Genomic DNA, 57671 nt, shown 5'->3' on the forward strand with positions numbered 1-57671 from the left:
TTTCAAGTCCCTCTTTCTAAGATAGGTTATGCAAGAAGTCTAATAATAGGAATCAGCTACGAGAATAAAAGCTTTCAGTTGCTTTAAAGAGTGAAGTTGGTTAATCTCTATAAAAACATATTTGAGATTATATGATAACTACATATTTAAAGGAAAATAGTTCTATAGTAAAAAATGCAGAATATATTATTAATGAATCCACATTATGGATTGATTTATTCAATATAACAGATGAAGAAAAAGTAATAGTAAAAAATACATTAAATATAGAAATACCGACTTTAAAGGACATATCGCAAATTGAGATTTCTGAGAGGTTATATGTTGAAAATGAGGCGTTATATCTAACTATTACGGAACTCGTTAATAAAGAGCAAGAATTTCCTGAAACACATTCTATAGTATTTATTTTGCATAAATGTTGTCTTATAACAGTTCGTTACGTAGAATTAATACCCTTTAATGACTGTATAAATAAATTTGCTAAGCAGCTTAATAACAAACATAATGCAGAAAATATTTTATTTATGTTACTTCGTAATATGGTAACAAGATTATCGAATATTGTACAGTCGATTAGTATGGATATTGATGATTATGGACGTTTAATACTTGATAATAATATTAATGATTTGCGTATAGATCATACCAATGTATTAAAGAAAATAAGTCGAAAAGGTGATTTACTTTCTAAAAGCCGTGAGTGTTTATTTTCTTTAACTATGGCTATTCAATATATTTTAAAATCTCCACAAATCACTCACAATAAAGCATCTAAGGATCTATTAGATACATTGCTTCGAGACGTAGACTCAATAATTAATTTTTCACAATTTATATCTAGCGAGATTGCAAGAACCCTAGATGCAGCACTCGGTATGATTGCAATTGAACAAAATAATATTATTAAAATTTTTTCGTTGGTTACTATATTTTTTCTCCCACCCACTTTAATAGCTAGTATTTACGGCATGAATTTTACCGTAATGCCTGAGCTTAAATCACCGTATGGTTATCCTATAGCCTTATTCTTAATGCTATTATCTACAATTATTACCTATAAATATTTTAAGAAACGGAAGTGGTTGTAAGTTTTTATTGAGAATAGTTCGATAGAATTTTGCATAAAAATCAATGACCGTATTTTATAGTCAATTGATTTGGGCTCACCTATATCATTACTCGTTGCTTTCCTATTAGTTATAGGTTTCGTGCCTTGCGCCTTTTATGCAAATCTCATTGAATTGGCTATATTACCAACAGTTAAAATTTCTTAAATTTCAATTTAATAATAATTAGGATTTAAATATGAGCGAATTAGATTTTGAAGTAGAAAAGACAAGTTTTGTAGTAAGTGTTATTGATGCTATTGAAGAATATATAAAAGCAGAATTTGTATTTGACTATGAAAAGCAAAAAGAAAATTTTCAATATATCCAAGGTGATTTAAATAATTTGGAATTGCCTGAGATTATTAAAAATTCTGCAGTCATGCAAGAATTCTTTAGATTAAAATCAGAATTTAGGAAATATATTAAAGATAAAAATTATGAATTTTTTGCAGAAGTATATAAAAAATCAAGTATATCTATAGAAGAGAAATTTGTAGAAATAGATACAAAATAGAGCGTATTAAAAACGATCAACCTGAAAATGAAGAAAAAAAGGCTTGGGAGTAGAATAAGAGTAATGAATTAGAGCGAAAAGCAATAGAAGAGGTGTATAAGAAAAAACAAGATAAGGAAAGTATAGATAGTTATAAACAATTAGGGGCAAGGGTACAAGCGGTAAGAGCTAATCATCAATAGAAAAGATGGAAGATCATTTTTTAGTGAAAGAGAAAATATTAAGTGCAGAAGAAATGAAAGCTATTATTTCAAATCATGAATTATTAAATACATTATTTAAAAGAAATAAAGGTTGAAGATTGTTTAGATATTCATTTAGATTCTATGCATATGAATACTCTTAAACTTATTATAGCATCAAATGTGATTCTTAGTAATATCTCATTCAATTCTGATACTACCGTAATTATAGAAGCAGGAAGGTTTTTGAATATAGTTGGTACACTAAATCTAGTATCAGGCAGTACTTTAAATATATCTAGTGAGGATACATTAGGGTCAAATATTGTTTCAAAAGGTATAATAGAAAATATAAATAATGGTCAATCAGTAATTAAGGAATCACTTCTGAAATTCTTTTAAATAATATTGTACTCAATTTAAATTTTATGGAAGAAAATACGAAAAATAATTCAGATACAACAATATTGGGAACTACTGATCCGGAGATTTAATAAATAATATTGCAAGTTCTTTCTAAACTCTATTTTTATTCGCAACTAGGGATAAGATTGTTTTAAATCTTATCCCTTTTTTGCCGGTTACTTTATAGCCTTATTTTCAATGCTATTATCTATATAATTATCAACTCTAAATTTTTATAAATACTATATAGCTTTATATGATTTTTTCTTATTAAAAACTTAACAGCTATGAATAAAATACCCACACTATCTTGACTTTTATAAAAATTGCCATATTATGTGGTAATTCCCATAGAATATGGTAATTAAGTTAATTATATAAGGATATAAATATGCAAAAAATATTGTTTAAAGGCCCGAATATAAGTATGAAAAATGAAAATCCTGATATCAAGGAAATAAAAACCTTAGCTGACTTACCTTCAGGTACAGGTAGTGAATATTTTATAAATGTACATGGATCAGAGTTTTTCTATAAACCTACTAATTTAGGTTTATGGGGAAAAATTAAATCATATTTTATGCCTGAGCCTTCTTACTTATCAATGAGTATATTTTCTGATGAAGGTACAACTTCTGTGTTAGATATTACACTGCTTAATAAAATACAAAATAATACCATTGCAAATCAATGTAATATTGTTCATATATTCTCTTGTCATTCAGGAGCCGCTCAACATCATTTAGATTGGATACAGGGCAACATGGTGTTATGCACTTATAATAAGGCCAGCGATGCAAATATTATACAATTAGCTCAAAATAATTACGATGCTAGAACACAAAATGACTTTTTACTGATTGAATATATAAGAGATCATTTTCATCTATTAGTAGCATCAGATTTTAGTATAAGCTATAAATTAGACGATCAAATTTATAGTTTTTCTTTAAGTGCTAATAAAATTAAAAATATGAAAAGCATAGCGGAGTTGCCGGCTTTTCTACATAAAGAATATAAAGCTTTTGTAAAATTTTATAAAAATATTCATGCGCAATATCATGAATCATATCCTGAAATATTTAACTTAAATATAGAAACAAAGCCGAAAGAATTAACAGACGATGACTTAATCAGGGTATTTAGTAGAGCTTTAACCTTAGAAACATATAATTTTAATAAATTTTCTCTAAGCAAGATAGAGACTATGTTAAATCAGAAAGGATTATACACTGATACTAGTATAGGGAACGCTATAGAGCAAGGGAATTCTGAACTATTACTTTGTTTACTTAATTATGGTAATACTAAAGTAAGTACCTATAATCTTGATAAGGCTATAGAGAAAGGTGATTTAGCTATTCTAAAATTTGTACTTGAGCATAGTACTACAAAAATAGAATTATATAATCTTAATAAGGCTATAGAGAAAGGTGATTTAGCTATTTTAAAAGCTGTACTTGAGCATAGTACTACAAAAATCGCATCATATAATCTTGATAAGGCTATAGAGAAAGGTGATTTAGCTATTCTAAAAGCTGTACTTGAGCATAGTACTACAAAAATAGCATCATATAATCTTAATAAGGCTATAGAGAAAGGTGATTTAGCTATTCTAAAAGCTGTACTTGAGCATAGTACTATAGAGGTAGGTCGCTCTAATATTTATACGGCAGAAGAGAGGCATAATTTAGACGTTATCGAATTAGTAAAAAAATATTATAATTCTACTATAAATACTATTACGTCTGAAGAAAATACTATAGATACAACACTTACTGTAGTAGAAGAAGTACCGGCATTAGGAGAGGGGACAGAGGGAATATAAGTAAATTCAATATTATTCCTGTGGAAGGCTTGCTTGCATGGCTTGAAAAACCTACTCGATGTCATTCCCGCGAAAGCGGGAATGACATAAAACAAGCCATGCCACAACGCAGCGACTGCAAGAAGTGTGGCAATCTATAAAAAATAGTAAAAAATCTGTAAATCAGAATTTTTTACTGGATTGCTTCGTCAAAATTTTCAATTTTTCCTCGCAATGACGGCAAAACCAAGCCACGCGAGTAATGCCAAGTCATTTCAATAGACCTCTTCGGAAACTCTACTTCTAGAGGTAATTTGTACGTCGATCCGGTACTTGAATCCTCACGTACTCTTTTGTATGCTGCGGTTCTGTGTTCCGTGTCTCCTTCAAATTCCTCTCTATAAGCGAGTTTCCGAAGAGGTCTATTGAAATCTAAATATTTCTTAGAATTACTTTACTTAATTCATAATTCAAGTGTGAGAAGTTTATCTCTTCAAATCCTTTTCTCGGAATAATAATCATTGCAAATTTTATAGCCTTAAAGCTAGAATCACTAACAATAATTCTAATTAGATGTCGTATACGCCTTTTAATTTTGTTGCGAACTACAGCTTTTTTATTTAGCTTTCTGCTAACTTTGATTCCTAAAAAGGTGTTATATTTTGATTCAAGGAAGATTTTTGGAAGTTTTGTGGCGATTACCAAGATAAAATATCTCTCATGGAGCTTCTTTCCAAGCTTATTTATAAGCTCAAATTCTTTTTGATTTTTTAAAGAGGTAATAGACAATTTGATAAGTCAGATTATTTTAAGCAGATAATTTATTTCTACCTTTAGCACGACGTTTTCTTAAGATTGCTCTTCCGGTTGGAGTAGCCATTCTAGATCTAAAACCATGTCTTCTTTTTCTAACTAAATTACTAGGTTGAAATGTACGTTTCATAATATTTATACCGAACGAAAATAAAAATTAATTATTATAAATATGTCATCCCGTGGCTTGACCACGAGATGACATTAAATACTTAAATATGTGCTTTTGCTTTTTCTACGATACTTACGAATCCGTCACTGTTATTGACGGCAAGTTCTGCAAGTACTTTACGATCTATATCGATTTCTGTTTTTTTAAGAGCTCCCATAAATTGAGAGTAAACAAGCCCATGTTCTCTTACTGCTGCATTTATTCTTTGAATCCATAAGCCTCTAAAATCACGTTTACGGTTTCTACGATCTCTATAAGCATATTGGAGGGCTTTTTCTACTTTCTCAATAGCTACTCTAAAACAGCTATTTGCTCTACCTCTATAGCCTTTGGCTAATTTAAGGATTTTTTTATGTCGATTTTTGGAAATTTTTCCTGATTTTGCACGTGTCATTGCTTTAGCTCCTAGTTAATTAATTTATACCGTACGGTAAAAAATATTTTTTAATATTATATCCGTCTTGAGGACAAAGTATTGTAGTTCCTCTAAGGTTACGAATTTGAGCTTTAGTACGACGACGCATAAAATGTTTTTTACCTGCTTGAGATGCAATAACCTTGCCGCTAGCAGTAAGTTTAAAACGTTTTTTTACGGCAGATTTTGTTTTTAATTTAGGCATGTTGTTCCTTATAATTGGTATTTCTAGGTTTAAACGGTAAAACATTAGGCATACCAAAGCCATATGACCAATGAAACCTAGATAATAGTTTTTTTTATTAGTTATTGCAAGATTTTTTTATAAAAATGTACTATAATGTTTTTAATCAATCGATAATAATTTAAAAATGTTTGGACAAAATCCTAAAAGAAGCATATTAAACGGTGACGGTACTCAGTTAGAGGTACAGTCTATTTTTAAGACTATACAAGGGGAGGGCATTTTTGTAGGTTGTCCTGCGATCTTTATTAGGCTTGGAGGATGTAATCTTGCTTGTAATTTTTGTGATACGGAGTTTGAAGATTTTGATTTAGTAGATATAGATAAGATTTTGAATAAAGTAGAAAGCCTGGCATTAAATTCTAAAAATGAAAAATCGATTAATTTAGTAGTAATAACCGGCGGTGAGCCGATGCGTCAACCTATAGAGTTATTATGTCAGAAGTTATTAGACCGAGATGTTAAAGTTCAAATAGAGACTAACGGTACGTTATATCGTTCTTTGCCGAAAGAAGTGTCTATAATTTGTTCGCCGAAGGTAGGTAAAACCGGTTATAGTAAAATAAGAGAAGATTTATTGCCTAAAATTAGTGCGGTGAAATTTATCGTTGCTAAAAATATTTTAGAATATAGTCTCATACCGGAAGTAGGGCAAACCTCTTATAATATACCGGTTTTTATTCAACCTATGGATCAAAACAACCAAAGACTTAATGGCGAAAATAATGAGTTAGCAGTAAAATTAGCATTAGAAAGCGGTGCTAGATTATCTCTGCAAACTCATAAATTTTTAAATATCCCATAGATTTAGGTCGCCGTATGACCCCTTTTCATCACCTAATAATATTACTATTCCAACGTTACCATTGTCAGAATTAGAAGGGTAAAGCTCTTTAAAATTTTTAATTATAACGATATAATTTCCCTAATTGTCTTTGTTGTTCTACAGAAGGGAAAGGTAAGATAATTTTGTCAGCATCTATGTTGCTTTTTGATGTTGATGTTATCATAGATTCAATTGAACTTTCGGTACAGAATTGTTGGAGTTGTACTACATTTAATTACCTGCCTTTCATTGTCTAAATTAGAAACCTTCGCATTTTCTGCTTGTTCTCTAACATTTGTTTGGTAGCACATATGTAATATACTAAACTAAATCTAAGTGAATTTTGCATTCCGGTTCTTTATTTTTAACAAGAGTATTGATGCATAAGAATCGTCATCTTCACTCTCGCTGTCACGCCCAATATAGTCAGAGTCAGAAGAGTACATAATAGATTCAAGGAGAAAATCCTTATTATATCCTTGGCAGCAATTTCTTCTCCACAGTTTGAGGGATTTGCACTACGCTTAGGTTGTATCTGTTTCATAATTTTCTTACAAAATAATTTCGGTTAGAACTACATTTCTTTTCAATATCCAATAAATTAAAGAATTTTAACTAAGGAATATATTACTCCTATATTCTAGTCAAAAATTAATTTACTTGAATTTTTAATTGTAATTAAGTATGATAATGAAGATTTATTATAAGTTAATATGGAGTAATAATGAGTGAAATATTAGAACTTGAAGCGGAGTCCCGCACGGAATTCGGTACGGGAGCAGCAAGAGCATTAAGAAGAGCAGGGCGTGTTCCGGCTATTATTTATGGAGCGGGTAAAACACCTGTTAGTATTTCTTTGGAAGAAAAGGAAATAACAAAATATTATAGAAAGCCGGCTTTTATCTCTCAGTTAATTAATTTAACAATTGATAAGAAAAAATATAAAGTATTGCCGAAGGCTGTAGAATTACATCCTGTTACGGATATAGTACGCCATGTTGATTTTGTCTTTTTAGAAGCGAAAACCCAAAAAATGGAAGTACCTGTAGTATATGAAGGGAAAGAAAGAGCTTTAGGCGTTAAAAGAGGTGGATACTTTAATATAGTAAAAAGAAGAGTTACTTTATTATGTGATGTTAATAATATCCCAAGAAACGTAACTATAGATGTTACTAATATGCCTATGGCTACTTCGCTAAAATCGTCAAAAATAGAATTACCGAAAGGATGTAGTTTTGTTACAAAAAAAGAATTTGTCCTTGCAACTATTATAGGACGTAGAGGAGCAAAAACTGAAGCTGAAGGGGAACAACAAGCCGCTGAAGCAGGGAAGTAAGATAATTCTCACGATAAGGACTTGCTTAGATACTTAAATCTTTATTGCGAGGATTCGTAGACGTTGTTGTTTGGCTCGTTTTATGCCATTCCTAGCTAGAAGCGGGAATCCGGTAATCTTTAATTGTCATACTGCGAGCTTGTAGCGGTATCCAGTCTTTGTTAATTTTTTTTCTGGATACCGTGGTCAAGCCACGGTATGACATCGAGTAGGTTTTTCGATCTACGCAATAATGCTGAGCTAAGAATGGCATTATTCTGTACTTCTTGCAAATCAATACTTCTTCAAAAATTTTCCATTACTAGTTATTAGGTAAATTATTATGCTTCTTGTTATTGGTCTTGGTAATCCAGGAAAAGAGTATCAATATACGAGGCATAATGTCGGCTTTATTGCTATAGAGAAAATAGCAAACCAATATAATTCATCATTTAGTACAAAGAAAAAGTTCAATTGTGAAATTGCTGAAACTATTAGTGATGGACAAAAGATAATTTTTATAAAGCCTACCACCTATATGAACTTGTCCGGTAAGTCAGTGATATCGGTGAAAACATATTATAATATCTACCCCGCAAAAATCTTTGTTATTCATGATGATATTGATTTAGAAACAGGTAGAATAAAATTTAAAACCGGTGACGGTAATGGCGGGCATAATGGTTTAAAGTCGATTGATGGGGTTATAGGTAATAATTATAACCGGATTAGGATTGGAGTCGGTAGACCGCAAAATAATCAGGATGTAGCAGATTACGTACTTAATCATTTCTCTAAACCGGAGTATGAAACAGTAATGCAAGCTATAGATAGAATCACTAGTAACTTTGGTTTAATATTAGAGAATAAGTTAGAAGAATTTAAGAATAAGATAGCTTGATATATTCAATGTGATTCCTATGACGTGATCGACGTTGCTGTGTGGATGATACCAACTCGTCATTGCGAGGAAAAACTGTAAGTTTTGACGAAGCAATCTCAGGAATTCTATACTACTTCACGAGATTGCCACGTTGATGCTATGCATCTCCTCGCAATGACGGGAAAACGATATTAAAACTAAACAGCAAAGAAGCAAAGATTTATGACACAAAATTTTGAAATTGTTTATGCTGATGTAATGGATAGAACTCATAGCACTATAATTATTGAGGCTTTGAACAAAGATGCTAGAGAACAAAAGGGGTTAGTAGGAGATATTGAATCTTTTTCATTTTTCTGTTTAGATCAGGATAAAAATTTTGTTGTAGGAATTAGCGGTATGAGTTCTTGGGGGGATTTTACATTGATTCACTCTTTGTTAATGAAAAATATAAGAAACTAAAATTATGGTACTGTACTAATGCAAAAGGTTGAGGATTTAGCACGTGAACGAGGCTGTAATTTTATTCATCTTGTTACTATGGACTGCCAAGCAAAATCGTTTTATGAGAAACTGGGGTATAAAATTGAATTTGCTATGCACGGTTGCGAAAAAGATTCTATAATGTATTATTTACGGAAAAATTTATGACACTAAAACTCGGAATTGTTGGGTTGCCGAATGTCGGTAAGTCGACGTTATTTAATGCCTTAACGGCAAGTAAGGCTGCAGATGCTGCTAATTATCCGTTTTGTACTATTGAGCCTAATAGCAGCAAAGTTTTAGTGCCTGATGCGCGTTTGCATAAACTAGCAAGCTTAGCCGGAAGCGGTAAAATTATTCCGTCTTATATTGAGTTTGTCGATATTGCAGGGCTTGTTAAAGGAGCAAGCAAAGGGGAAGGGTTAGGTAATAAGTTCTTATCTCATATCAGGGAAGTCGATGCAATACTGCATGTACTGCGTTGTTTTGAAGATGAGGATATAATGCACGTACATAACAAAGTCGATCCGCTGCATGACCTCGAGATTATTGAAACGGAATTAATACTTGCCGATATAGAATCGGTTGAAAAGCGTTTAGCTACAAGTGAAAAACGCTTGAAGTCAGGCGATAAAGCTATGGCAGAGCAGATAGAGCTGTTAAAAGAGGTTTATAAGGTATTAGGTGAGGATAAACCTGCAAGAGTGCTAAATGAAGCTTTAAGAGTTGATAATTTAAAACAATTGCAGTTAATTACTTCTAAGCCCGTTTTATATATATGTAACGTACTTGAAAAAGATGTAGCTATAGGTAATGAATTTACAAAATTAGTAGCGGAAAGAGCAAAGAAAGAAAATGCTAAAAGTGTCGTAATTGCTTCAAAAATAGAAGCTGAAATTGCTTTACTTGAAAGCATGGAAGAAAAGGAAGAGTTTTTAAAATTTATAGGTTTAGACGAAACAGGGCTTAATAAAGTCATTAAAGAGGGGTATAATCTTTTAAACCTTAAAAGCTTTTTTACTATAGGACCAAAGGAAGCCCATAGCTGGACTTTTAAAGACGGCACACTTGCACCGGCTGCTGCCGGTATTATTCATACCGATTTTGAAAAAGGTTTTATCAGAGCAGAAGTTATCGGCTATAAAGATTACATAAATCTCGGTAGTGAAGCAAAAGCCAAGGAAGTAGGTAAAATGCGTTTAGAGGGTAAAGAATATAAAATGCAGGATGGGGATATAGTACATTTTAGATTTAACGTTTAAATAACGATCAGCTATGAAAACAATTTGACCAAAACGGTCTCTTGAAGTGCAAGATAGGCTTGATTATATAGTGCAGCAAATTTTGGCTGTTGCCAAGGATAAAATTGCCCTGATTATCTTGTATGGCTCGTATGCTAGAGGTGATTGGGTTAAAGATATGTATACGGAAGATCATACTACTTATAGTTATACAAGTGATTTTGACTTTTTAGTAGAAAAAAAGGTAAATTTAAGGAGCATGCTACTTTAAGGGTAGAAGCTAAGATAGAAAAAAGGTTAGAACAAACAGGCTTAAGAAAAACCGAGGTTTTTTCGCTAGAACCTTGGATATCTATAATATGCGAATCTATAAGTGAGGTAAATGACAAGCTTGAAAAAGGGCGTTATTTTTATACCGACATTAAGAATGAAGGTATTCTTTTATATGATAGTGGCGAGCAGCTTTCTCGAGCTAAAAATTTGCCTTGGAGTGAAGTAAAAGAAATAGCTAAAGAAGATTATGAATACTGGTTTGGTAGAGGCAAGAGTTTTTTTATTGATTGTAAATACCCATTAGAAAGAGGTGATTTTAGTAAAAGTGCTTTTGAGCTGCATCAAGCCACTGAAAGTGTTTACAGTAACATTTTATTAGTTTTGGTCCGTTACAAACCAAAGTTACACGATATAAGAAAGCTAGGTGGATATTGTGCAAATTTATAATGTTGAGCTACTTAAAGTATTTCTGCAATCGTCTCCCGAACAAAAAGAATGTTTTGAATTACTAGAAAAAGCTTACGTTGATGCAAGATATGATAAAAATTATAGAATTAGCAGAGAGCAGTGACTTTACTTGATTGAGAGAATAGAAAGATTAAAAATGATAATGGAAAAATTTTGTTTGGAGCGGATTAATCGATAAAACTCGATGAACCGAAATAACAAAAAATCATTTATGAAAATTATTGCGAAGATTCCGGCATGGATGCTTCTATGCTTATTTATTTTATCACCGACTACGGAAACAATTTATACTTCAGGATTACCGAGTTTAACCAAATATTTCGGCATTGACGGCGGTCTCACTCAAATTACATCTACATTATATTTGCTATGGTTTGCGCTTGGTATATTATCACTCGGCAGATGATCGGATATTTACGGCAGGAGACCTATAGCTTTATTAGGGCTTTTTATTTATGTTGTATCTTCAATTATTAGCATTTTTGCAGTTAATATAGAAATGCTGATGATAGCTCGTGTTGTGCAAGCTTTCGGTGTAAGTGTAGGTTCTGTTATTGGGCAGGTATGGCTGGAGACTCCTATCAAGGCTTAGAGTTATCATATGTCTATGCTAGCTTATCTCCGTGGCTGTTATTTATCCCTTCTCTAGGTTCATCTATAGGGGACTATATTATAGAATATTCAAGCTGGCATTATGTTTTTGTATTTTTTAGCCTTACCGGTACTATATTATAAAGTTTTACCTGAAATAAATTCTTATATAGATTTTTCCCAAAGCAGTAAATATTTTGAGGTTTTGCAGGTAATTATTAAAGATAAAATTCTTTGGTTATATGCTTTTATCATCGGTGCATTTAACGGCATATATTACGGTTTTTTCATAGAAGCTCCGTTTATTTTGATTGATAAAATGAAAGTTTCGCCATCTTTTTACGGTAAATTAGCGTTTTTGTTATCTTTTGCCGCTATCTTTGGAGGCTTTTTAGGAGGGGGTATTTAATAAAAAAACGCCATGTACACGATAAAAAAGTTATGGGTTTAGGATTTATGTTTAGTTTGTGCGGTTGTATATTATTTGCGGTAAATGCTTTTATATTAGAAGTTATTTCAACGAGTCATAATCTTGCAATCGCTATGATATTTGCACCGATGATGATTCATATGGTTGGGCATAATCTACTTATCCCTATGACGCTTAGTTATGCACTGAAGGATTATGCTAAAGTAACAGGTACGGCAGGATCTATATTTGGTGCAATATACTACGTAGTTATCGCTGCTGTAACTTATTTGGTTTCTAAAATACACGGCGCAACGATAAGCAATTTTGCTTTATTATGCTTCGTTTTAAGTATTAGCTCTGCTATTTCGTTTTACTGTATTTAGATTTTATATAAGAAGAAAAAGTCAAATATTCCTAACTAAACACAGGTGTTGTCATTGTGAGCAGCTGTGGCGTTGTTGTATGGCTCAAAGAAAGCGTTCGATTTCATTCCTGCGAAAACAGGAATCCAAGGTAAAGCGCGATAAATCGAGCGTTTAGTTTTAAAAGTCTAGCATATTTATACTTTTTTGACTGGATTCCCGCCTACGCGGGAATGACATTAAGAAAGTTAGAGATAACCTTGTACATCATCTGTATGCTCTTCACCCTCAAGAGTCATATCCTCTTTTAAGACTTCCATACTACAGCTACTAAATACATCAAGGTTATTCTGCTCTGTTTGCCATTTTAATCTAGCTTCTTTAAAAGTAACAATACCGTTTTCAATTTCTGCTAATGTCAAATTTTTTATTTCGTGTAAAAAATTCTCTATATCTACTTTTGCTTCTGGATTTTTTTCGATGAATGGATTAAAAAACTCCTTGATACCTGCTAATAATTCTTTTTTCTCAGGTTCTATATCTTTAGAATCTAGAGCTTGAGCTATCGGTGTATTCACTGCATCCTCGTTGTTTGCTATATCCTCTTCCTGTTCAAAACTTTTATCAAGTGCGTTATTAGAAGTATTAATATGGAATAACTCTTTGTAAAAATCATTCATAACAATTTGGTCGTTAGGGTTATTTGCATTATAATTAGTTATTATTTTATCAATAGCTTCTTTAAACTTTTCATTATAAGGTATATTTCTAAAGGTGGAGCTTCCATATATAGATTTTTTAGCAAATTCTTTTAGTGCTTGCAGATTTTCAGTACTAGAATTACTCATCTCAGCATGTTTTTCTGGAATATAAGTAGCTATTTCTATTAATTTATTACCAAAAATGCTTTGAGCGGTTTGTTCATCAGCTTGTTGTGTTGCTGCTAATATTTTAGCGGGCATATTATTTTTCACTAGTTCTAGCATGCCTCCGCCGCAACAAACAGTTTGGTAATCATCATTATTTTCTTCTTTTAATGATAAATACAAAGCGTTTTCTATGTGATAGTTATTTTCTTTTAATAATTGCCATGTTTGTAAGGTTGGGTCATTAGCATATACTCCACCATCAATAATTTTATGTGATTTAGTATTGGTTATATTACGGAAATTGTGGCTGGGGAAATATCCAGGTGCTGCAGTGATGCCTTGTATTATATCTGAAAGGTAATAATCATTCTCTTCACTTTGTCTAGCATCTATAGTAGAGAAGGTCATAAGAGGATTTTGTTTATTATTTAGATCATAACCTGTAACTACAACATCACCGATTAAATCCTTGAGGGTATAATCCTTACAATATGCTTTCAATAATTTTACTAATGGTTCAGGAGAAAATTTATGGCTGAATAAGCCATTAAAACTCCACAATTTTCTAAAAGTTAATCCTACCGGAAAAATATTGTGTGCCATTTCTTCAAACAGTTCTTGAGCTTGCGCTGCACTGAACAAAGGTTTTCCGGGATTATTAGGATTCGGTAAATTAAGCAAAATAGAAATAAGTCCTCCAACACTGGTCCCTCCAGTAAAATCGAATATCTCACAAGTAGGCTTACCGGTTATTTGCTCCATTATTTTTAATTTTTCTAAATGGATATTTCCTTTTACTCCACCGCCTTCAAATAGTGCTAAGCTAATCTTATTGTTGTTTATATCTACCATAACTACCTTTCAAAAAAAATACTAAGAGGGCAAAATACAATAAAAATTAACTTTTGTCAATAAAATTATTTGTCTAAAGTCTAAACTGAACAAAATTTAACTTATAAAATAAATTGTAACTATTAGTAAAGAAAACTTAATTAATAGTGAATATTTTAGTATATAGCTAATATTATAACTATGATGGTATGAGATATGCTAAGTCATCCTAGTAATATAGATCCTCAGTTATTAGCTCAAGAAGTAAATACAATGATGCCCTTAGTAGAGAAAGATTTAGCTGATGTTGAAGATACAATAACTTATGGAAAAGAACGATTATTTAAATTTGTTAAAGATAAGAAAATTATGGAAGCTTTGGCATTTATGTATTGTTTTGAGGGAAATACTGGACAAACTTTAGATATTAAAGAATTATGTACTACAGATAATTTATTATATAGAGATGATTTTAGTGCCCTTACGGAGACGCTAGATACTTTAATCCCCCTTATAGGGATATTTGTTTCTAAATAATTTAACACTCATTCTACTATAAATAATAATGCTAAAATACAAAAACTTTGATAGCTCCTCTGATGAAGAGTTAAAAGAAAATTATACTTTACCTAAGTATCTTAATTTTTTACTTAAAAATATACTAGATATTAATTATATATGTAACTCTGAAGATTTTAAACTTAAACTAGGTTTAGTATTACATAATTTAGCTGATAGATTTTTTAAATATTCTACTATTAGAAATATTTATAAAAAAATTAAATCTGAAATATTAGTTGTAGATAATAATTATTACGAAGAAAATTTTAATATTATCAAAACTGCTTTTAATAAACATAATTATTTAAAAATTATAACAAAGAAAATATAAGTGATAAGGATTATCAAAAGCTATTGCATTGTGTATTTAATCCAAATCACTCTATTCCTAAGATAGTTGCTTTAGCAGACGGTATTACTGCTCAGCATGCAAAGAAAGTATTATTACAAGAATTGCAAAACAGTAATATCAACTTAAAAAAGTATAAGTAATAACCCATACATAATTCTAAAGGACTTTTAGCTTTTGCTGAAATGATTGGCAGGAATAATAAACTCAGCTAAAGCACCGGATTTTAGAAGAAATAAATAGTGATTTATCTACTATATGTAAGGTAAGATCTCAAATACTAAAGAAGAAACTTTTACAATTAATCATATAGTACATTATAAAACCGGTAATGTACAAACAGATGTACCTGGCTTAGGAAAGTATGATGAAATTTTATCTAAATTTGAGCAAGAACATGAATATAAACATGCTATTATAAAACGTATATTTGAAGTTGTGCATGCTAAAGCATCGACACAAAATATAGAAGAATTACCGCGAAAACTAAATTACTTTGCAGAAAAGTTAACACATTTGTTATTTATGCTTGCAACGCATAGAAATAATGCAACCTTATTTACGGCTCCTATGTTTTTAGAACTTATTGATAAAAATAGTATATTTTTATCATATAAGGAGTTTTGTCCTATGTCTGCTGAGCATGCCGTTGCTCAAACAAGAGGTATACTGAAAAACTATAAATATGTGTTACCAAATTCCTGTCCAATAGATTATGACACTACAAATGTACAAAATGGTAATCTATTACTTATTAAAGAAGGTAATATATTAATAGAATGGCTTAGTAAAAAATTAAATAATTATAAACTAGCAAATATAGCACGAATATTTGACATCTTAGCTTCAATGTAATTTTACAAAAATATGGATAATGTAAAAAGCAATGATATAAAATCTTTTTTAGCAAAAGTTCATAAATTAGAGCATTGTCCTATAAAGTTGTTAAATTCATTAGACCAAAAGTTAACTGCTTTAATTCTTAAAGTAAACAATATAGGAGAACGTAATTTAAAGCTTACAAAAACTAAATTGCTTGAAAAAAAGGATTTTTCTCAAGATTTAAAGGATTTAATTGAAATAACCTACTTGGAATTTACTGAAAGCTTAAAAAATATTGAAGGGTTTTTAGCTCAAAAACACGCATCTCTCAAGACAGAAATTAAAAAAAATCCTACCTGAAATTCTACAAATTTTATGTGCTAAAATAAAAGAATGGTATGATATTGATGCACCTGAATATGCTAAGAATGTATTACAAGATATTACCCCCCAAATTTAATCAAACTATTTCTCCTACCTCGTTTCAAAAGAGATTAAAACTTTCCTTGTCTAAAAGAAAAGATATATATGATGCAAATGATGATGATAATAATCAAACTTTGGAAACAACTGATATAGACAATAGTATGAAAGAATATTTTAAACTAATTGGAGAACATACTAATACTATATACGATTAAAAACAGTATTAATATTATGGTCTTTTTGAGGTCCTAGAATTTGGTAGCTAAGAGTAAATGAATCAGGATTTAAAAATACATAGGTAGTATTAATATTGATCTTTACCACATAGATGACTGCCTGTAGCTTGTATACTCAAATGATTTGAAGAATTGTTTCTGCAAAACTTCGGAGGACTCGCATGCTCACCTATTAAGGGCTGTGCGTACTCGCTCCTCGTTTTACATTCCAATTCTCCAAATCATTTGAGTATACCCTGTCTGCATCAACAAATTTTAATTGATAAAATAAGCGCTTTTCAGGAGCAATAAAATATTTTGTAATATTACTATTCTTAAAAATATATCTATATTCTTGATTAGCGTGGATTTGATAATCGTAGTCGAGATAGTGAATTTGTAATTCCTCTTTATTAATTCATTTAAACTTTTAAGTAAGAAATATGCGACCCCCTCACCGTAACCATAATTATCTTTATAATTCTGTTAATTTGGTATTTTCTGGAGAATCTTGAAAAAAATTTCTTTTACTGAATCGTTTTTTGAGAGCATTTGATATATATATCTATATCATTTCTGCGACGTTTTGGCTTTATTGTATGGCTGTTTATGGCATGCCCACGAAAGCGGGAATCCAGTAATTTAAAGGTTATACACAATAAGTTTGTACAATTAAAAGCTCGATTTATTTTGCTTTACCCGGGATGCCCGATTTTGCGGGAATGACATCGAGTCGGTTTTTCGGACCATGCAACAAAGTCAGCTTGACTACGGTATGACATTTAGTTCTGCAATATTTTCATTAGCAAATTAATCTCTTCGCGTAATTCTATATCGTTTGCCAGTAATTCTTCTACTTTCTTAATAGCATGCATAACCGTCGTGTGGTCTTTTTTACCGAATTTTTTACCGATATCTGCAAGACTTTTCGGCGTTAATGCTTTACTAAGATACATGGCTATTTGACGCGGTCTTGCAACTTCTCGTAATCTCCTTGATGAAGACATATCGGATAACTTAATATTATAACGGCTAGCTACCTTTTTCTGAATATCTTCAACGGTAATTATTCTTTCATTAGAACGCAGTAAATCCCGCAAAATATTTTGTGTGTTTTCGAGTGTAATTTCTTTTAAAGTAAAATTAGAATGAGCAATCACCTTATTTAAAGCTCCTTCAAGTTCTCTAACGTTTGAAACGATTTTAGATGCTAAAAAATCAATTACGTCTTTTGGTATTTTAACGTTCATCTGCTCAATCTTAGATTCTAGAATACCGAGTCGTAGCTCATAAGTAGTACTATGAACGTCGGCAACTAAGCCCCATCCAAGACGAGATTTTATCCGATCTTCAATATTATCTAAATCTGAAGGCGATCTATCACAAGAAATAACCATTTGACGGTTATTATCAATCAATGTATTAAAAGTATGGAAAAATTCTTCCTGCGTACTATCTTTACCGCAAATAAATTGAATATCATCAATCATTAACACATCAACCGAACGAAATTTCTCTTTAAACGAGATTACTTCTTTGTTACGCAGAGCTTTAACAAATTGATACATAAATTTTTCTGCCGACATGTATATCACTTTGCGGCTTGGATTATGCTGCTTGATGTACCAACCGATTGCATGCATTAAATGAGTTTTACCAAGCCCTACGCCGCCATATAGAAAAAGCGGATTAGACTCAGAAACCGCACCTGATGATTCTGCAACCGCTCTTGCGGCTGCATAAGCTAGCTCATTTGGGGCTCCAACCACAAAATTATCGAAAGTAAAACGTATATCAAGGGTTGAAAAGATATTTTCCGAATTAAGCTCACTGCTGCCGATATCGCCAAAAGTCTTAGTAGGTAATGCTGTAACTGTTTGGGTTGTTCCAGGTAACTCTTTAGTAATTATTTCAATTGACTTAATGGTATTATTATAATGTTGAAATAGTTGCAATATAACCATAGAGTACTTGGATTTTATCCAATCTCTAACAAAGTTAGTAGGGGCACAAAGAATAACGGTATTTAATGAAGACTCTATAAAATTGACTTTACTAAACCAGCTATTATATAGAGTTTCACCGTAATGATTGTAAAGATCTTGAGCCACGTGACTCCAGACATTTACATAATTATTACCTTGATCCGTTAAAATTATTTGGTTAGTACTCACTTAAAACTGCCACGGTAAGTTATTTTGTTTCCAGCCTTTATCTTGATTATTTCCTTCAAAGCCGTCACTAATATTATAACAATTTTTATAACCTATATTAGTTATAAAATTTGCTGCGATAAATGACCTATATCCTGAACGGCACAGAAAAAATATTATTGCATGAATTTTATCGTTAACGATAGATAAAAAATTATCTTCAAAATCTTTATTCAATTGCCAACTTAGAAAGATCACCTTATTTTTATTATCTAAATGAGGTATCCCCACTTGCTGCCACTCTTCTCTAGTTCTAACATCTACAAGAAAAGCATTATCATTTGAAATTAGCATATCATAAGCTTTTGTAGAACAGATATTTTGAACCGACATATTTATGCTTTTTTGCTGTTATTGATAATAAAAGTTAATAGAATTTTACCCATGTAGAATGGATTTATTAGAATGCTGAATTATTAAAGCATTTTAAAATGATCAATTATTAAAGCATTTTAAAATGATCTTGGTATCTGATTATTTTAATAATATTATTATAAAAAAATTTTGCAAGATGTTATAGATGAATAAATTAAATAAAAACTCTTTACAAAAGAAACTTTTTTACCGTAGTAAAAATCGCGGTTGCAGAGAAATGGATTATATACTCGGTAGCTTTGCCGAAAAGTACCTATCCTTAATGGATGAAACAAAACTTGGAAGCTATTCTTTAATACTTGATCAAAATGATAATGATCTTTATAATTGGATTAATAATAAATCTTCTGCTCCTTCTTATCTAGATGCCGAAATAATTGATAAATTACACAAAATAGCAAAAATATAAACTCCTGTAGAATGTTACAACAAAAATTTCCGGCGGCTGCCAAATCTTTCTTTACAATTGATAATTTTACTAAGAATCTTAAGCAAGATTTCATCTTGAGTGCGAGTAATGAAGAGGAGGCGTTGCAATTATACAAGCAAGCTTTATTTTTTTCTTCTAATGAAAATATTTATTACTTTCCAAGCTATAATACCATCCCTTATGACCATACGTCACCAAATGCAAATATCTTATCTAGACGTGCAGAAACATTAATCAAGCTAACAACAAATAATAGTAATAGCAACAAATTACTCATCACTCATACAGCGAACTTATTAAACAAATTACCGCCGAAAGATTTTTTTTCTAAATATTTTTTGAAATTATCCCCTAAAATGAAATTTACTACGGATGAGCTTGCTATGTTTCTAGTAGAAAATAGTTTTACAAGAAATGCGATTAGCATCGATGTCGGGGAATTTGCGGTTAGAGGCGAAATCATTGATATAATATTGTCCGGTCCTAAAGCTTATAGAATTCATTTTAGCTGGGGTTATATTGAATCAATAAAAGAATTTGATATTGATACGCAAATTTCGACTAAATCCTGCAGCGAGCTTATTATTAGTCCTGCAAATGAGATAGTTTTAAATAGTGAAACTATAGGTAATTTTAAGAATAATTACTTACGAAATTTTGGAGTTAATCATACTGATAATGCTTTATATGAGGCGGTAATATCTGGAAGAAAATTCACAGGATATGAACAATTACTCCCATTATTTTACGATTCCTGCTCTAACTTAATAGATTATTTAAACGATCCTATTTTCATATTCGATAATTTGTCAAAACAAGCCATTTTAGAATTTGAACATAGTTATAACGATTTTTATTCGGCAAGGTCAGAGGCAAATAAACTTAAATTTAATAGTTTCTATCCCACCCTTTCACCGACTAGCTTATATTTTACCGCTTCTGAAATAACGGAATTACTAGAACAAAAAAATAATATACTACTTACTTTTGAAAACTCAGAGCAAGCTAGCTTAATTAAAAATATCGCTGCTACAAGTTTTATAGAAAAGAAAACGGTTTTCGATAAATTATTTGAGGTTATTAAAGCACATTCTCATAAGAAAATTATTATAGGCTCAAGCGTTTTAAGTAGTTTTGAGCGAATCAAAAGCATAATTCAAAATTATGAATATAAATATAATGAGATAAATAAATTAGATGAGGCTAAGGCTTCAATAATAAATGTCGCGATAATTCCTTTAAATCAAAGCTTTTATACGAAAGAATATTTATTTATTACCGCTAGCGAATTATTAGAAGAAAAACCTAGCTCTATAAACACTAACAAAAAACTTAAAAATATCTTGCTGGAGCTTGATAATTTAGCTGAAGGCGAATTTGTTGTTCACAAAGATCATGGAATAGGGCAGTTTTTAAAGCTAGAAGCTTTAGAAATCAAAGGCAAACCACATGATTTTTTAAAGATTTTATATGCCGGCAATGATAAATTATATATACCAGTTGAAAGTATAGAGGTAATAAAAAAATACGGCAATGATAATGCGGAGCTTGATAAGCTTGGTAGCGTTTCATGGCAAAGAAGTAAGGCAAAGCTTAAAAAGCGTATAAAAGAGATAGCACTGCATTTAATACAAATAGCAGCTAAAAGGAAACTTAATAGTAGTGCTTCCGTTGAATTTGATCTTGAAGAATATGATAAATTTTGTGCTAATTTTCCTTTCAGCGAAACGGAAGACCAATTAATCGCTATAAACGATATTAAAGAAGATCTAAGAAACGGTATGTTAATGGATAGGTTAATATGCGGTGATGTTGGGTTTGGCAAAACAGAGGTAGCAATGCGTGCCGTCTTTATGGTAGCAAAATCTCTAAATGAACATTTACCTCAAGTAGCCGTAGTTGTACCGACAACTATTTTATGTAGTCAACATTTTTCAAGGTTCATAGAAAGGTTCAAAGGTTTTGGTTTAAATATCAAGCAATTATCTAGCGTTATTAGTTCTAAAGAAGCAAAAATTATAAGATCGGAGCTTGAAAGCGGTAAAATAAATATAATAATAGGCACTCATTCTTTATTACATAAAAATATAAAATTCTTTAATTTGAAATTGTTAATAATCGATGAAGAACAACATTTCGGTGTCGGTCAAAAAGAATTTCTTAAATCGCTAAAATCCTCTTCCCATGTACTTGCAATGTCGGCAACACCGATTCCTCGAACGCTGCAAATGTCAATGACCGGTTTAAAAGAACTTAGCATTATTGCAACGCCGCCTCTAAACAGGCTGGAAGTTCATACCTCGGTTATGCCGTGTGATCCCGTTATTATCAGAGATGCATTATTACGTGAACATTTTAGAGGCGGAAGAAGTTTTTATGTAGTTCCAAGAATTAAAGATATAGAGGATATCGCAAAACAATTAAAACAAATCGTGCCGGAATTAAGTTATAAAATAGCTTACGGAAAAATGACTCCGAGTAAAATTGATGAGGTTATGAACGAGTTTTATGCCGGCAAATTCGATATACTAGTCTCAACTACTATTATAGAATCAGGAATTGATATAGCCGAGGCAAATACCATGATCATACATAATGCTGATATGCTGGGTCTTAGTCAGCTATATCAATTGCGTGGTCGCATAGGTCGAGGTAAAATGCGGGGTTATGCCTATCTAACGGTAGCAAGTCATAAAAAGATGACATCACACTCCTTAAGACGCTTAGAGATAATACAAAATAGTTGTGCTTTGGGTTCAGGTTTTACTATTGCAAGCCGTGATATGGATTTACGAGGTTTCGGTAATTTGATAGGTGAAGAACAATCAGGACAAATTAAAGAAGTAGGTACAGAACTATATCAAGAAATGCTGGAAGAACAAATAGCTATTTTTAAAGATGAACCGATTGTTTCAGAACAACCCTTTATCCCGACTATTAATTTGGGATTATCCGTCTTTATTCCAGATAATTATGTAGCCGATGCAGCTCTTAAACTTGGACTATATAGAAGAATAGGTAATTTAAGTAATGAGATAGAAGTAGAGACATTTAAAGATGAGATGATTGATAGATTCGGTTTACTACCGATTGAATTTAATAATTTACTTGATATTGTAAAAATAAAACTATTATGCTTTAAGTTAAATATTGAAAATCTAGATTCAGGAGATAACGGATTTGTGATTAAATTTTATAAAAATGCCGATATGACTGATAAAATTATAAAATTCGTTAGTACTTACTCTAATCAGGCAAAAATCAAACCAGATAATAAATTAGTATATATCAAGAAATTAGTAGATAAAAATATAATTGTTGAGGCAAATCAACTACTTTGGAATTTATCGGAGGTGTAGACGCGATGTCATTCCTGCTCTGTCATTGCAAGCAGCCGTAGGCTGCGTGGCAATCTCATGAAATAATAACAAACTCTTGAGATTGCTTCGTCAATTGCTATGCAATTTCCTCGCAATGACGGTAACACGTTTTTAACATAATAAATATGTCCCATAACCTAAAGCAATTATTTCAACAACATAACGTAAAAGGTTTGTCGATTAATTCTAAAACCGTTAAGGATAAAGATATCTTTTTTGCGATTAAAGGACGGAATACTGATGGAAATGATTTTATTAAGGATGCTTTAAGCAAAGGTGCAGTATTAGTAATTACGGACAATAAAAAAAGTATTGTTATAGATAAAGTAATTTACGTAAAAGATGTGCAGGCAGCTTTATATGAAGCCATAGAAATATTCTATCCTAAAAAACCAAAGGATCTAATAGCCGTAACCGGTACTAACGGTAAAAGCTCGGTAGTATCCTATATAGCTCAAACATATTCGTTACTTGGGAAAAAAGCAGCATCTATAGGTACGATAGGGGTAGAAATATTTGGCTGCGTTAATCTTATAAATGATGTACCGGAATTAACAACTTTAGACTATTTAAGCTTTAGAAAAATTGCTCATAATTTAGCTGAAAATGGTATAGAATATTTAGTTTTTGAAGCTTCTAGTCATGGTCTTGATCAAGCAAGACTTAGGGAAATAAAAGTAAATATCGCATGTTTTACTAGCTTTAGTCAGGATCATCTAGATTACCACCATACAAAAGAAAATTATTTATTAGCCAAACTGAAATTATTTATAAATCATTTATTACCGAACGGTATCGCAATATTAAATTCTGATATAGAAGAAATAGATTTTGTTAAAGATTATCTACATAATCATAATATTAAATTTATAACCGTTGGGACAAAAGGTGATTTAGAAATAACTAGACTTAACGGTTCTTTAAAAGGACAAAATATTAATTTTACATTTAATAATAGAGAATATAATTTTAATACCCCGATAATTGGTAGCTTTCAGGCTAGTAATTTATTAATTGCTGTTCTTAGCATTCATTATATTGGTTTTGCTTTTGATGATGTTATAGATTCTTTAGTAGAAGTTAAAGCAGTAAAAGGCAGAATGGAGAGAATAGATAACACTAATATCTTCGTTGATTATGCCCACACTCCGGACGCTCTTGAAAAAGTTTTAACGGAACTGAAAAATATTAAATTACGTGATAGTAAGCTAAGCGTAGTTTTTGGCTGCGGCGGTAATCGTGATAAGGCAAAGAGAAGTCTTATGGGGCAAATAGCCGCAAAACGTGCCGATACCATCATAATTACAGATGATAATCCACGCCATGAAGACCCAAAGCTTATTAGAGCTGAAATCATAAGCGGTATAGAGAAAGCAGATTATACAGAAATAGCAAATAGAGAAGAGGCTATTAAATACGGTATAAATAATTTAAAACAAGATGATATCTTATTAGTTGCCGGCAAAGGTCATGAAAATTACCAAATTATAGGCGATAAGAAATTACCTTTTGATGATGCTGAGGTTGTGAGGAAGTGTGTAAAAGTTTGTCATCCCGTGGCTTGACCCATAGTACCGGACAGTTTTAAAAAAACCTTGATGTCATCCCCGCGGAAGCGGGGATCCAGAAAAATAACTTTAATATTAATACAGAAGTTACATATTTGATAAAATAAACATATAAAAAGCTTGCTTGTTATATGTTTACTGGCTTCCCGCCTACGCGGGAATGACATAAACACGCCATACAACAACACATAAATAACAAAAATATATGATCTGGAACTCTAAAACTTTAAGTGCTGTTCTCGGTATAACAATCTCTAATTCTATAAGTTGTAATGAAGTGCAATTTAATTCCAAAGATGTTAAAAAAGGTAATTTATTTATAGCACTTCAAGGTAATAGAGATGGTCACGATTATGTTCTAGATGCAATAGATAAAGGAGCAGCAGCCGTAATTATTAGTAAGCGAGTAGAGATCAATGATAAAGATAAAATTATCTTAGTCGATGATTGTTTTGAAGCTCTACAAAAAATGGCTTTATATAAACGAGAGAATTCAAAAGCTAAATTTATAGCTATAACAGGCAGCGTCGGTAAAACTTCTACAAAAGAAGCACTGAAAGTATTATTACAACATGATTTTCTAGTTTTTGCTAGCCGAGGTAACTTCAATAACAAACTCGGTATGTTTATTAATCTTGCTTCAATGGCTGATGATACGGAATATGCTATTTTTGAGCTTGGCATGAACCATAAAGGTGAAATAAGAGAGCTGGTTCAAATATTAAAGCCAAATATTGCCATGATTACTAATATTTCAGAGGCTCATTTAGAATTTTTTAACTCGCTTGAAGAGATAGCTGAAGCTAAATGTGAGATTTTTGCAAATTTTAGCAAAAATGATATTGCCGTTATTAATGCCGATACTAATTGCTATAACAAAATATTATCGATATTAAAAAAACTTTCTATCACCGATATACATAGCTTCGGTAGATCAGCTAAAACTTCAGCAGAATTAATTTTATATGAGAACCTAGGAGAGCAAGTCTACTTAAAGTATAAGATAAATAAGAAAGTCTTAGATGTAACGATACCGTTTATTCCTCGGCATTTTACCGAAAATTATACCGGTGTACTTTTAATTATCGATATATTAGGTAAAGATATAGAGATAGCTGCAAATCACTTAGCAAATATTTCTCCTACTAAAGGAAGAGGGGAAATTATCAATATACAAAATTGTCGTGTAATTTGTGATTACTATAACGCAAGTCCGCAGTCAATGAAAGCTGCATTAGAATATTTAAAACAAGTACCTGCCGAGAATAAAACTGCTATAATAGGCGATATGCTAGAGCTAGGGGAAAATTCTAAACGATTACATGAGAAACTAGTGCAGTACATATTAGATGCCGCTTGTTCTAAGGTCTATTTAGTAGGAGTAAATACTAAATATATTAATGATTTACTACCTTCCAAAATAGCTAAAAAATACTTTAAAAATGTTGATGAATTAATTACGCATATTACGGATTTATTTGAAGGTAATGAGCTGATTCTAATAAAAGGGTCAAGAGGCGTAAAACTTGATAAGATTGTTGATTATTATAAATAAATACACTAGGATATTCTTAATATTGTGTGGTTTGGTTGCCCGTCATTGCGCGGAAATTACGTAGTAATTGACGAAGCAATCTCAGGATGTTTGACGAGATTGCTGCCGCGCAGTCGTAGACTGCGCGCAATGACGATTTAGTATCCATGCACAATGAATAACATCAAAATATACTTTTAAATTTAAATCTACAAATGTTATACAATCTTTTACTCCCTCATATCCATAATTCACATATAGCTAATTTATTTCACTATATTACTTTTCGTAGCGGTCTTGCTATTATTATAACTCTAAGCCTTAGCTTTATCACGGGTCCGATATTAATAGAATTTCTGCGATCTCTTCAAAAAAACGGTCAGCCTATACGCTCAGACGGACCTGAATCGCATCAAACAAAAGTAGGTACTCCGACAATGGGGGGTATTATGATTATTTTGTCTAGTTGTCTTTCTACTTTATTACTTGCTGATTTAACGAATAAATATATTTGGATTACGTTATTTGGTTTTATTAGTTTCGGTATTATAGGATTTATGGATGATTATGCTAAGGTAACTAAAGATAATCATTACGGAGTAAGAGGAAAAAGTAAGCTTTTACTTCAAGGAATTATTAGCTTCATTATATGTGTTTTACTAGAATATCTAGATAAAAGTCCAAGTCATTTACTTAACGTACCGTTTTTTAAAAATTTAAGTTTGGATCTTGGTTATTGTTATATAGTTTTTGCTATATTTGTTATAGTCGGCTCTTCTAATGCCGTGAATCTAACGGATGGGCTTGATGGTCTTGCTACCGTTCCTATTGCCTTTACTGCCGGTTCTTTTGCTTTAATAAGTTATTTAGTAGGAAATCTAATTTACTCGAACTACTTACAGCTAACCTATATACCGAATACCGGAGAGTTAACGGTGTTATGTGCGGGATTAGTCGGTAGCTGCCTTGGATTTTTATGGTTTAATGCACAACCAGCAGAAGTTTTTATGGGCGATACCGGTAGTCTAAGTCTTGGCGGTGTGCTTGGTATTATTAGCGTTATTACTAAGCATGAAATAGTTTTAGCTATAGTCGGCGGCTTGTTTGTTATTGAAACGGCATCCGTAATTTTACAGGTATATTACTTCAAAGCTACTAAAGGAAAAAGAATATTTAAAATGGCACCGCTCCATCATCATTTTGAAAAACACGGCTGGGCAGAATCAAAAGTCGTAATAAGATTTTGGATTATTTCAGTTATATTTGCTCTTATAGGCTTATCATCCTTAAAATTACGTTAACTATATTCGTTTATCTATCTTTTATTTATCAAAATACATTACATAAATTAACTTTCTCTTTGCTTTTGTACAAGAAATTTGCTATAATACTGATATTAATTTATATTAGGTGTATGGGATGGTTAAAGAAATAGATATAAATAAATTATTAGCACAAGAAAATAATGCTTTAAATACTATATTGAGCCAAGTAAATGAATTATGCAAACAAAATAAGCAGTTGCAAGGTTTAATCGAAATACAAAATGAAACTAAAGAACTAGAAAAAGAACATAATAGATCGTTGCCTTGGTTTAAAAGATTTGTAAAAACAGTTTCTAATGTAAAGTATATTTTGATAAAAAGTGAAGAACAGTTAACAAATGAAGCAATAAAGTATAATAATAAAATATTAAAAGATATTGATAATAAGATATATAATATAGCGGAAAAATCTGCACCTTTAAAGCAAGCATTACAAGAAGAAATCGAAAAAAATTTTAAGGATTTAACAAAGAAAGATTTATCTAAAGATCAAAGAGCAAGATTATCGGAAGTATTTTTTAGTTATAAGAGTAAACCTGAAAGATTCTCAGCTCTACATATGACAAATCCCTTACAATTCATTAATGCTGAAGCACTAGAGAAACAATATAATTCTTTAAATGCTACAAAACAAAACATCCAAAATTTAATATCCGAAAATTCTAATATCAAAGAACTTAAAGAAATACAAAAACAGGTTGCTGAAATTAGGGCAGAAGTACCTCATACATTTTTTGAAAAATTAAATAATATTTGGCAAAATGTTAAAAATGTTTTTGTAAATAATAGTGAGCAGGTTTTAGCAAAAAACAAAGAGAGTAATACTAGAACAATTAGAAAGATTGATGAACAATTATATAAAACGAAGCATAAATTTGAGGAATTAATTGAAAATAAAGAAAGAAATATTAAGGATATAATTGCAAAATTACCTGACAATGAGAAGTTACAAAAGATAGTAAGTAACCTTACAAATCACATGGCTTCACAAAAAGAACCAATATTAGCAAATGCGTCCCTAGCTAAACCTTTGGAAAATAATATAACACCACCGTCTCCTTTACCGGAAAATAACATTCCATCACCACCTCCACCACCGCCTCCTTTACCGGAAAATAACATTCCATCACCACCTCCACCACCGCCTCCTTTACCGGAAAATAACATTCCATCACCACCTCCACCACCGCCTCCTTTACCAGAAAATAACATTCCATCACCACCTCCACCACCGCCTCCACCACCGCCTATGGCTCCGGCTGAGACATTATCTAAGCCTGTAGAATCTACTACGGTTAAAAAACTGGAAAATCAACCACGTCCTTCTATAGATACTTCTGATTTAATGAGAGAAATAGCAGGGCCAAAAAAACTAAAAAAAGTTGAATTTGACCCTAATACAGGAAAACCGGTTGCACATTCTCATAGTAAGCCTGCTCAGAATGTTAACAAACCTAGTGGACTTGAATCAATTTTCGCACGAAGAGCTGCTATAGAGGTGAGTGATAGTAGTAGCAGTGAAAGCGAAAGCGATAGTGGTAACTGGAGTGATGTTAGTGTTAATAGGAATAAATCAAAAATGCTTAAAACTAAAGGAGAACGAGATGCTAAAATGACTACGCATGCTCAAAAAATTAATAATAGGAACTCACAAAAACCATCATTTGTTAGATAATAAATGTCATTCCCGCTTTGCGGGAATGACATAAAACACCATATAAATCTACCCTTTAAACTTCTTAGTTATTTCAACTATTCTTTTACCAAAGAAATTAGCAGTTTTTAAATCGCCTTGAGTAGGAGTAATATCAGGAGAAGATTTGTGGTTAGATTGAGTCATACGTCCTGACCAGCTACCTAAGCGGTGAATTTTATTGGGATCAGGCATCTCATGATCAGAGAAATTCGGAGCAGTTTCAGCTTGCCCGACCCAAATCATACAATGCTGCATAGCGAAGTGAAATAGCTGCTGAATACTGCAAACTTATTACCTGAATAAAAAGCAGAATTAGTAAAAGCTGCAGCTATTTTATCTTTCCATTTTTGTTGTGCCCATCTAGTTGAGGTAGCTTCCATAAATGTTTTAAACGATCTGGCTAAACTACCCATATAGGTTGGGACTCCAAAAATGATAGCATCTGCATTGTCTAATAAATCTCAATCGAGATTATTAGGTTTATCTTTATTTATTTGTATAAGAAACATTTGCTCCTGCTTCCTTTATGCTCTTATTTAGTTTTTCAGCTACTTTGCAGTATGACCGTATCTACTATAATATTACGATAGCTACTTTAACTATGTTATTCTCCATATTATAAATTAACTATAAACTCGGCTTCAGTTTTAGACTTTATTTCTTCAATAGTAACATCGTCTTTATCAATATCAAAAATTCCAAGATCGGTAATTACTCTGTTAACTACTTTTTTACCTGTTAACGGAAAGTTGCATTCTTTTAATAATTTAGCACCGCCATCTTTTGCGTTATGTTCCATTATAATAACTACTCTTTTGGTGTTAGCGACCAAATCCATAGCTCCTCCTCCCATACCTTTAACCATTTTACCCGGAATAGTCCAGTTGGCAAGATCGCCTGTTTGTGAGACTTGCATAGCACCTAAAATAGTTAAATCGACATGCGAACCTCTTAATCATCCCAAATGAAAAGCTACTGTCGAAATAGCTGCTTTCAGGAATAGCAGTAATAGTTTGCTTACCGGCGTTAATTAAATCAGGATCTTCCTCTCCTGCGTAAGGAAATGGTCCCATACCAAGCATACCGTTCTCACTTTGAAATATTACATTCACTCCTTGAGGTATATAATTTGCTACATGCGTAGGCATACCTATACCAAGATTGACATATAATCCGTCTTTAAGTTCCTCTGCGGTTATTTGATAAATTTTTTCTTTGCTCCAAGGCATATCTTATTTTTCCCTGACAGTTAATTGCTCAATACGTTTCTCATATTTTTCACCTACTATTAATCGCTGTATGAAAATATTAGGTGTGTGAATATTGTTAGGGTCAAGCTCTCCCACCTTAACTATTTCCTCTACTTCACAAACTGTAACTTTAGCGGCACCTGCCATGACTGCATTAAAATTTCGTGCAGTTTTATTATAAATCACGTTGCCGCATCAGCTTTAAAGCCTTTAATAATAGCAAGGTCAGCTTGAAGGGCAGTTTCCATTATATATTTTTTGCCGTTAAACTCCTTTGTTTTTTTACCTTCCTCTACAATTGTACCTATACCTGTTTTAGTATAAAAAGCCGGAATTTCCATACCAGCAGCCCTAATTCGTTCAGCTAAAATTCCTTGTGGGTTTAGCTCAAGCTCTAAAACCTTATCAAGATATTGTTGCTCAAAAATCTTATTTTCTCCGACATACGAAGAAATCATTTTTTTTATTTGTTTAGTTTGAAGAAGAAGCCCAAGTCCGAAGTTGTCAACACCGCAATTATTGCTTATAACTGTTAAATTTTGAACATTGCTTTTAAGAAGTGCATTTATTAAATTTTCAGGAATACCGCATAGACCGAATCCGCCCGACATTATAGTCATGCCGTCATAAAGAAGTCCTTCAAGAGCAGCTTCAGCCGAAGGATAGATTTTTTATTCATAAATTTTAAATTATTTAATATCTATTATTTAAGACATTAAGAAGATTTTCAAAAGAAGTCAAGGACATACACAAGTTTGGTATATTAAAAAAATACTTTACAAGAAATTAAATTTAACCATTGCTGCTTGTTTTTTGTATTCATCAACAGTATTAGTAACTGTATCAAATATTGATGACAATATAACAATTCAAGAAAATTCTAAAAAAAATTATAGTTATGTAGTGACGTATGATAAAGATATGTCCTCAAGAGCGAGTAGCAATGTTGCTATGTCATTAATTGAAGGTTACCGTCAATTAGATGATGCTATGTTTGCCGATTCAGATAATATAGCTATGAAGATCTTAAGTTATATTACAAGATTTACTGCTACATCTTGGATTATGGTAGGTAATCATGAAATAGGAAGTTATGGAGCAAGAGCAAAGAAGTTGATTTAAAAGTAACAAAATATGAAGTAGATCCTTTTGAGGGTACAACATATTTTAAAACTAAAGATTTTAATTCTTTGCAAGTTCATAAGCACATTGCTATAGATACAGGGGGCATGCAAGCAAGTTATTTGTTATCTGAAAATATTAAAGATAGATACATGGCAAGTAACAAAATTAATCCTACTTACGGTATAGGTTATTTATGGACAAGACTAGAGCAAGCAAGTTATATTTTTAGTGCTAAGTTTGATGGCAAAGATAAAAGCGGTGATGATATAAATACATATGTAAAAGCGATTAACTCCATATACGGTAAAAATTATATTACTAAAAATAAAATTTTTTCATATGCTTATTTAGATTTATTTGATCCGTTTTTATTCTATTCAGGATATTCATTTATTAACTTAAATAATATTCCGATGATTGAATTAGAACCGGTTAAATATTTACCGGCTACTAGAGCGATACTTGCTCCATACGGTTTAGAGTGTGGTTTAGTTAACCATTGTGTTGTTGATAACAAATATATGCAAGTTAATATTAATTACGGCAAAAATCAAAAATTTAAGTCTTACGGTGTCGGAGTTAAAGCTAATAACTTAGTCAAAGTTGAATTTATCGGTTTAGGTAAGGTATGCCTTTAAAATCCTCAGCTATAGTTAGAGCAGGGTTAAAATTAGATTTATAAGAGAAGGCTTTGTTGCATGATTAATATGTCATTCCTGCGAAAGCAGCAATCCAGAAAAAAGCGCGATACATCAAGCTTTTAATTTTCAAAACTTACTGTGTATGCACCGTTTAATTACTGGATTCCCGCTTTTGCAAGAATGACATATTAATCATAATTTGTATATTTTATTCTTCTTCTTTTATTATAAGTATATATATTTGTATAATAAGATAATTATGACTATATATGCTAACTATTTTAGAAAAATTCTTATTCTCTTCTGTAAAAACGTTCATCAATATACGTGAAGATACCGTATCTGCTCTTAAAAGGCTTGGTATTAACAATATTCGTGATTTATTATTTTATCTACCTGTTTCATATCAAAATAAAATATTATCGCCTAATTTAACTGAAGTTAGAGACGGTGACATAATCCAAACAGAAATTGTAGTTGAGAGCATTAATTTACCAAAGAAAAGTAGTCAGCCTTTAAAAATTACAGCTAGCAATGATACTGGTTCTTTGTTATTAGTGTTTTTTCATAAACCCCCACCGTTTATTTTTAATAAGCTGCAAGTTGGTACTTCTCATATTATCAGCGGAAAGGTACAATTTTTTGATCATTACTTACAAATTGCGCATCCTGAATTTATTGTAAATCCTAAACTCGCAAAAGAAATAGAGCCGATTTATTCCCTGACATATTTACTTAGTAACAAGCAGTTATATTCATATATCATAAAAGCAATAGAGATATTTGAAGAGAAGTGTAAGAGTATAGAAGATAAAGAAGTAAAAGATTATTTAGATATTATATTGCAGAATTTGCAAATGTTGCATGTTTTCCATCATTGCGAGGAGGTATGCATGCCGACGAAGCAATCCAGTAATGTAAAATTAATAAATTCTAGATTGCCGCAGCCCCTAAAGGGGCTTCGCAATGACGATTTATATACTAACGCCAAAAAACAACTAGCAGCTAAGGAGCTTATCGCTAATCAAATATCTCTTTTAAATGTACGTACGCAAATAAGTAGAAGACAAGGTAATATTTACCCTAAAGCTGTATCTATTCAAGCAAATATATTAAATGAGCTAGGATTTGAGTTAACCTCTTATCAAAAGCAAGTCATAGAAGAAATAGAGTGTGATCAAAGCGATAAAATAGAAATGATGAGATTGTTGCAAGGCGATGTTGGCTCCGGTAAAACTTTGGTAGCTCTGCTGACGATGGTAAATGTGGTAGCCACTGGATTTCAAGCAACGCTTATGGCTCCAACTGATTTGCTTGCTAATCAGCATTATGAGTTTTTTGTTAAAGCTTTAAAAAATACTAATATAAGAGTTGGATTACTTACAGGTAAGATACTGGGGACAGCTCGTAAAAATATTATGATACAACTTGACAACGATGAGATTGATATATTAGTCGGCACTCATGCTTTATTTCAAGAAAAAGTAAGTTTTAAGAAATTAGGTTATATAGTTATTGATGAGCAGCATAGATTTGGGGTACAACAGCGTTTGAATTTAATAAATAAAGGAGTAAATCCCGATGTGTTAGTTATGACTGCAACGCCGATTCCTCGAAGTCTTGCACTTACTATGTTTGGTGATATGACTATCTCAAAGCTAATGGGTAAGCCGAAAAGTCGTTTACCTATCGCTACAAATACCATGTCCGTTAATAAGATAGAGCATATTATAGTAGCGATAAATAAGAAGCTTATTGCAGGTGAGCGGGTATATTGGATTTGTCCATTGATAGAGCAGGGAGAGAAAGAAACGTCCGAAGAGGATAGTTTATTGATGGATGTGATGAATCGTTTTAACTCTATCGACAATATCTATCAAGGTTATACCGGTATTATTCACGGTAAGATGAAGAACGAGCAGAAAGACCAAATAATGAAGCAATTTAAGGAAGGTGAAATTAAGATATTAGTTGCAACAACCGTTATTGAAGTCGGAATAGATATACCTGAAGCCACTTTGATAATTATTGAAAATGCTGAGCAATTTGGTCTCGCTCAACTTCATCAGCTTAGAGGTAGAGTAGGGCGGGGTAGTTTGCAGTCATATTGTATATTGTTATACAATCCTAAAAGGCTTAGAAAAGTTGCACGAGGTAGGTTTGAGATAATGAAACAAACTAATGATGGATTTTATATAGCTGAGCAGGATTTAAAACTTCGAGGTAGCGGTGAGATTTTAGGAGTAAAACAAAGCGGCGAAATCGCATTTTTCTTCGCCGATTTAGCAGACGATTATGACCTACTTCTTAAAGCGCATAAATTTGCGGCAATAGGCTCAAAAGGTAATGTAAATTTTGTTAACTTTCAGATCAAGCTCTTTGCCAAATCTCAAGTAAGCGAGTTGGTTTAGTTTGAATATGCTATTTCCGCTTGACATTGGCGTTGTTGCGTGGATCGATTTTTCCGTCATTGTGAGAAGAATTACGCAGTAATTCGATAAAGCAATCTCGTGCCAAAATCCTGAGATTGCCGTGCTCCTTTCAGTCGCTCGCAATGATGAAAAACCGTACCGTGCAAGCAAGCTTTTTTATAAAATCTAGAATACTATAAGTTAAAGCTAATCCTGTGTGATTTCAGCAAGTCTAGTAAACAGAGCGTCAATCATATCCCAGCCTTTTTTTTGAATAGTGAGTAAAGAAGAATCATTAATGTTTATTTGTTTTAATAAATCTATTCCCATTTGTTCATGTTCAGGATCAAGATACATATGTGTTTTGAAATGTTTTGCTGCTTTATGATTAAAAAATATTGATCCTAGTTTTGCATAAAATATAGTAGCACAAGACTCTATTACTAAATGGACAAGGACGGCTCTTTCACTATCTCCAAGAGTCATCATTTTTAGCGTAAACCAAGAACCTAAGGCCTCAAAAATAGAATCTGTAGTTTCTTCATTATTTTCTAGATTTTGGAATAATTCTATATTATGTCCAAATTCATCGGTAAGATGCTCCCATGCAAGTTGTTGAAATTCTTTTGTTTCAGAAAACACTACTCTTGCTAATACCATTTTTTGAAATTCGTATGACCAAATCCGAAAATGTTTAAGAAATTTATTTTTTCGTAGCGTACTATCTAACTTAATTTTAAATAGTTTGTTTTTTTTAAATTGCTCTTTATATTGTTCATTATCCAAAATTAAACGATCTATTATATTCATATATTTAATTATCAATTTATTTAAATATATTAATATTAACTAAATTACGCTGTCACTCATTATTAATGTTTATTTACCAATTTTTAAAACCATATGTGTATTTATAGATGAATATGAATTGTAAGATCATAATGTGTATGCAGTAAATATATAAAACATTGCGACTTATCCATTTTAGATTTATAGCTATTTTTTGTGAATAATCGCTTAGGATCATTAATATATAGGTAATTGTTAAGAAAGTGAGGTTTAAAATTAAGTCAGTATTTGAAAAATTAAACTCATTAAAGGAAATCGCAAGAGTAAAAAGAGTTGAATGCACGAAAGAAGCAAAAATTGCTATAAAACAGCAAAGTTTTAAGTTTGCCTGCTCATGTTTTGAAATAAATCCAAGTATCATTGTAGCAATTACAAAAGTCCCGTAATCAATCAAAGGCCAGCTAATATACCACAATAGTACCATTATAATTGTATGACAATAACCGCTATAGAAAAAGCGAGTTAAAGAATTACGAAAATAATAAATATACCATTGCCCTAAATAGATAGAGATTAGAATATTTGTAGTAAGAAACTGTTTAAATAGTACAGTGGTATATATTTGTAATAAAACACCGAATATTATTATATGGGTTTTTGGTTTATCATGAAAATTATAACCGGCAAAAAAGCAAAATACTGGCATAGCTGTACGACCTATGATCCGCATAATCGTTAATTCAGGATATAGATATAAACCTACATGATCAATGATCATGGCTATAATAGCTAAGGCTTTTAGCCAATCCTGATAATTTGATTGGTGCTTATTTGTTGTTATTATCATAATTAACCGTTTTTAATAAATATGCCGTGCCGAAAAATGCTCCCATTCCAACTGCAATTGTACTACCTAGCATACAGACTTTAATCAGTAAATATTCCGAATAAAAATATTCTAAATAATAATGCTTTATTAAAGCAATTATAATAGACATTAATATACAGCATAACAAAATTTTACCGCAGAAAAGTTTTATACCGGCTTCTATATGAAGCTTATTTTGTTTTGTAGTATAGCTATATAATAAACCTAGATTATACCAAGCTGCAATAGATGTACCGACTGCAATACCGATATGTTTCAAAGAATCCATTAATAATAGGTTCATGCCGGTATTAATTATTATTGAAAATAAGGTTATTTTGAGCGGTGTTTTAGTATCTCCGTTAGCATAAAAAATAGGAGTTAAAATTTTTGCCAAAATAAAAGCAGGGAGCCCAAGTGCAAACGCAGAAATAGCCTCAGCTGTATTTGTAGTATCTTGGCTCGTGAATACTCCTCTTTCATAAATTATATTAATAATCGGATGAGATAGAATTATAATACCGAATGTAGCAGGCAACGATAATAATAATCCCATTCTAATAGCATTATTCTGTATTTTTTTTGCCGCTACTATATCATTTGATTTATAGATTTTTGACAGCTCAGGTAGCAATATAGTAGAGAAGCTAGTACCTATTATTGATAGAGGAAATTGATATATCCGGTCGGCATAAGATAATATAGAAATAGCACCTTCAATAAAGCTAGCAATAGATTGGGATATGAAAAGGTTTAATTGCTGTATGCCGGAGCTAATGGTTGCCGGTCCCATATTAATCAAAAGCTTTTTTACATCGGGATCGCTTGGGTTAAAAATTATCGGAAAGTTTAAATCCGCTCTTTTCACACAGACAAACATAAACGAAACTTGTAATATTCCGGCCATTATTAAAGATAAGCTAATTGAGATAGTAGATTCTATATAATGATCAAATGTTAAAGTAAAAATTATTACGCATATACTTAAAATAACCGGTGAAAAAGCAAATGCAGCGAATTTTTTTATAGAGTTTAATATTCCGCCAAGTAGAGCCGTTAATGAAACAAATATTAAATAAGGTATTGTAATTCGGCATAAAAATACCGTAAGCTCAAACTTTTCTTTTTTACCGTGAAATCCAGGAACAATAAACAGCATTAATTGTGGCATGAAGATTTGCATTAATGCTATTATTACTATTAATGTCAGAAGTAAAAGGGTAAAAATCTCACCTGAAAAATTATTAGCGGCTTTCTTAGAAATAAGCATTTTTTCATTATAAATAGGAATGAATACGCTTGATAATGCTCCTTCTGCAAAAATTCTTCTAAATAGATTCGGTAGTTTAAAAGCAACATTAATGCTATCACCCATAGGCGTAGAGCCGAATAATGATGCGATAAACTGTTCACGCACTAAGCCAAATATGCGAGAAATTAATGTGAAAAAAGCTACTACGACTCCTGAACGAAATAATCGACTTCTTGCATAACTTGCTTCTAAAGGTAATTTGTGCGTCAATCCGGTACTCGCATTCTCACGTACTAAAGTGTACGCTGCGGTGCTGTGTTCCCTGTTTCCTTCAAATTCCTCTTTATTAGCTACGTTATGCAAGAAGTCGGTCACTGTTTGTTTTTTATCTTATTTTTCTGATGTCATTCCCGCGGGGGAATCCAGTAAAACATATAAAAAATAAAAACTTGTTTTTATAGGTTTATTTTGTTAATTAATGTGTAATTGTTGAGATCGGGATTTAAGGCTACTTTTTCTGGATTCCCGCCTCCGCGGGAATGACATCAAGCACCATGCAAGCAACGTCATGAATTCTTATCCCTAGCTGACCCTATCTATTCCTTCATTGATTAAAGCGTCTGCTTTTGATTTATTTTCCCATCCAGTAACTTTAACCCATTTACCTTTTTCTAAATCTTTATAATGCTCAAAGAAATGCACGATACGTTGCTTGAGCATGTCACATAAATCATCTAGCTCTTTAATATGATCGAAAGTAATATCGAGCTTAGAAGTCGGTACTGCGATTATTTTCTCATCAAGCCCTGATTCGTCTTCCATCATCAATACACCGACTGCTCGGCATTTTATAACCGACCCAGGCACTACCGGATGATGAGCTACGACAAGTACGTCTACCGGGTCACCGTCATTTGAAAGAGTATGAGGAATAAAACCGTAATTGCATGGATAGCTCATGGTAGTTTGCATAAAGCGATCAACAAAAATTGCTCCTGATTCTTTGTCAAATTCGTATTTGATTGGACCGCTATTCATCGGAATTTCGATAATTACGTTTATTTCGTAATTATTTGCTTTTGCTTTGATTTTATCTATAAACATGTTTTTATTTATTTGGTTTAGTTATTTTTTGTCATTGCGAGGAGAATTACAACGTAATTCGACGAAGCAATCTCAGGCCTATTTTACTAGATTGCCACGTCGCTTCGCTCTTCGCAATGACGTTGTTATTGCGGAGGCCTGTAATTCTCATCATGCTTTGCAAGTAATTGTCTTGCTATAAATTTCCCGTTCGATAATTGCCCGATGGCAATAATTCCTTGTCCTTTACGAAATAGAGCCGGAAGGGCTCCTTGATATAATATCTCGAAATCCTTAATATTATCGGTAATAACAAAACTTATCTTATCATCAGCAATTTTATTTATTGAGTCTGTTTTAACAAGCCCACCGACTCTTAACTCTTTGCCTTGTTCTATTTCATTAATTTTTGACGGCGGCAAAAAAAATACTATATTTTTCTCTAAATTGTAAAGTATTATACTAATTCCTAAACATGCTGAGCAAAAACAAATAATTATTGTTATTAATCTATTTCTTACTCTCTTTTGCATTAAAGTTCTGTGTATTTTTCAATGACTTGTAATTTAAAAAACTTACAATTAACAATGTTGCTAAGGTTAAAAAGGTAAATAAATACGCTACCGATATATAATTATTCATTTCTTAAAAATTCCATCATTTCCTTAGGTGAAGAATCTAAATAGAAATGTTTCAGATATTTTCCGTTTGCATCGATTAAATATGTAAAAGATGAATGATCAAGCATATAGTTCGGGTCGTCATCATCACCATGCACACGAGCATAGAAAACCTTGAATTTATCAGTTACATCTTTTATTTGCTGCTCGTTACCGGTAAGACCTATAAATTTCGGATGAAAATGTTTTAGATATTCTTTAAGTGCTATAGGAGTATCACGTTTTGGGTCAATAGTGATAAAAACAGGTAGAATATCTATTTTATGTTTATTTAAAATTTCTACAATCTCCGTCATTTTATTTAGAGAGGTTGGGCATATATCAGGACAACTAGTAAATCCAAAGTAAATGAGGCTTAAGTTGCCTTTCAACTTATCACTATTAAATATCTCTCCATTTTGGTCTATTAGTTCAAAGTCACCGCCGATTTTTACGTTATCTTCATAGATATTAACTTGACCGGCAAGTGGCTTTTCAGGCGTTCTTAAAGATAACAACAAATATAATGCTCCTACTCCTATTAATAAGCTAATTACGATAATTATTTTTATAACATTTGACTGTATTTTCATAAGATATTATCCATTTTTGCGTTGTCATCCTAGCTGGTCCTGCTGTATGGCTCTTATGTCATTCCTGCGAAAGCAGGAATCCAGAGAAAAGTGAAAATGTCATACCGTGGCTTGACTACGGTATCTTATATCATAGGCCGTGTTCTAAGATTCCGCAATCAAGTTGCGGGATGACATTAAAGGTTACTGGATTCCCGCTTTTGCAGGAATGACATAAAAATACCATACAACAAAGTCTACTCTTTTACACAAGCCCTAATTTTTTAGGTTTAAAATATTGTACCCAAATATCTATTAACAATTTAGTAATGATAATCGCCGAAAACATTGAAGATATAATCCCGATCGTTAATGCAACGGCAAAACCTTTTATTGCACCTACTCCAAATATATAAAGTAAAAAAGCAACGATTAAAGTAGTTAGGTTAGCATCAAGGATAGTGGCAAACGCAGATTCAAAACCGGTTCTAATAGCATAAAGATTAGACACTCCTTTATGCAGTTCCTCTTTAATTCTTTCGTAAATCAATACATTAGCATCAACAGCCATACCCATAGTGAGTATTATTCCTGCAATTCCCGGCAGAGTTAAAGTAGCTTGGAAAAGTGAAAGTAAAGCTAAAATATATAACAATGCAAGGCTTAAGGCTATATTGGCAAATAAACCAAGCACACCGTAAGACCAAACCATAAATATACACACTGCTATAAATCCTATAAGTCCTGCCTTTTTACCCGACTCTATAGAATCAGCACCCAAATTTGGACCTATACTTCTCTCTTCAATAATTTTAAGTGGGGCAGGAAGCGAACCGGCTCGCAATAATAGTGCAAGCTCATTTGCCGACTCAACGGTAAAATTTCCTGTTATTATACCGCTTCCGCCCATAATCGCTCCGTTTATCGTTGGAGCACTTAGTAATTTATTGTCTAAAACTATAGCAAGGCGTTTACCGGTATTATTTTTAGTTATTTCACCAAATATTTTACTACCTAAATTGTTGAAAGAAAAAGCAACTATCGCTTGCGAATTTTGGTCAAAAGAAGCTGAAGCGGTTGTAAGCTGATCCCCACCCAAAACAACTTTTTTCTTTATAACGACATAATACTCCCCATGACTTGCGTTATCTCCCTTAACTAGCATTGAACCTACTGGAACATGTCCTTTTACTGCTTCTTCGATATTGGCATTTTCATCAACTAAATGAAAAGTTAGCTTTGCAGTTTTCCCTAATATATTCTTCAGGTAAGAGGGATTTTCTTCACCGGGAACTTGCAGTAATATATGCTTATCGCCTTGTTTCTGTAGGGTCGGCTCTTTAGTGCCGGTACTATCAACTCTCATGCGAACGATCTCAATAGATTGGTCTACTACCTTATTAAGTAAGTCATTTAATCTAGATTCGCTGTAGCTAAGCTTTATTTTATTTTCATTTACTTCAGCGATAATTTCTGGATCGATTTTATTAATTATTTTCTTTAACGGCTTTAATTGCTCAGGCGATCTTACTTCTAATTGAATGCTATTTTGTCTAACTAACAGATTTTTATAGCCGATTTTATCCTCACGAAAATTTTTGCGTAAAGTGTCGGCAAGATTTTCCATTGAATCATTTAAGTAGGTGTCAAAATCAACATCGAGTAATAAATGGGCTCCTCCTCTAAGATCAAGTCCTAGATTTACTGAATCATGAGGTAGAAACTTAGAGTTTACCTGCATGAAATTAGGTAAGGCACAAATAACCGCAAAAACCGTACATATAATTGAAAGAAAAATTTTCCACTTAGGAAGCTTTTGCACCGCTTACCTTCTTATTTTTTTTGTTTTCTTTTTTTACTGCTACTTCTTTTGTACGACTAGTTATATCGATAATAGCACTTTTTAAAACTTTAATACGTACATCTTTAGCTATTTCGATTTCAATATTATTGTCATTTTCACTTACTTTAGTCACAATACCATAAATGCCGCTATTTGTTAGCACTTCTTCGCCTTTTTTAACTTCACTTACTAATTTCTCTCTTTCTTTGCGTCGTGTTTCTTGTGGACGTAATAATAAGAAGTAAAATACAGCAAAAATTAAAACCATCGGTATTAAGCTTGTTAACCCCGATTGTAAAGAATTTGTTTCTGCAGGCACTACCTCAGTTTCCTGTATTTCTATAGTGTCGTTATTATTTGCCTGATTATCTTGCGTATTTGCTGACATATGTAATTTCCTAATTGTTGCAATAGTCTTCCTGTATAACCTCTTTCTAAAAGTAATTTGTATACCTTTGATACTTCAAGCTTTGGTGCGTCAAATTTTAGGCTTTGCCTTTGCTCATGTAGTTTTCTACGCTCCGCAGGCTCACCACTTATTTGGCTTCCAACTTTTGAAGTATTTGCGGTATACATTGCGGTGCTGCGTGCCGTGTTTCCTTAAAATTTCTCTTTATAAGATAGGTTATGCACTAAGTTTAATAAAATAAAAATAGCTACCTAATAGCTTTAATGCAAGGGTAAAATAATAATATTAAATATATTTAAATGTATTTTATACTAATATAAGTTATCACAAAACCGATAAATGGCTATTTTTATGACAGTTATAACTACTAGAATTTCTAATGAACTAGATATTATACGTAAAGCAATAGAAAGTTATATAGAAGAAAAAGCAGATTTATTAATTGCTTTGTCTTGTATAGAAAAAAGAGAAGAAGTAATTTCATTAGAAGATATTAAGAAAAAATATGGTTTGGAAGATTGAATTTATGATAAACTTACTGATGTCATTTGCAAAAGGGCGTTGTTGCTTAGCTCGAAAAACATGCTCTATGTCATTCCTGCGTAGACGGGAATGACATAAAACGGACAAAATCACTGGAGCGGGTGAAGGGATTCGAACCCTCGACTTCAACCTTGGCAAGGTAGCGCTCTACCCCTGAGCTACACCCGCTTAAATACAATAACGGCGTTTTAATGTAAAAAGTTTAAGGGGATCAAAATTAATTACATATAAAACGCCTTAGTGCTTTTTAATCTAAGCGAATCTGAATATAAGTAATTATAAGATAAATTGCAAGTATTAAATTAGAAATTTATTGGCATTTATAAATAAAGATAGATTATTTAATAAATTAACGCCATTGCAAGGCAATTACAAAGTATATTGACTAAGCAATCTAGTTAAAAACTCTGTAAACTAGAATTTATTATTATTTTTTTAGATTGATACGCTCCTTTCAGTCGCTCAGCTCATTACGACACCTGTCTTGAGTTAGCAATGCTATAAAAAATCTAATTTTGTTAACTTGACTTTTATTTTTATATAAAACAGTATAGTTCTTTATTAATTTTAACTAATCTGTCAAAAAGTATGTGAAGTTACGCAAAAGAGCAAAAAAGTTTAGCCCGTAATCAAAAAGAAACAATAGGGCTACTACTATCGATAGGTACGTTTCTTGAATATTTTGATCTCACGCTCTATGTACACATGGCGGTAATACTTAACGAGCTATTTTTTCCTGAAGCCGATGCACGAGCAGCTTCTCTATATTCTGCCATTGCATATTGTGCAACATATGTATTTAGACCTATCGGTGCTTTAATATTCGGTTGGATAGGAGATACTATAGGTCGTAAGGCAACGGTCATTATTACAACTTTTTTAATGTCGCTTTGTTATCTTATAATGGCTAATTATAAAAACTTATGCCGAAATTGGTATTACGGCGACTTTTGTAGTAACTGCGTGTCGTATCGCTCAGGGGATGTCCTTTATAGGGGAGGTAGTAGGTGCCGAGCTTTATCTAACCGAAATGACAAAAATTCCTCAACGTTATTGGGTGGTGGCTTCGCTTGTTGTTTTTGTAATTTTAGGTGCAACCGTGTAGTATTGGCGGTAGAAACACTTGTTACTTCTTTTGGACTTGATTGACGTATTGTATTTTGGTTTGGAGCAGCTATTGCTATAGTTGGTGCTGTTGTAAGGACAAATCTTAGGGAGACTCCAGATTTCATTGATGCAAAAAGACGAATAAAGAAAACTGTAGCGCAGGCAGGGCTAGATAGTAATCGGCTAAAATCAAGCCCTATTTGGAGTGAAAAAATTAATAAACCAACAGCAATAGCTTTCTTTTTGGTACATTGTGGAGCCCCGTTATGGTTTTATATTGTTTATATTTATTGCGGTAATATGCTAAAAACTCATTTAATTACAGTGCTACTCAAGTAATTCATCAAAATTTTATTGTTTGTGGTACAGAATTAATAAGTACAATAATTGTTACTTATTTGGTTTGTAAAATACATCCTTTAAAGGTCCTTAAAGTAAGATTAACAATATTTTCTATGGTAGCCCTTATATCTCCTATCTTACTAAATAATATTTCAAATACTATAGAATTACTTTTATTCCAATTATTTATTGTAGTATTTGCCCCTACTATTTTTCCGGCAGGTGCAGTGTTTTATGCAAGATTTCCAGTATTAAAACGTTTTACATGCGGCAGTTTTATATTTGCTTTATCACGAGCTTTAATGTTTGCAGTTTCTTCTTTTAGAACAATTTACTTGATAGATTATTTTAATCACTGGGGCTTATTATTCTTGATTATTCCAATTCTAATTGGTTATACATTTGGAGTAAATTATTTTATAAAGTTAGAGGAGGAAGCAGAGAGTTATTATTAGAAAAAGCTTTGTGTCTTTCAAGTTCAATATTAAAAACTTTTAGGCATAACTTAATTCTTGTTCTAGTTTATAATTTATATTAGCAGCGACCAAAAGAAAATTTATTAAAGTCGCTTCAATAATTTTTCTAGCTTTCTCAGGTGATTTAACTCCCAAAGTTTGCACATTATGAATTCGGTCAAATAATTTTATTAATGCCGTATTGTATCTTTTCTCTTTAATTAATAAGTTTAGGCTTTCTCCGCTACTTATCTTCCCGTAAGATTTAATTCTAGTTAGACCTTCTACGTGTTTTGCTACTTCCGGTCCAAAAATTTTGGTAATTGCTTCTTCAGTGAATTCAGTGTCTTCAATAGTATCATGAAGTAAAGCGGCTTGCAGCATAATAATGTTATAAAGCTTAGGTGCTTCTTCAGCTACAAATTCAGCAAGCATAATTTTTACCTCAATCGGGTGCGAATAATAAGGATTGCCTGATTGACGCATTTGAGAACCGTGTTACGTGCATAGTAGATACCTTTTGTGATTTCGAGTATATCTATAGGATTTGCTACTTTAGTATTTAAATATTCGAGTTTATCAAGTAATTTTTTACTATAAACACAAATTGCAAACTTTTCTTTCCAAGAGCTTATATCTTCTATAAAAGTTATTTCTTATTTCATTATAATTTGTGGGCTATTAATTAAAAAATTAGGCATTGCCTAGAAAAAGTTGATAATTTGAAAAGTTTACGTCATTGCCACGCTCTTTGCAGTTGCTTAGCTCATGACGATATCAACCGTTTTGAGGAAATGCCAAAAATTGCAGTAATAAATAGCTGCAGATTAGGTTCTATGAAGGAAAATTAAATTAATCTATTTTTGCTATTTTTTGCTGTAAATCATAAGATTTTTTTTGAAATAGGAACAACTATTACTGCAAAAATCTTATTAATGTTCGCTAAAAAATATCTGAAAATATAAATAATTTAATTTTCCTTCACAGAACCTAAAGATTATTGTTATATTATTTTAAATATGAATCCTAAAGTCAAAATATAACTATGTCAAACCGTAATAGTTTAGAAGTACAAGAGTACGCACAAGCTAGCTCCTTAAATAATACTAATCTAACTGCATCACAGGGTGAGTTAATACTAACTGTTGCAAATTTATTGTTCAAAGAGTCAAATATTAATAATCATCAGAATATACAAAGAGATAATAATATATCTTATGAGAATAATATTACTACCGACTTTGAAAATCAGGATACAAGTTGTGGTATATGTAAATGTCTTGGAGCGATAGCTACTGTTTGCTGCAATGTGTATGTATTTTTATTTGAATAAATTTTACACTAAAAAAATATGAGCAAGGCTTAAGAAAGTTAGGAAACCTAGAGCATCGGTTATGGTTGTTAGAAATACACCGGAGCCTGTAGCGGGGTCTATATCAAAATAATGCAGTATTATAGGAATAGCAGAGCCGAATAATCCGGCTACTAAAAAATTTAAAATAACTGCAATAGCAAAAATAACGCTAAGATTTAAGTCAAACAACATCACAAAGCTAAGTCCTGCTCCGATAATTGCAAGTACAAAACCGTTAAAAGCCGATACGGCTATTTCTTTTAATATAACTTTATTGACATTATTATAATGAATATCTTTATTAGCAAGGGCTCTAACCGTAACGGTCATGGCTTGTGTTCCGGCATTTCCGCCCATTGAAGCTACAATAGGCATAGTGGCTGCAAGCGTTACAAGTTTTGCAATAGTATCGTTAAAATGGTTAATAATAAGTGAGGTCATGCATGCAGTGATTAGATTAACAAAGAGCCAAGGAAAACGATGTCTAACGGTATAAAATACATTGAAGAAAGTATCTTGAGTGTGTACCCCGCTTAATGATAATATATCTTTGCCGGCTTGTTCTTCGATAATATAAATTATATTATCGATTGATACGCTACCTACTAACTTACCGCTTTTATTTACTACCGGTACAATAGTTAAAGCATATTGTCTAAAAATGAAGCTTAGTTCATTTAAGTCGGTAAAAGCATCTGCAAGTTTAAAATCTTTGTTCATCAAATCTTTTATCAATTCATTTTGTTTGCCTTTAATTAGCATGCTAAGAGAAATAATACCGATAGGGCGTAATTTATTATCCGTAACGATTGCCGCATAAAAGTCATTCTTTACGTTCTTGATAAAATTTAATGATTCCTCGACCGTCCATCCTTCTTGAAGATTAATAAAATCTCGTTCAATTACCCTACCTACCGTATTTTCGGGATATGTACAACCTACGGTAATTTGGTGTTTTTTTTCTTTAGTGAGATTACTTAGGATAAGGTCTTTTATATCATCGTCTAGATCGATTACTACTTCAATAGCATCTTCTATAACTAGCTTATTGATTAATTCTGCAGATTTTTTTATGCCTAAAGTTTCTATTATTAAAGGTTTACTATAAGCATTTAATGATACTAACGTTTCAGGCTTAATTTCATCCTGTAATAAAGGAATAATTATTTTATATGTTTTATTGTTAAGATTATCTAAGAAATCTGCTAAATCGGCATAATGAAGCTTGGCCAGCCTGCTTGCAGCAGCATCATAATTGTGATCTTCGATCAGATCGTTAATTTGATCAAAAATTTCAGCAAATTGATCGTGATGATCTGGTAAGATGCTTTTAAATATATTGAAATTAGGCATAGCCTATTGACCTAATAGTTTATTATATACTTATTATAATTATTTAAAGCTGGGTAGCTAGGCTTGGCACAGAATTGTGTACAATTTGCTAATCAATATAAAGCACAGAGTACAAATAAGCAATAGTTTTTATTTCAACTCCTTTTCATTTATCAGGAGTATACAATTAGCACAAACATTTGCTAACAAGACGAACTTAGGAGTAAATATAAAATCTGCAGTGTCGAAACAAACAAAAATTTGACTTTGTGAAAAACCGGCGAATGGTGCGGTCGAGAAGACTTGAACTTCCAATCTTTTTACAGAACAGCACCCTCAATGCTGCGCGTCTACCAATTTCGCCACGACCGCTTAAGTTTTACTCTATAGCAGATTATGAGTAAAATATCAATAGAATTCTTTTGATGTTATTTCCACCTTTCTATGTCATTCCCACTTCCACGGGAATGACATAAACTAGTCATGCGACAACACCTTTAGTCGTTCTCAATGACGGCAAAGCTATTCAAGATAAATCAACAACAAAACTAGGTGTAATCGATTGCTTAACAGCAGCTTTCATTAAACTATCTAGTTTTTCATCAATATTATCAAAATCAATATGATATTCTCTAGAATTTCCGGTTAACACTAGGGCAGAGTCTATACCAAGGCGATTTGCTGCAAGTATATCGGTGTAAACAGTGTCCCCAATCATTAACATGCGATTCTTAGGGGTATTATGACATTCTTTTAAAATTTTGCTATATATTTCTTCATATGGCTTACCACTATAAATTACTTTTCCGCCAAGCTGCTTTATTTTTTCGGCATAATAGCCGCTACAATATCTATAAACACCGTGCTGATTTATTCCAAGGTCAGGATTAGCACAAATATTGACCATTTTACGTTGTACAACAATTTTAAATAATTCATTGAATTCGTTTAAATCTAAATTTTCGTTTTCGTCTCTGTAAATAGTCATTAAGAAAATATTAGCTTTGTTAATATCATCAGTGATAGGACATTGAATTCTGTTTATTATATCATTTTCTAAATGTCCTAAATGATATATTGCTGGTTTTTCTATACCGAATCGCTCTTTACTTTCTAGTATCATTTCTACTGCTATTTCGCCTGAGCTAATGATCATTCCCGGTTCTGCATTTAATCCCCACGATTTAATTGTTTGATGCAGTGAAAAAATATTGCGTGGAGCATTAGTGACAAAATATACTTTTTTTCGTTCAATAATCTTATTGATATTTTGTACGACGCCCGGATAGGTACACCCCCCTTCAATTATTACCCCCCAAAGATCGAATAAAAACACGTCATAATCATTAATTACGTCGAAAATATGTTTTAACTTTAATATATTCATTGTTATCTCGCTAATTTGGTATTGACTAGAATCAATTGATATCGTCATTGCGAGCAGCTGTAGGCTGCGTGGTAATCCCGTCAAATATTCTGAGATTGTGGACGTACAATTATTTCGTAATTTTCTTGTAATGACGTAAACTTTTTAAATTATCAATCTTTATTTTGTTATCTCGCTAATTTTAAATCAAGAAACTTTACTATTTTAATAAGTTACGTTATAGTCATTTTTATTGTTTCTAGCAACAAGTAATAGAGCCAAATATATAATATATATAATATGTCGGAAATTGAAGAAAAATTTAACGAATCATCATACGGTGCTGATTCCATAAAGGTTTTAAAAGGTCTTGAAGCCGTAAAAAAAAGACCAGGAATGTATATCGGGGATGTTGGAGACGGGTCGGGTCTACATCATATGATTTATGAAGTAGTCGACAACGCTATCGATGAGTCGCTTGCTGGTTATTGCGATCTAGTACGAGTAACATTAAATAAAAACGGTTCAGTAACCGTATCCGATAACGGGCGAGGTATACCCGTTGAAATTCATGGAGAAGAAGGAATATCGGCAGCTGAAGTTATTATGACGCAACTTCACGCCGGCGGTAAGTTTGACCAGAACGCTTATAAGGTTGCAGGCGGTCTACACGGTGTTGGTGTATCGGTTGTAAATGCTCTTTCTGAATGGCTTGAGCTGCGTATTTGGCGTAATAATAAGGAATATTTGATGAGATTTAATAATGGTATAACGGAAGCTCCGCTTGCGGTTGTCAAAGAAAATATTGATAAAAAAGGTACGGAAGTTACTTTTTTTCCGTCTGTAGAAACGTTTACTAATATAGAATTTGATTTTGGCACTATAGAGCATCGTCTTCGTGAGCTTGCTTTTTTAAATTCAGGCGTAAAGATTTTACTCGTCGATAATCGCTTTGAAGAAGTTAAAGAAGTAGAGTTTTATTATACGGGTGGTATAGAAGCTTATGTAAAATATATAGACAGAGCGAAGCACGCTATCCATCCATGTATAGTAGTTAATACGGAGAATGCTGAGTCTGGTATAAGCCTTGAGCTTGCGATGCATTGGAACGATTCTTATCATGAAAATATTTTATGCTTTACTAATAATATTAGGCAGCGTGATGGCGGAACTCATCTTAGTGCTTTCAAATCAGCGATAACACGTGTTATTACCTCGTATCTTGATACTACGGGTCTTAATAAAAAAGCTAAAAATTATTTTAGCGGTGAAGATACTAGGGAAGGGCTATGTTGTGTGCTTTCCGTTAAAGTGCCTGATCCTAAATTTTCTTCTCAAACAAAAGATAAGCTAGTAAGCTCCGAAGTACGACCGGTTGTTGAGAATGCCGTTTATACAAAGGTTCTTGAGTGGTTTGAAGAGCATCCAGCAGAAGCTAAGTCAATTATAGCTAAGATTATGGAAGCTGCGAATGCTCGTGAAGCTGCTAGAAAAGCAAGGGAACTCACTCGAAGAAAATCAGCTTTAGAAGTTTCGAATTTACCAGGTAAACTTGCAGATTGCCATGCAAAAGATCCTGCTATTTCAGAATTGTTTATTGTTGAGGGGGACTCTGCGGGCGGTACTGCAAAGCAGGGTAGGGATAGCAAAATTCAGGCTATATTGCCTTTGCGTGGTAAAATTTTGAACGTTGAACGTGCAAGATTTGATAAAATGCTCGGTTCGGACCAAATCGGTACGTTAATTACAGCGCTTGGAATTAGTGTTGAACGAGAATTTTCCTTAGAAAAGCTTAGATACCATAAAGTTATTATTATGACCGATGCTGATGTTGATGGTTCGCACATTAGAACTTTATTACTCACGTTTTTCTATCGTCATATGCCTGAGCTAATAAATAAAGGCTATCTATATATAGCTCAGCCACCGCTTTATAAAGTAAAGAAAGGAGCAGCCGAGTTTTATTTAAAGAATGAGCAAGCGCTGCAAGATTATTTGATCAAATCAACTATTAATGATGCAACCTTAATTCTAGACGATAAAGAGCGGTTAGTGGGTGATAATTTAGAAGAGCTAATTAATAAAGTGGTTAAGTTTAACGGCTTGCTTGACCATGCTAGCAAAAAATTTAATCGCTCCATTACCGAAATTCTTGCTATTAATGACTTACTTAATAACAAAATATTTGAGCCTGAAAGTGATTTACGACTTAAAAAAGCTTTAGATGTTTTAAATAGCTTAGAAGATTCGCCTGATAAGACCAATTGGGAAGTTTTAAAACATGAAAATAAAATAGAGTGCTTCTGCTTTAGTAGGGGTTTAAAAGAAAGTAAAATATTATTGAAAGAGCAGTTAGAATCATTTGAGTTTGTACAAATATCAAAGCTTGCTTTAACGATTTTTGATATATTTAGTAAGCAATTAAAGCTTATAGTGAAAAGTCAGGAATTCGATATTTTAACACCGAGTCAGTTGTTAAATACCATTATAGAATGCGGAAAAAGAGGTATAAATATTCAGCGTTTTAAGGGGCTTGGTGAGATGAATTCTGACCAGCTATGGGAAACTACTCTTGACCCTACAAAAAGAACTTTGCTTCAGGTAAGAGTTGCAGAAATTGATGAAGCAGAAGGCATTTTCTCTACTTTAATGGGTGACGTTGTTGAACCTCGCAGGTTATTTATCCAAGCAAATGCGTTGAATGTAGTGAATTTGGATGTGTAGTATAATCGGTGTCATACCGTGGCTTGACCACGGTATGACAATTTAATCAGTTTCTCCTCGCAATGACGTTACAATTTTATCAAAATAATTTATGCACAAATTAATTATTCACGGTGGTACACCTCTGAAAGGTAGTATTAATATTAGCGGTGCTAAAAATGCCGTGCTACCTATTATGGCAGCGTCTATTCTTACCGATAAACTGCATATTACTAATGTTCCAAAGTTAACGGATGTTAGTACTATGAAAGATTTGCTCCGAAGTCACGGGGCAGATATTGAAATAATAGAACATCAAGATGAATTTGAGCTTATAATTGATACCAAAAATATAAATAACTTTACTGCAGATTATGAAATAGTCCGTAAAATGAGAGCATCGATTTGGGTGCTTGGTCCTTTGCTTACCAAATACGGTAAAGCAAAAGTATCGCTTCCGGGTGGTTGTGCTATTGGAGCAAGGCAAGTAGATTTGCATATTGCTGTATTAAAAGCTATGGGAGCTGAGATTGAAATAGAAGACGGTTATATTAACGCTTCAAGTAAAGGACGCTTAAAAGGTACTCATTTTGTTTTTGATAAAGTTTCCGTAGGTGCTACGATTAATGCAATACTTGCAGCTGTTTTAGCAGAGGGGGAAACTGTGCTTTTTAATTGTGGTCGAGAGCCGGAAATAGTTGATTTATGTAATTGTCTTATCACAATGGGAGCCGATATTGCAGGTATCGGCACTAGCGAAATAACAATTAAAGGCAAGGATTCTTTAAATAAAGCGAGCTATAAAGTACTTTCTGATCGTATTGAAGCCGGTACTTATATGTTTGCGGCAGCTATTACTAAAGGTGATGTAAAAATTTGTAGGATTGATTATCATATTGTAGAAAATATAGCTTTAAAACTTATCGAAACGGGTATAAAAGTCGTGCCGATCAATAACGGAGTTCAAGTAACTTATGAAGGGAAGTTAAATTCAGTTGATTTAGAAACTAATCCCTATCCTGGCTTTGCTACTGATTTGCAAGCACAATTTATGAGCCTTATGACGCTTAGTAGCGGTGTTTCAATGATCACCGAGAATATTTTTGAAAATCGTTTCATGCATGTCCCTGAATTATGTAGAATGGGAGCAGATATAGTAGTACGAGGTAATAAGGCGGTTGTTCGAGGTGTAGAAATGTTAAAAGGCGCAGAAGTTATGGCAAGTGATCTTAGAGCTTCAGTATCGCTAATACTCGCCGGTCTTAGTACTAATAGCAAAACCGTATTACACCGAATATATCATTTAGATCGTGGCTTCCAAGATTTAGAAAAAAAATTAAGTAATTGTGGTGCAGATATAAAAAGGGTATAATATATTCGATCAACTTCAAAAATGGGCTAAGTCGTTCTACAAGAGCTGCGGTACGCACGTATTAATAAGTATACGCTGTTCCTCGTCTTGTGAACTCCTTGCTCTTTTTGAAGTTGATCTGTGTATAGTCGTTTCCTATTTATTTGTAGTATACTATTTTTAACGGAGAAAAATTATGGCAAGAATTACAGCAGAAGATTGTAATAAAATTATACCGGATAGGTTTCGGCTTGTTGTCCTAGCAACAAGATATGCTAAATTATTAAATTATAAAGTAGAAACTAATCAAATTAAAAAAGAAAAGCGTGATAAGCCTCCTGTTATCGCATTACGTAGAATTGCTGCCGGAAAAGTATCGGTAGCTCAGTTAGAACAAGATTTAATAAATAGTCTGCGTACAAGAACTATGATAGAGCCGCTTGTTAATCAAGATGAATCAGAAGCTGTAGAAGAAAAATTTGAGTATTTACCTGAAGTTTATATCGGGGAAGATTATTCTGATTTAGATGATCAAATCTTTATTGATGAGAATGGCGCAGATTATGAAACCGATAAGTAAATGCTTATCGGTGTTGGTACTGATATAGTACAAATTCCTAGAATCGAAAAAATATTACATTTATATCCAGAACTTTTTGCTAAAAAAATTCTAACTTCAAAGGAATTAAAACAGTTTGCTTTGTTGGGAAAAATAAACCATGCTGCTTTTTTAGCCAAGCGTTTTGCTGCTAAAGAGGCTGTGAGTAAAGCCTTTGGAGTCGGTATAGGTCAAGGTATAAATTTTAAAGATATTACTATACTAAATAATGATTTAGGTAAGCCTATAGTAGAAGTTAGCTCAAACTATACAAACACACTCTCTCCTTTTAATATTCACCTTTCTCTTGCTGATGATTATCCTGTGTGTGTAGCATTTGCAGTGATTGAGAGTAGTTATAATGTTATTCTTGGGTAGAGGCGTGTTACTGTGTGAAACCTATTTCACTCCCGCGGAGGCATTGTTGTGTGGACACCCAAACCGTCATTGCGAGGAGCGAAGCGACGTGGCAATCTCATACAGTAATAACAAACTTCTGAGATTGCTTCGTCAAAACTTACAGTTTTTCCTCGTAATGACGACTTGGTATACGGGGAATGCCCGCTCTCGCAATAACAAAATATAAATTACGATCCGGCTTTGCTGTCTGCTTTAGGTAACATGATTTTTAAATTAGCTTTAGCTTCTAAATCAGCAATATATTTCTTTAGTAGTTCTGCAGCTAATATATTATCAATAGTTACTTTTGCTTCTTCTTTTGTTGGAATAGGCACAGGTTTTTTCTCAAGCACTTTGATAACATGCCAACCGAAATCGGTTTTTACAGGAGTTGAAACTTCATTTACTTTTAAAGCAAAAGCTTTCTTTTCAAATTCCGGTACTAACTGCCCAGGTTGATTTAGTAGAATGTAACCGATAACGCCGCCGTTTGAAGCTGAAGCTTTATCAAGAGATAACTCTTCTGCAAGCTTAGTAAAGTTTCCGCCTTTGCTTAATTTGGTTTTGATATCATTAGCTTCTTTTTGAGATTTAACTAAAATATGAGCAACTTTTATTTGTTCTTTACCTTTAAGATTACCGACATATTTATTATATTCGTCATCAAACATCTTATCTGTAATGTTAGATTTTATGTAGTTTGCTAGTAATTCTTGTTGAGCTAATTGATTTTTTGCATTTTCAAGTTTTTCTTGGAATTCTTTAGAAGAAGTAATATTTGACTTAGCAACTTCTTCTTTTAACAAAAGATTATTAACATAAATTTTTATTAATTTTTCCTGATCTTGTGGTGGAAAATCATCAAAATTTTTGATTGTTTCACCTGATTGAAGATTAAGCTGAGGCTTAAATTCTTTCATAATTTGCGATTCTTTTACTTCACCGCCTTTATAGGTAGCAACTACCTTGTCTTTATCAGCAAAAGCAATACCGGAAAGCATGCTAACTGATAAAAATATAACAGATAATTTTTTCATTTATGACTCATAATTGTGTTAAATATAAGCTTAAATTTTATAAAAATAATATATAACCGTCAACAGCTATTTGAGAATATTTTATTTATTAATAATAACTTACAAATATTTGTAGTACAAAATTATTCATTTAAATAAAATTATAACATTTGATAATTTTATAAAATATACCTATATTTAAGTACTCAAATACTAAAAATATCATAAGGACTTTAATGCTTTCTATTTTAAAAAAACTTTTCGGTACTGCAAATGATCGTACTGTAAAAAAACTATTTTCTGAAATTACAAAAATTAACTCGCTTGAACCTGCTATACAAAAATTATCAGATGAGGAGTTGAAGAATAAAACTGTGGAGTTTAAAGAAAAGCTTAAAAACGGAGCTACTTTAGATGATATAGTATATGAGGCGTTTGCGGTAGTTAGGGAAGCAGCTAAAAGAGTTTGCGGTATGCGTCATTTTGACGTTCAGCTTATAGGTGGCCTGATATTACATCGAGGCATGATTACCGAAATGCGTACCGGTGAGGGTAAGACCTTAGTTGCAACGCTTCCTGCTTACTTAAATGCTTTAACTGGAAAAGGTGTACATGTTGTAACCGTAAATGATTATCTAGCACGCCGTGATTCTGCTTCCATGGGTAAAATTTACAATTTTTTAGGTTTATCGGTTGGATGTATTGTTGGCGGTATGCCTGATGAGGTAAAACGAGCCGCCTATAACGCCGATATTACTCATGCAACAAATAATGAACTCGGTTTCGATTATTTAAGGGATAATATGAAGTATAGCTTGCAGGAGCGGGTACTTCGTCCTTTTAATTTTGCTATCATCGATGAGGTTGATTCGATTTTGATAGATGAAGCAAGAACTCCGCTCGTTATCTCGGGTCCGGTTAATGATAATGCAGAATTATACGGTAAAATTGATAAAATAGTACGTCTGCTTAATGCAAGTGATTTTGAAAAAGACGAAAAATTAAAAACTATCAATTTAACGGAAACCGGCATTACACATATAGAATCGCTTTTAAGTAAAGAAAGTATTATAAAACCAGATACCAGTTTATATGATTTTGAGAATTTAACTTTAGTACATTATGTTAACCAAGCCTTAAGAGCTCATAATATGTTTACTGTTAATGTAGATTATTTGGTGCGTGAAGGTAAAGTAATGATTATTGATGAGTTTACCGGTCGTGTAATGGAAGGGCGTAGATATTCGGAAGGGTTACATCAAGCATTAGAAGCAAAAGAAAATGTGAAAATTCAAAATGAGAACCAAACTTTAGCATCTATTACTTTCCAAAATTATTTTCGTAATTATCCTAAATTATCGGGTATGACCGGTACGGCTATGACCGAAGCACCGGAACTAAAAGATATATATAATCTCGATGTGGTCGCAGTCCCGACCCATAATAAAGTTACGAGGCTTGACCTTGATGACGAAATTTACGGTAGTAAAAAAGAAAAATATGATGCTATCTTAAAGCTAATTAGGGATTGTTACGATCGTGGACAGCCTATACTTGTCGGTACGATAAGCATAGAAAAGTCAGAAGAACTTTCAAGCGTTTTAAATAAAGAAAAAATCCCTCATAAAGTATTAAACGCCAAATTTCATGAGCAGGAAGCTTTTATTATTGCTCAAGCAGGTAGGTTTAAGGCAGTAACGATTGCAACTAATATGGCAGGGCGGGGTACTGATATTATGCTTGGCGGTAATCCTGAAATGTTAATAGAACAGCTGGATAAAGAACATAATTATGAAGCTAAAATAGCTGAAATAAAAGCTCAAATTGCCGAAGAAAAGAAGCAGGTTATTGAAGCAGGCGGTTTATTTGTGATAGGTACGGAAAGGCATGAAAGCCGTAGGATAGATAATCAACTAAGAGGAAGATCAGGTAGACAAGGTGATCCTGGTAAAACTAAGTTTTTCCTATCGCTTGATGACGATTTAATGCGTATTTTTGCATCAGATCGTATATCAGGAATCCTTAGAACACTTGGATTGAAAGACGGAGAGGCTATCCACCATCCAATGATTAGTCGTTCACTTGAGAAAGCGCAGCAAAAAGTGGAAGGACATAACTATGAAATGCGTAAAAATTTATTACGTTTTGATGATGTAATGAATGACCAACGTAAGATAGTATACGAGCAACGTACTGAAATTATTAAATCTAAAGATAGTCACGGTTTCTTAAATAGTACTACTGAGGAACTCGCCCGAAAGATAGTATTAACTTTCATGCCGGTAGGCTCTTATAGAGAAGATTGGGATATAGAGAATTTAAGCGTAGAATTACATCGTGTTTTTTCTATAAAATTTGATCATAATGTAGTAAGTAAAAATGATGTAACGGAAGAAGAAATCACGAAGACCGTTATACAAATGGCTCATGATATATATAAGTCAAAAGAAGAAGCCTATAGTAGCGAGTTAATGCATAATGCCGTGAAATATATTTTATTAACTACCCTTGATCAAGTTTGGAAAGATCATTTATATAGCTTAGATCATTTAAGACAAGGCATATCTCTTCGAGCTTATGGCCAAAAAGACCCTCTTAGTGAGTATAAAAGAGAAGCATTTAACTTATTCGAGCAGATGCTTAATAATTTAAAAGAATTATTTATTCAAACCGTATACCATTTCCATATTGACTTAAAAAATGTTCAAAAAGAAGATGTTTTGCTTGAGTATAAAAAACTTCAGAAAAATATGCGTGAGAGTCGGGAAGATCCGGCATTTAGTAAATATAACGCAGGAAGTAGCATTGAGACTGACCTTAAACCAGTCGTATCACGCATTGATCCAAAAGATAGAAACCCTGACGATCCTACTAGTTGGGGTAGGGTATCTCGTAATGAGCTATGTCCGTGCGGTTCAGGCAAGAAATATAAATATTGTCATGGTGCAAATGAATAGATGAAAACCTATAATACCCTACGATTTTTACTCTATGTCATTCCCGCCTTCGCGGGAATGACATAGAGTAAAAATCGTAGGGAAAATCGTAGGGTATTATAATGAAAACCACTTTACCTCAGCGTTCTCTAAAA

59 protein-coding genes, 2 tRNA genes and 6 pseudogenes (1 of these 67 only partly in view) are annotated in these 57671 nt (G+C 32.5%); 39 read left to right on the plus strand and 28 right to left on the minus strand.

Annotated features, from left to right (window positions below):
• Nucleotides 1–131: 131 nt before the first annotated feature.
• The 4 genes from RSIB_RS00930 (at nucleotide 132) to RSIB_RS00915 (ending at nucleotide 4041) form a co-directional block, all read left to right on the plus strand.
• Complete coding sequence (locus RSIB_RS00930; RefSeq protein WP_004997908.1) at nucleotides 132–1091, plus strand: magnesium transporter CorA family protein; 960 nt, start codon at nucleotides 132–134, stop codon at nucleotides 1089–1091.
• Between the two features lie 217 nt (nucleotides 1092–1308).
• Nucleotides 1309–1626, plus strand: a complete 318-nt coding sequence (locus tag RSIB_RS00925; protein WP_004997910.1) for a hypothetical protein — start codon at nucleotides 1309–1311, stop codon at nucleotides 1624–1626.
• A gap of 326 nt (nucleotides 1627–1952) precedes the next feature.
• Complete coding sequence (locus tag RSIB_RS00920; protein WP_004997914.1) at nucleotides 1953–2210, plus strand: hypothetical protein; 258 nt, start codon at nucleotides 1953–1955, stop codon at nucleotides 2208–2210.
• Nucleotides 2211–2604: 394 nt separating this feature from the next.
• Nucleotides 2605–4041, plus strand: a complete 1437-nt coding sequence (locus tag RSIB_RS00915; RefSeq protein WP_004997917.1) for a hypothetical protein — start codon at nucleotides 2605–2607, stop codon at nucleotides 4039–4041.
• Nucleotides 4042–4213: 172 nt separating this feature from the next.
• Here the strand turns inward: RSIB_RS00915 and RSIB_RS10635 are convergent.
• The 5 genes and pseudogenes from RSIB_RS10635 to rpmI all read right to left on the minus strand — a co-directional run.
• Nucleotides 4214–4447: pseudogene (locus RSIB_RS10635) on the minus strand (palindromic element RPE1 domain-containing protein); the annotation flags it as partial.
• 5 nt (nucleotides 4448–4452) lie between these two features.
• A complete protein-coding gene (rnpA, locus tag RSIB_RS06510) occupies nucleotides 4453–4809 on the minus strand; it encodes a ribonuclease P protein component (protein ID WP_010977534.1) in 357 nt (118 codons plus the stop codon).
• 19 nt (nucleotides 4810–4828) lie between these two features.
• Nucleotides 4829–4963 (minus strand): 50S ribosomal protein L34, encoded by a 135-nt coding sequence (rpmH, locus tag RSIB_RS00910; protein WP_004997918.1) that lies wholly within the window; start codon nucleotides 4961–4963, stop codon nucleotides 4829–4831.
• A gap of 82 nt (nucleotides 4964–5045) precedes the next feature.
• Nucleotides 5046–5399 (minus strand): 50S ribosomal protein L20, encoded by a 354-nt coding sequence (gene rplT, locus RSIB_RS00905; protein WP_004997919.1) that lies wholly within the window; start codon nucleotides 5397–5399, stop codon nucleotides 5046–5048.
• Nucleotides 5400–5418: 19 nt separating this feature from the next.
• Nucleotides 5419–5625: a 50S ribosomal protein L35 gene (rpmI, locus tag RSIB_RS00900; protein WP_004997924.1), complete on the minus strand. Its 207-nt coding sequence runs from the start codon at nucleotides 5623–5625 to the stop codon at nucleotides 5419–5421.
• 166 nt (nucleotides 5626–5791) lie between these two features.
• Here rpmI and RSIB_RS00895 point away from each other — a divergent pair, with 166 nt between their 5' ends.
• The 10 genes and pseudogenes from RSIB_RS00895 to RSIB_RS08820 all read left to right on the plus strand — a co-directional run bounded on the left by RSIB_RS00895 (nucleotide 5792) and on the right by RSIB_RS08820 (nucleotide 12539).
• Nucleotides 5792–6469 (plus strand): 7-carboxy-7-deazaguanine synthase QueE, encoded by a 678-nt coding sequence (locus RSIB_RS00895; RefSeq protein ID WP_004997925.1) that lies wholly within the window; start codon nucleotides 5792–5794, stop codon nucleotides 6467–6469.
• Nucleotides 6470–7214: 745 nt separating this feature from the next.
• On the plus strand, nucleotides 7215–7826 hold the full coding sequence (locus RSIB_RS00890) for a 50S ribosomal protein L25/general stress protein Ctc (protein ID WP_004997927.1): 612 nt from the start codon (nucleotides 7215–7217) through the stop codon (nucleotides 7824–7826).
• 322 nt (nucleotides 7827–8148) lie between these two features.
• The gene (gene pth, locus RSIB_RS00885; protein ID WP_004997928.1) at nucleotides 8149–8706 is read left to right on the plus strand and encodes an aminoacyl-tRNA hydrolase; all 558 of its coding nucleotides are present in this window, start codon (nucleotides 8149–8151) and stop codon (nucleotides 8704–8706) included.
• A 204-nt stretch (nucleotides 8707–8910) separates the two neighbouring features.
• Nucleotides 8911–9150 (plus strand): hypothetical protein, encoded by a 240-nt coding sequence (locus RSIB_RS00880; RefSeq protein ID WP_004997929.1) that lies wholly within the window; start codon nucleotides 8911–8913, stop codon nucleotides 9148–9150.
• An 18-nt stretch (nucleotides 9151–9168) separates the two neighbouring features.
• Entirely contained in the window at nucleotides 9169–9339 is a 171-nt protein-coding gene (locus tag RSIB_RS00875) for a GNAT family N-acetyltransferase (protein WP_004997930.1), read from the plus strand.
• Nucleotides 9336–10433 (plus strand): redox-regulated ATPase YchF, encoded by a 1098-nt coding sequence (gene ychF / locus RSIB_RS00870; RefSeq protein ID WP_004997931.1) that lies wholly within the window; start codon nucleotides 9336–9338, stop codon nucleotides 10431–10433. Before RSIB_RS00875 ends, ychF begins: the two co-directional genes overlap by 4 nt.
• A gap of 82 nt (nucleotides 10434–10515) precedes the next feature.
• Nucleotides 10516–10683 carry a nucleotidyltransferase domain-containing protein gene (locus RSIB_RS00865; protein WP_004997933.1) on the plus strand — a complete coding sequence of 56 codons (168 nt, stop codon included), beginning with the start codon at nucleotides 10516–10518 and terminating at the stop codon, nucleotides 10681–10683.
• A 209-nt stretch (nucleotides 10684–10892) separates the two neighbouring features.
• Nucleotides 10893–11132, plus strand: coding sequence for a HEPN domain-containing protein (locus tag RSIB_RS09945; RefSeq protein WP_004997936.1), 240 nt, complete (start codon nucleotides 10893–10895; stop codon nucleotides 11130–11132).
• Nucleotides 11119–11256 (plus strand): HEPN domain-containing protein, encoded by a 138-nt coding sequence (locus RSIB_RS09950; protein WP_004997939.1) that lies wholly within the window; start codon nucleotides 11119–11121, stop codon nucleotides 11254–11256. Before RSIB_RS09945 ends, RSIB_RS09950 begins: the two co-directional genes overlap by 14 nt.
• A 108-nt stretch (nucleotides 11257–11364) precedes the next feature.
• A pseudogene (locus tag RSIB_RS08820) lies at nucleotides 11365–12539 on the plus strand (Bcr/CflA family efflux MFS transporter).
• 227 nt (nucleotides 12540–12766) lie between these two features.
• On the opposite strand, the gene RSIB_RS00845 reads toward RSIB_RS08820, so the two are convergent.
• Nucleotides 12767–14239, minus strand: a complete 1473-nt coding sequence (locus tag RSIB_RS00845; protein ID WP_004997948.1) for a patatin-like phospholipase family protein — start codon at nucleotides 14237–14239, stop codon at nucleotides 12767–12769.
• A gap of 195 nt (nucleotides 14240–14434) precedes the next feature.
• Between RSIB_RS00845 and RSIB_RS00840 the strand changes: the two genes are divergently transcribed.
• The 5 genes from RSIB_RS00840 (at nucleotide 14435) to RSIB_RS09020 (ending at nucleotide 16591) form a co-directional block, all read left to right on the plus strand.
• A complete protein-coding gene (locus RSIB_RS00840) occupies nucleotides 14435–14755 on the plus strand; it encodes a hypothetical protein (protein ID WP_004997950.1) in 321 nt (106 codons plus the stop codon).
• A gap of 28 nt (nucleotides 14756–14783) precedes the next feature.
• A complete protein-coding gene (locus RSIB_RS00835) occupies nucleotides 14784–15110 on the plus strand; it encodes a hypothetical protein (protein ID WP_004997952.1) in 327 nt (108 codons plus the stop codon).
• Nucleotides 15111–15566: 456 nt separating this feature from the next.
• On the plus strand, nucleotides 15567–15983 hold the full coding sequence (locus RSIB_RS00830; RefSeq protein ID WP_004997955.1) for a hypothetical protein: 417 nt from the start codon (nucleotides 15567–15569) through the stop codon (nucleotides 15981–15983).
• 12 nt (nucleotides 15984–15995) lie between these two features.
• Nucleotides 15996–16310: a hypothetical protein gene (locus tag RSIB_RS00825; protein ID WP_004997957.1), complete on the plus strand. Its 315-nt coding sequence runs from the start codon at nucleotides 15996–15998 to the stop codon at nucleotides 16308–16310.
• A gap of 59 nt (nucleotides 16311–16369) precedes the next feature.
• Entirely contained in the window at nucleotides 16370–16591 is a 222-nt protein-coding gene (locus RSIB_RS09020; protein WP_032850710.1) for a hypothetical protein, read from the plus strand.
• On the opposite strand, the gene RSIB_RS10525 is transcribed toward RSIB_RS09020, so the two are convergent.
• The 3 genes from RSIB_RS10525 to RSIB_RS00815 form a co-directional block, all read right to left on the minus strand.
• Nucleotides 16578–16700 (minus strand): DUF6314 family protein, encoded by a 123-nt coding sequence (locus tag RSIB_RS10525; RefSeq protein WP_231282938.1) that lies wholly within the window; start codon nucleotides 16698–16700, stop codon nucleotides 16578–16580. The two genes, RSIB_RS09020 and RSIB_RS10525, sit on opposite strands and share 14 nt — an antisense overlap.
• Nucleotides 16701–17373: 673 nt before the next feature.
• Nucleotides 17374–18765, minus strand: coding sequence for a chromosomal replication initiator protein DnaA (gene dnaA / locus RSIB_RS00820; protein WP_004997960.1), 1392 nt, complete (start codon nucleotides 18763–18765; stop codon nucleotides 17374–17376).
• Nucleotides 18766–19137 (minus strand): rhodanese-like domain-containing protein, encoded by a 372-nt coding sequence (locus RSIB_RS00815; protein WP_004997961.1) that lies wholly within the window; start codon nucleotides 19135–19137, stop codon nucleotides 18766–18768. It lies immediately after the preceding gene.
• 187 nt (nucleotides 19138–19324) lie between these two features.
• Between RSIB_RS00815 and RSIB_RS00810 the strand changes: the two genes are divergently transcribed.
• From RSIB_RS00810 to rickA, 6 genes are all read left to right on the plus strand, one after another.
• On the plus strand, nucleotides 19325–19588 hold the full coding sequence (locus RSIB_RS00810) for an FAD assembly factor SdhE (protein ID WP_004997963.1): 264 nt from the start codon (nucleotides 19325–19327) through the stop codon (nucleotides 19586–19588).
• A gap of 11 nt (nucleotides 19589–19599) precedes the next feature.
• The gene (gene mfd, locus RSIB_RS00805; RefSeq protein ID WP_004997967.1) at nucleotides 19600–22968 is read left to right on the plus strand and encodes a transcription-repair coupling factor; all 3369 of its coding nucleotides are present in this window, start codon (nucleotides 19600–19602) and stop codon (nucleotides 22966–22968) included.
• Between the two features lie 146 nt (nucleotides 22969–23114).
• The gene (locus RSIB_RS00800) at nucleotides 23115–24554 is read left to right on the plus strand and encodes a UDP-N-acetylmuramoyl-L-alanyl-D-glutamate--2,6-diaminopimelate ligase (RefSeq protein ID WP_004997969.1); all 1440 of its coding nucleotides are present in this window, start codon (nucleotides 23115–23117) and stop codon (nucleotides 24552–24554) included.
• A 208-nt stretch (nucleotides 24555–24762) separates the two neighbouring features.
• Complete coding sequence (locus RSIB_RS00795) at nucleotides 24763–26112, plus strand: UDP-N-acetylmuramoyl-tripeptide--D-alanyl-D-alanine ligase (protein ID WP_004997972.1); 1350 nt, start codon at nucleotides 24763–24765, stop codon at nucleotides 26110–26112.
• Between the two features lie 194 nt (nucleotides 26113–26306).
• Nucleotides 26307–27392: a phospho-N-acetylmuramoyl-pentapeptide-transferase gene (gene mraY / locus RSIB_RS00790; RefSeq protein ID WP_004997974.1), complete on the plus strand. Its 1086-nt coding sequence runs from the start codon at nucleotides 26307–26309 to the stop codon at nucleotides 27390–27392.
• Nucleotides 27393–27510: 118 nt separating this feature from the next.
• Nucleotides 27511–29091: an Arp2/3 complex-activating protein RickA gene (gene rickA, locus RSIB_RS00785; RefSeq protein WP_004997976.1), complete on the plus strand. Its 1581-nt coding sequence runs from the start codon at nucleotides 27511–27513 to the stop codon at nucleotides 29089–29091.
• 48 nt (nucleotides 29092–29139) lie between these two features.
• Here rickA and RSIB_RS09955 read toward each other — a convergent pair whose 3' ends face one another.
• The 4 genes and pseudogenes from RSIB_RS09955 to RSIB_RS07075 form a co-directional block, all read right to left on the minus strand.
• Entirely contained in the window at nucleotides 29140–29355 is a 216-nt protein-coding gene (locus RSIB_RS09955; protein WP_004997978.1) for a hypothetical protein, read from the minus strand.
• On the minus strand, nucleotides 29352–29525 hold the full coding sequence (locus tag RSIB_RS09960) for a flavodoxin (RefSeq protein WP_004997979.1): 174 nt from the start codon (nucleotides 29523–29525) through the stop codon (nucleotides 29352–29354). Before RSIB_RS09960 ends, RSIB_RS09955 begins: the two co-directional genes overlap by 4 nt.
• A 203-nt stretch (nucleotides 29526–29728) precedes the next feature.
• A pseudogene (locus RSIB_RS07070) lies at nucleotides 29729–30341 on the minus strand (3-oxoacid CoA-transferase subunit B).
• Between the two features lie 3 nt (nucleotides 30342–30344).
• Nucleotides 30345–30982, minus strand: a pseudogene (locus RSIB_RS07075) (CoA transferase subunit A).
• A gap of 193 nt (nucleotides 30983–31175) precedes the next feature.
• Between RSIB_RS07075 and RSIB_RS09450 the strand changes: the two are divergent.
• The 3 genes from RSIB_RS09450 (at nucleotide 31176) to RSIB_RS00760 (ending at nucleotide 34539) form a co-directional block, all read left to right on the plus strand.
• Complete coding sequence (locus RSIB_RS09450) at nucleotides 31176–31484, plus strand: hypothetical protein (RefSeq protein WP_004997994.1); 309 nt, start codon at nucleotides 31176–31178, stop codon at nucleotides 31482–31484.
• 68 nt (nucleotides 31485–31552) lie between these two features.
• Nucleotides 31553–32125 (plus strand): hypothetical protein, encoded by a 573-nt coding sequence (locus RSIB_RS09455; RefSeq protein WP_004997998.1) that lies wholly within the window; start codon nucleotides 31553–31555, stop codon nucleotides 32123–32125.
• A gap of 272 nt (nucleotides 32126–32397) precedes the next feature.
• A complete protein-coding gene (locus tag RSIB_RS00760; protein ID WP_004998001.1) occupies nucleotides 32398–34539 on the plus strand; it encodes an ATP-dependent DNA helicase RecG in 2142 nt (713 codons plus the stop codon).
• 207 nt (nucleotides 34540–34746) lie between these two features.
• On the opposite strand, the gene RSIB_RS00755 is transcribed toward RSIB_RS00760, so the two are convergent.
• The 9 genes from RSIB_RS00755 to RSIB_RS10530 form a co-directional block, all read right to left on the minus strand.
• Nucleotides 34747–35349: a hypothetical protein gene (locus RSIB_RS00755; RefSeq protein ID WP_004998004.1), complete on the minus strand. Its 603-nt coding sequence runs from the start codon at nucleotides 35347–35349 to the stop codon at nucleotides 34747–34749.
• A gap of 73 nt (nucleotides 35350–35422) precedes the next feature.
• Nucleotides 35423–36175 carry a TraX family protein gene (locus tag RSIB_RS00750; protein WP_004998008.1) on the minus strand — a complete coding sequence of 251 codons (753 nt, stop codon included), beginning with the start codon at nucleotides 36173–36175 and terminating at the stop codon, nucleotides 35423–35425.
• Nucleotides 36156–37718, minus strand: a complete 1563-nt coding sequence (gene murJ / locus RSIB_RS00745; protein WP_410524342.1) for a murein biosynthesis integral membrane protein MurJ — start codon at nucleotides 37716–37718, stop codon at nucleotides 36156–36158. Before murJ ends, RSIB_RS00750 begins: the two co-directional genes overlap by 20 nt.
• A 312-nt stretch (nucleotides 37719–38030) precedes the next feature.
• On the minus strand, nucleotides 38031–38552 hold the full coding sequence (gene ppa, locus RSIB_RS00740; protein ID WP_004998013.1) for an inorganic diphosphatase: 522 nt from the start codon (nucleotides 38550–38552) through the stop codon (nucleotides 38031–38033).
• A 125-nt stretch (nucleotides 38553–38677) separates the two neighbouring features.
• A complete protein-coding gene (gene ccmE, locus RSIB_RS00735) occupies nucleotides 38678–39064 on the minus strand; it encodes a cytochrome c maturation protein CcmE (protein ID WP_004998015.1) in 387 nt (128 codons plus the stop codon).
• A gap of 101 nt (nucleotides 39065–39165) precedes the next feature.
• Nucleotides 39166–39783 (minus strand): SCO family protein, encoded by a 618-nt coding sequence (locus tag RSIB_RS00730; RefSeq protein ID WP_004998018.1) that lies wholly within the window; start codon nucleotides 39781–39783, stop codon nucleotides 39166–39168.
• Between the two features lie 244 nt (nucleotides 39784–40027).
• Nucleotides 40028–41584 (minus strand): protein translocase subunit SecD, encoded by a 1557-nt coding sequence (gene secD / locus RSIB_RS00725; RefSeq protein ID WP_004998021.1) that lies wholly within the window; start codon nucleotides 41582–41584, stop codon nucleotides 40028–40030.
• Nucleotides 41568–41993 (minus strand): preprotein translocase subunit YajC, encoded by a 426-nt coding sequence (gene yajC / locus RSIB_RS00720; RefSeq protein WP_004998024.1) that lies wholly within the window; start codon nucleotides 41991–41993, stop codon nucleotides 41568–41570. The genes secD and yajC overlap by 17 nt, the downstream gene beginning before the upstream one ends.
• Nucleotides 41945–42181, minus strand: coding sequence for a hypothetical protein (locus RSIB_RS10530; protein WP_081440495.1), 237 nt, complete (start codon nucleotides 42179–42181; stop codon nucleotides 41945–41947). The genes yajC and RSIB_RS10530 overlap by 49 nt, the downstream gene beginning before the upstream one ends.
• A 172-nt stretch (nucleotides 42182–42353) precedes the next feature.
• On the opposite strand from RSIB_RS10530, the gene RSIB_RS00715 reads away from it, so the two are divergent.
• A complete protein-coding gene (locus RSIB_RS00715; RefSeq protein ID WP_004998028.1) occupies nucleotides 42354–42536 on the plus strand; it encodes a hypothetical protein in 183 nt (60 codons plus the stop codon).
• Between the two features lie 114 nt (nucleotides 42537–42650).
• Here the strand turns inward: RSIB_RS00715 and RSIB_RS06540 are convergent.
• Nucleotides 42651–42725, minus strand: a tRNA-Gly gene (locus tag RSIB_RS06540).
• A gap of 537 nt (nucleotides 42726–43262) precedes the next feature.
• On the opposite strand from RSIB_RS06540, the pseudogene RSIB_RS09965 reads away from it, so the two are divergent.
• From RSIB_RS09965 to RSIB_RS09975, 3 genes and pseudogenes are all read left to right on the plus strand, one after another.
• A pseudogene (locus RSIB_RS09965) lies at nucleotides 43263–43418 on the plus strand (MFS transporter); the annotation flags it as partial.
• Between the two features lie 121 nt (nucleotides 43419–43539).
• The gene (locus RSIB_RS09970; RefSeq protein ID WP_014364865.1) at nucleotides 43540–43662 is read left to right on the plus strand and encodes a hypothetical protein; all 123 of its coding nucleotides are present in this window, start codon (nucleotides 43540–43542) and stop codon (nucleotides 43660–43662) included.
• Between the two features lie 457 nt (nucleotides 43663–44119).
• Nucleotides 44120–44461, plus strand: a complete 342-nt coding sequence (locus tag RSIB_RS09975) for a hypothetical protein (RefSeq protein WP_004998031.1) — start codon at nucleotides 44120–44122, stop codon at nucleotides 44459–44461.
• A gap of 39 nt (nucleotides 44462–44500) precedes the next feature.
• Here the strand turns inward: RSIB_RS09975 and RSIB_RS07085 are convergent, their stop codons facing one another.
• On the minus strand, nucleotides 44501–44947 hold the full coding sequence (locus RSIB_RS07085; protein WP_004998033.1) for an HD domain-containing protein: 447 nt from the start codon (nucleotides 44945–44947) through the stop codon (nucleotides 44501–44503).
• A 559-nt stretch (nucleotides 44948–45506) separates the two neighbouring features.
• Between RSIB_RS07085 and RSIB_RS00705 the strand changes: the two genes are divergently transcribed.
• The gene (locus RSIB_RS00705; protein WP_004998034.1) at nucleotides 45507–45794 is read left to right on the plus strand and encodes a hypothetical protein; all 288 of its coding nucleotides are present in this window, start codon (nucleotides 45507–45509) and stop codon (nucleotides 45792–45794) included.
• A gap of 3 nt (nucleotides 45795–45797) precedes the next feature.
• Here RSIB_RS00705 and mgtE read toward each other — a convergent pair whose 3' ends face one another.
• From mgtE to RSIB_RS00695, 3 genes are all read right to left on the minus strand, one after another.
• Nucleotides 45798–47168 (minus strand): magnesium transporter, encoded by a 1371-nt coding sequence (gene mgtE / locus RSIB_RS00700; RefSeq protein ID WP_004998039.1) that lies wholly within the window; start codon nucleotides 47166–47168, stop codon nucleotides 45798–45800.
• A 264-nt stretch (nucleotides 47169–47432) separates the two neighbouring features.
• Nucleotides 47433–47519, minus strand: a tRNA-Leu gene (locus tag RSIB_RS06560).
• 154 nt (nucleotides 47520–47673) lie between these two features.
• Nucleotides 47674–48534, minus strand: a complete 861-nt coding sequence (locus tag RSIB_RS00695; protein WP_014419878.1) for a TIGR01459 family HAD-type hydrolase — start codon at nucleotides 48532–48534, stop codon at nucleotides 47674–47676.
• 279 nt (nucleotides 48535–48813) lie between these two features.
• On the opposite strand from RSIB_RS00695, the gene gyrB reads away from it, so the two are divergent.
• The 4 genes from gyrB to acpS all read left to right on the plus strand — a co-directional run bounded on the left by gyrB (nucleotide 48814) and on the right by acpS (nucleotide 53543).
• Nucleotides 48814–51237, plus strand: a complete 2424-nt coding sequence (gene gyrB / locus RSIB_RS00690) for a DNA topoisomerase (ATP-hydrolyzing) subunit B (RefSeq protein ID WP_004998043.1) — start codon at nucleotides 48814–48816, stop codon at nucleotides 51235–51237.
• Nucleotides 51238–51328: 91 nt separating this feature from the next.
• The gene (gene murA / locus RSIB_RS00685) at nucleotides 51329–52588 is read left to right on the plus strand and encodes a UDP-N-acetylglucosamine 1-carboxyvinyltransferase (RefSeq protein WP_004998044.1); all 1260 of its coding nucleotides are present in this window, start codon (nucleotides 51329–51331) and stop codon (nucleotides 52586–52588) included.
• A gap of 175 nt (nucleotides 52589–52763) precedes the next feature.
• Nucleotides 52764–53147, plus strand: coding sequence for a DNA-directed RNA polymerase subunit omega (rpoZ, locus tag RSIB_RS00680; RefSeq protein ID WP_004998047.1), 384 nt, complete (start codon nucleotides 52764–52766; stop codon nucleotides 53145–53147).
• Nucleotides 53148–53543 carry a holo-ACP synthase gene (acpS, locus tag RSIB_RS00675; protein WP_004998055.1) on the plus strand — a complete coding sequence of 132 codons (396 nt, stop codon included), beginning with the start codon at nucleotides 53148–53150 and terminating at the stop codon, nucleotides 53541–53543. It begins immediately after the preceding gene.
• 209 nt (nucleotides 53544–53752) lie between these two features.
• Here acpS and RSIB_RS00670 read toward each other — a convergent pair whose 3' ends face one another.
• The gene (locus tag RSIB_RS00670; RefSeq protein WP_004998057.1) at nucleotides 53753–54601 is read right to left on the minus strand and encodes a foldase protein PrsA; all 849 of its coding nucleotides are present in this window, start codon (nucleotides 54599–54601) and stop codon (nucleotides 53753–53755) included.
• Between the two features lie 215 nt (nucleotides 54602–54816).
• Between RSIB_RS00670 and secA the strand changes: the two genes are divergently transcribed.
• Together secA and RSIB_RS09980 are read left to right on the plus strand one after the other, a co-directional pair.
• Nucleotides 54817–57537 carry a preprotein translocase subunit SecA gene (gene secA / locus RSIB_RS00665; RefSeq protein WP_004998062.1) on the plus strand — a complete coding sequence of 907 codons (2721 nt, stop codon included), beginning with the start codon at nucleotides 54817–54819 and terminating at the stop codon, nucleotides 57535–57537.
• A 101-nt stretch (nucleotides 57538–57638) separates the two neighbouring features.
• A pseudogene (locus tag RSIB_RS09980) lies at nucleotides 57639–57671 on the plus strand (nucleotidyltransferase) (its annotated part continues 129 nt past the right edge of the window); the annotation flags it as partial.

It is taken from the genome of Rickettsia sibirica 246, assembly GCF_000166935.1.
In the GTDB taxonomy this organism is placed as follows: domain Bacteria; phylum Pseudomonadota; class Alphaproteobacteria; order Rickettsiales; family Rickettsiaceae; genus Rickettsia; species Rickettsia rickettsii.

Bases quoted from the DNA above. Each gene is read 5' to 3' on its own strand.
- RSIB_RS09955 (WP_004997978.1), bottom strand. From the start codon at position 29,355: ATGATTTGGGTCGGGCAAGCTGAAACTGCTCCGAATTTCTCTGATCAT.
- RSIB_RS00895 (WP_004997925.1), top strand. From the start codon at position 5,792: ATGTTTGGACAAAATCCTAAAAGAAGCATATTAAACGGTGACGGTACT.
- mgtE (WP_004998039.1), bottom strand. From the start codon at position 47,168: ATGCCTAATTTCAATATATTTAAAAGCATCTTACCAGATCATCACGAT.
- secA (WP_004998062.1), top strand. From the start codon at position 54,817: ATGCTTTCTATTTTAAAAAAACTTTTCGGTACTGCAAATGATCGTACT.
- RSIB_RS00930 (WP_004997908.1), top strand. From the start codon at position 132: ATGATAACTACATATTTAAAGGAAAATAGTTCTATAGTAAAAAATGCA.
- RSIB_RS00875 (WP_004997930.1), top strand. From the start codon at position 9,169: ATGCAAAAGGTTGAGGATTTAGCACGTGAACGAGGCTGTAATTTTATT.
- rpoZ (WP_004998047.1), top strand. From the start codon at position 52,764: ATGGCAAGAATTACAGCAGAAGATTGTAATAAAATTATACCGGATAGG.
- RSIB_RS07085 (WP_004998033.1), bottom strand. From the start codon at position 44,947: ATGCGTCAATCAGGCAATCCTTATTATTCGCACCCGATTGAGGTAAAA.
- rpmH (WP_004997918.1), bottom strand. From the start codon at position 4,963: ATGAAACGTACATTTCAACCTAGTAATTTAGTTAGAAAAAGAAGACAT.
- RSIB_RS09970 (WP_014364865.1), top strand. From the start codon at position 43,540: ATGTCCTTTATAGGGGAGGTAGTAGGTGCCGAGCTTTATCTAACCGAA.
- RSIB_RS00825 (WP_004997957.1), top strand. From the start codon at position 15,996: ATGGATAATGTAAAAAGCAATGATATAAAATCTTTTTTAGCAAAAGTT.
- RSIB_RS00715 (WP_004998028.1), top strand. From the start codon at position 42,354: ATGGCTATTTTTATGACAGTTATAACTACTAGAATTTCTAATGAACTA.
- murA (WP_004998044.1), top strand. From the start codon at position 51,329: ATGCACAAATTAATTATTCACGGTGGTACACCTCTGAAAGGTAGTATT.
- yajC (WP_004998024.1), bottom strand. From the start codon at position 41,993: ATGTCAGCAAATACGCAAGATAATCAGGCAAATAATAACGACACTATA.
- RSIB_RS00880 (WP_004997929.1), top strand. From the start codon at position 8,911: ATGACACAAAATTTTGAAATTGTTTATGCTGATGTAATGGATAGAACT.
- RSIB_RS00800 (WP_004997969.1), top strand. From the start codon at position 23,115: ATGTCCCATAACCTAAAGCAATTATTTCAACAACATAACGTAAAAGGT.
- ychF (WP_004997931.1), top strand. From the start codon at position 9,336: ATGACACTAAAACTCGGAATTGTTGGGTTGCCGAATGTCGGTAAGTCG.
- rickA (WP_004997976.1), top strand. From the start codon at position 27,511: ATGGTTAAAGAAATAGATATAAATAAATTATTAGCACAAGAAAATAAT.
- RSIB_RS09975 (WP_004998031.1), top strand. From the start codon at position 44,120: ATGGTAGCCCTTATATCTCCTATCTTACTAAATAATATTTCAAATACT.
- RSIB_RS10530 (WP_081440495.1), bottom strand. From the start codon at position 42,181: ATGTATACCGCAAATACTTCAAAAGTTGGAAGCCAAATAAGTGGTGAG.
- pth (WP_004997928.1), top strand. From the start codon at position 8,149: ATGCTTCTTGTTATTGGTCTTGGTAATCCAGGAAAAGAGTATCAATAT.
- RSIB_RS00695 (WP_014419878.1), bottom strand. From the start codon at position 48,534: ATGAATATATTAAAGTTAAAACATATTTTCGACGTAATTAATGATTAT.
- RSIB_RS00730 (WP_004998018.1), bottom strand. From the start codon at position 39,783: ATGAAAATACAGTCAAATGTTATAAAAATAATTATCGTAATTAGCTTA.
- RSIB_RS00915 (WP_004997917.1), top strand. From the start codon at position 2,605: ATGCAAAAAATATTGTTTAAAGGCCCGAATATAAGTATGAAAAATGAA.
- RSIB_RS00835 (WP_004997952.1), top strand. From the start codon at position 14,784: ATGCTAAAATACAAAAACTTTGATAGCTCCTCTGATGAAGAGTTAAAA.
- RSIB_RS00810 (WP_004997963.1), top strand. From the start codon at position 19,325: ATGAATAAATTAAATAAAAACTCTTTACAAAAGAAACTTTTTTACCGT.
- RSIB_RS09960 (WP_004997979.1), bottom strand. From the start codon at position 29,525: ATGGGTAGTTTAGCCAGATCGTTTAAAACATTTATGGAAGCTACCTCA.
- RSIB_RS00670 (WP_004998057.1), bottom strand. From the start codon at position 54,601: ATGAAAAAATTATCTGTTATATTTTTATCAGTTAGCATGCTTTCCGGT.
- rplT (WP_004997919.1), bottom strand. From the start codon at position 5,399: ATGACACGTGCAAAATCAGGAAAAATTTCCAAAAATCGACATAAAAAA.
- gyrB (WP_004998043.1), top strand. From the start codon at position 48,814: ATGTCGGAAATTGAAGAAAAATTTAACGAATCATCATACGGTGCTGAT.
- RSIB_RS00925 (WP_004997910.1), top strand. From the start codon at position 1,309: ATGAGCGAATTAGATTTTGAAGTAGAAAAGACAAGTTTTGTAGTAAGT.
- RSIB_RS00920 (WP_004997914.1), top strand. From the start codon at position 1,953: ATGCATATGAATACTCTTAAACTTATTATAGCATCAAATGTGATTCTT.
- mraY (WP_004997974.1), top strand. From the start codon at position 26,307: ATGTTATACAATCTTTTACTCCCTCATATCCATAATTCACATATAGCT.
- acpS (WP_004998055.1), top strand. From the start codon at position 53,148: ATGCTTATCGGTGTTGGTACTGATATAGTACAAATTCCTAGAATCGAA.
- mfd (WP_004997967.1), top strand. From the start codon at position 19,600: ATGTTACAACAAAAATTTCCGGCGGCTGCCAAATCTTTCTTTACAATT.
- ccmE (WP_004998015.1), bottom strand. From the start codon at position 39,064: ATGCAAAAGAGAGTAAGAAATAGATTAATAACAATAATTATTTGTTTT.
- RSIB_RS00750 (WP_004998008.1), bottom strand. From the start codon at position 36,175: ATGATAATAACAACAAATAAGCACCAATCAAATTATCAGGATTGGCTA.
- RSIB_RS00755 (WP_004998004.1), bottom strand. From the start codon at position 35,349: ATGAATATAATAGATCGTTTAATTTTGGATAATGAACAATATAAAGAG.
- ppa (WP_004998013.1), bottom strand. From the start codon at position 38,552: ATGTTTATAGATAAAATCAAAGCAAAAGCAAATAATTACGAAATAAAC.
- RSIB_RS09020 (WP_032850710.1), top strand. From the start codon at position 16,370: ATGCTAAGAATGTATTACAAGATATTACCCCCCAAATTTAATCAAACT.
- RSIB_RS00705 (WP_004998034.1), top strand. From the start codon at position 45,507: ATGTCAAACCGTAATAGTTTAGAAGTACAAGAGTACGCACAAGCTAGC.
- rpmI (WP_004997924.1), bottom strand. From the start codon at position 5,625: ATGCCTAAATTAAAAACAAAATCTGCCGTAAAAAAACGTTTTAAACTT.
- RSIB_RS00795 (WP_004997972.1), top strand. From the start codon at position 24,763: ATGATCTGGAACTCTAAAACTTTAAGTGCTGTTCTCGGTATAACAATC.
- RSIB_RS00845 (WP_004997948.1), bottom strand. From the start codon at position 14,239: ATGGTAGATATAAACAACAATAAGATTAGCTTAGCACTATTTGAAGGC.
- RSIB_RS00760 (WP_004998001.1), top strand. From the start codon at position 32,398: ATGCTAACTATTTTAGAAAAATTCTTATTCTCTTCTGTAAAAACGTTC.
- RSIB_RS00890 (WP_004997927.1), top strand. From the start codon at position 7,215: ATGAGTGAAATATTAGAACTTGAAGCGGAGTCCCGCACGGAATTCGGT.
- RSIB_RS00815 (WP_004997961.1), bottom strand. From the start codon at position 19,137: ATGTCGGTTCAAAATATCTGTTCTACAAAAGCTTATGATATGCTAATT.
- RSIB_RS00840 (WP_004997950.1), top strand. From the start codon at position 14,435: ATGCTAAGTCATCCTAGTAATATAGATCCTCAGTTATTAGCTCAAGAA.